The organism is Nonomuraea sp. KM88 (assembly GCF_052245635.1).
Lineage (GTDB): Bacteria > Actinomycetota > Actinomycetes > Streptosporangiales > Streptosporangiaceae > Nonomuraea.
In genome coordinates this window covers 450200-506209 of sequence record NZ_JBQQCC010000005.1, presented here as the reverse complement: position 1 = coordinate 506209, position 56010 = coordinate 450200, and the positions used below count along the sequence as shown (strand labels likewise).

Sequence of the window (56010 nt, the reverse complement as noted above, 5' to 3'; positions counted from 1 at the left end):
CGCCTCGGCCGGTCAGCATGGGCGAACGGTTCGCAAGGGAAGAAGGAGCGTCATCATGACGGTGATCGTGGCGGGAAAGGTGTTCGTCGATCCGGAGGTCAGGGATCGTTGCGTCGAGGCGCATCGCGGGATCGTCGAGGCGGCGCGCGCCTGTCCCGGGTGCATCGATGTGGCCATCTCAGCCGACGTCGCCGACCCCGGCCGGGTGAACATCTTTGAGCATTTCGAGTCCCAGGAGGCGCTGGACGCCTGGCGGGCGATCGCCCCCAGGCCCGCCGCGTCCTTCGAACACAAGGACGTCCAGGTGGTCAAGCACGTGATCGCCGCCTCCGGTCCGCCTTTCGGCTAGCGCCTTCGCGGGTCACGGCTCCGGCGAGGTTCGCCGCCGTCCGGCTGCGCGAGGAGGGCTACCGCGTCGGGAGGCCGACCGCGTTGGCCGCGTCGGCCTCGAAGTAGTCCGTCGTGGCGAAGGCGCCGGTGTGATCCTCGAGGAAGTTCCTGACGCCGTCGATCGAGTCATGCATGATGACGTTCACCGCCTTGGTCCCGTCGGTGCTCGCCACCGCCAGGGTCCACCTGGCGCCCTGGGGAAGCCGGCCGTACGCCTTCTTCACGGAATCCCAGAAACCGTTGCCGTCAGAGACCGTGGAAACAGCCATGACGGGCACCGTACCGCTCCTCTCGGGCACTCTCGGATTCACCCGGCAATTGATGTGCAGATATCGTGCGGCGCCATTCTCGAAGTCGTAGATGGCGACGGTCTGAGGGTCCTCCAACGGATCGTCGGAAGGCATCAAGAAATGGGTCTCGCTGATCGGGAGCAGCTCGTAGTCGAGTTGCTCCGGCCTGTCGAGGACTCGCGCCTCCATGGGGTTCAGGGAGAATCTGAGGTGCAGTCTCCCGTTCTCGGCCGCCACCTCGTAGCGGGTGCCGGGGCGCTCGTAGGAGCCTTCGTACCTCGACAGATCGAGAGCCAGCGTGGGGTCGGGCTCCGGCAGGCCGGGGATCGTGACCGCGCCCAGGCCGGCCAGGATCTCGTTGAACACCTTCCGGTAGAAGCTGTCGCGCGGGCCGGCGTTCGCCAGCATCGAGACGGCGATGCCCGACTCCGGCAGGATCCGCAGCCGTGCGCTCTGGCCGACCGCGCTGCCGTCGTGGGCGTAGACGGTCTGCCCGTGCCAGTCGCACACGATGAGGCCGAGTGCCCATTCCGGCCCGAACGTGTACGGGTCAGGTACGGGGACCCGCGACTGCGTCATCTCGCGGATGATGCCGGGGGAGACGATCGTGGCCCCGTTCGGCGCCTTTCCTTCGTGGAGGAAGACGTACGCCATCATGAGCAGTTCCGAGGCTGTCGTGTTGACGTTGCCTCCGGGGCCGAAGGAGCGCGGCAGGTGACCAAGCGGTGAAAGGACGGCGCCCTCTTCGAGGGATCGGATCAGGTGCCCGGTCGCGGCCCGGTCCTGATCCACGTGCTCGCGGCGGCTGCTCGTCGAGGTCAGTCCCAAGGGGTCGAACAGGCGATCCTTCATGATGTCGTCCCATCGCTCGCCGTCGGTCACCTCCATGATGCGGGCGAGGATCGCGTAGCCCAGGGCCGGGCTGTAGCCGTGCGTGTGGCCCAAGGGGTGGACCTGGCGCGCGCCGGCGATGTTCCGCACCATGCGCTCGTACACGTCGTCGTCCTCGCCCGGATCTCCGTAGTCCTCCTCGATGCCGTGGGTGTGGTTGAGGAGATGGCGGGGTGTGACCTTGACGCTGACGCCGGGGTCGGCCACCCGGAAATCGGGGAGGTAGGTCCGCACCGGCTCGTCCAGAGCGACTTTCCCCTCGTCGACGAGCTGCATGAAGGCGAGGGCGGTCCAGGTCTTGGACACGGAGCCGCACTGGTAGACGGTGCCGGACGTCGCGAGGTCCCGCGTGAGGACGCTCGTGACGCCGACGGCGAAGTCGGTGGTCCGCCCGCCGTGGAGGACGCCGATCGCGGCGCTCGGGATCCGGTATTCGGCCAGCAGCTCGGCGACGCGAGCTCGAATGCGGGTCACGTCCAAAATGTTCGCCATAAGGGATTCCTCGTCACCTCTGAGTCTTCGAAGCAGGCAAAAGCTACGTTGCCTTTCCGGACCCGTCAACGAATTAATGGGCTTTCACGTGAATCGTTGCAACAGAAGTGTCGGTAAATGCAATTCTTGCCGAGCTGTCGTTGCAATGTACTGTGGCGAACGCACGCGCAGACCCGAAGAGAAAGGGAGCCGATGCCCGGAGGCAGGCTGACCCACGAGGATCGCAGGCAGATCGCGATCTGGCTGGCCGAAGGGCTGGGATACGCCGAGATCGCCAGGCGGCTGGGCAGGCCGACGTCCACGATCAGCCGCGAAGTGGCACGCAACAGCGCGCCCGGCGGCTACCTGGCCGACCGCGCCCAGCAGGCCGCCGGGCAGCGCGCCCGCCGCCGCAGAGCGCTTCAGGCCGCGGAGCGGCCGGCCGAGCCCGTGCACGGTTTCGTGGAGCGGTTGGCGATCCTGCTGGCCGGCACCGGCCTTCCCCGGATGCCCGCTCGCGTGTTCGTCTGCCTGCTCGCCTCCGGGTCCGGCAGCCTGACGTCCGCCGAGCTCGTACGCCGGCTGCAGGTCAGCCCGGCGTCGGTGTCGAAGGCCATCGGCTATCTCGAGGCGATGGAGCTGGTCAGGCGCGCGCAGGATTCCGGCCGCCGGGAGCGGTACGTCATCGACGACGACGTCTGGCTCCACGCGTTCAGAGCCGACACCGGGGCGCACGCCGAGGTCGCGGCGGCCGCACGGCACGGGATCGAGATCTTCGGCACCGGCTCGCCCGTCGCCGCCCGGCTGGGCGAGATGGCGCGGTTCTTCACCTGGATCAGCGAGCGGATGAACGACAGCGGTCCCACCGGCGCCGTCGTTCGCGACGCGCTGACGGTGCTGGCCGCACTGGTGCACGCCGCCCGGCCGCTCACCGTGGACGACCTCGCCACGGCGCTGGACTGGCCCGTCCAGCGGGCGGCCGACGCCGTGGACACGATCGGACGCCGTCCTGCCCTCTCCGACCCGCTCGCGGTGGAGCGGTGCGGGCGCGGCGCGTACGCCGTCACCCCGAGGCCCGACCGTCTGAGCTCCGCGCAACGCGACGGCCTCTCTGTAGTCACAGGGAAATTGTGGTCGGAGTAGCCTGACCCGCATCGATGCGGAGCCCTCGAGACCATTCCTCTCATCTCAGCCATGTCAGACACCTGACGCATCAAAGCAGTGAAAGGTGACCGCGAACGCACCCGGTCACCTTTCCTGCGGACCATCCGTCATGCCGGCGACCAACACTCCTGACGAAGGGTTGCCGAACGATGAGCAGGATGGATGTCCACGGAACGGTGGCGGACGGCTTCGAGCAGGTGCGCGAGGAGTTCGCCGCGGTGGTGGCGGAGCAGGACGGTCAGGTGGGCTCGCAGTTGACCGCCTACGCGCACGGCCGGCGGGTGGTGGACCTGTGGGCGGGTTCGGAGGTGAGCGGTGACACGCTGACCGGGGTGTACTCCTCCACCAAGGGTGCCGCGACGCTGGTGGCGGCGCTGCTGGTGCAGGAGGGGGTCCTCGATCTCGACGAGCCGGTGGCCCGGCACTGGCCGGAGTTCGCCGCGGCCGGCAAGGGCGGAATCACGCTGCGGGACGTGCTGACGCACCGCTCGGGCGTCATCGGTGTCGACGGCGGGCTGCCGGCGGCCGAGCTGGCCGACGACGCGGTGATCGCGCGCCGCCTGGCCGGGCAGCGGCCGTACTGGCGGCCGGGTTCGGCCTACGGCTACGGCGGGTTCGTCTCGTTCGCCATGGTGAACGAGGTGATCCGGCGGGTGACCGGGCAGTCGCTGCAGCAGGTCTACGACGAGCGCATCCGGGTGCCGTACGGGCTCGACCTGTACCTGGGGCTGCCCGCGGCCGAAGAGGGCCGGTTCCGGCCGATCCGGTGGTGGACGGCCACGCCGGATCAGGAGGCCGCGTTCTGGTCGAACCTGCCCGGCCCGCACAGCATCCTCGGCATCGGTTACGGGCTCAACAGCACGCCGCCCCTGGACCAGGTGGCGTTCGCCAACGCTCGCGCCGTGCGCGCGGGCGGCCAGGCGTCGGCCGGCGGGGTGGGCAGCGCGCGCGGGCTGGCCGGCCTGTACGCGGCGGCCGTCTGGGGGATCGACGGGCAGCCTCCGCTCCTCAAGGCGGACACCGTCGGCGAGTTCTCCATGCTGCACTCCACCGGCGCCGACCTGGTCCGCGGCGACCAGGGCAACTACGCGGTCGGCTTCCAGGCCAAAGGGCTGCGGTACGGCTTCCTCAGCGCCAACGCGTTCGGCCACGACGGCTCGGCCGGCTCGGAGTCCTTCGCCGACCCGGCCACCGGCATCGCCTTCGGCTACACCCGCCGCCGCTTCGGCTTCGCCTGGTCCTACCCCGAGCACGACCAGCTCGCCGCCGCCGTCCACGGCGCCACCACCGCTCTTGAGGAGCAGGCATGACCTCTCACTCCGAAACCCGCAACACCCGCTTGGCGCTGCTGGTGATCGCGGCCGCGCAACTGCTGGTGGTGATGGACGGCACCATCGTGACCGTGGGCCTGCCCGTTATCGGAACCGGGCTCGGCATCGCCGAGGCCGACCTGGACTGGGTGCTCACCGCCTACGCCCTGGCCTTCGGCGGCCTGTTGCTGGCCGGCGGCCGCGCCGGCGACCTGTTCGGCCGCCGAAGACTGTTCCGCGCCGGACTGGTCGTCTTCCTGGCCGCGTCCCTTCTGGGCGGCCTGGCCGGCAACGGGAGCATGCTGGTCGCCGCCCGGGTCCTGCAGGGCGTCGGCGCCGCGATCGTCGCCCCGGCCGCGCTGTCCCTGCTGGCCGACACCTTTGCCGCCGGGCCGGCGCGCAACAAGGCGCTCGGCGTGTACGGCGCCATGGGCGGCCTCGGTTCGATTGCCGGCCTGCTGCTGGGCGGCGCACTCACCGAGTATGTGGGCTGGCGATGGATCATGTTTGTCAACATCCCCATCGCGCTGCTGGTCCTGGCTGGGACATTCGCTCTGGTGCCCGGCACTCGCAAGAGCGGCGGCCTCGACCTGCCCGGCGCGGCCACGGCGACGCTCGCCCTCGGTGCGCTGGTATACGCGATCAACCGGGCCGGCTCGCATGGTGTCGGCGACGGGCTCACCGTGACCTTCGGCGCGATCGCCGTCGCCCTGCTCGTGGCGTTCACGTTCATCCAACGCAGCGCGCGCAGCCCGATACTGCCGTCAGGCGTGCTGGCCGACCGCGGCAGGCTCGGCGCCAACCTGGTCATGCTGCTCATGGGCGCCGGGCAGTTGGCCACCTTCTACTTCCTCACCCTGTACATGCAGACGATCAAGCAGTACTCGCCCGTGATCACCGGACTGGCCTATCTGCCGTTCGCCATCGGCATCGGCCTCGGCTCCGGCGTCATCGGCCCCAGACTGCAGGCCCGCACCTCCACCCGGATCGTCCTGGCGACCGGGATGACGGTGGCCGCCGCGGCGATGGGCTGGTTCAGTCTGCTGACCCCGGACCAGAACCCCCTGCTCGTGCTGCTACCCGCCCAGCTCGCCGGCGGCATCGGCCTGGGCATCGGCTTCGTCGCGGCCACCATCGGCGGCGTACAGGGCGTCGCCTCGCGCGACTCCGGCATCGCCTCCGGCTTGGTCAACACCAGCCAGCAGATCGGCGGCGCCCTCGGTCTGGCCGTCCTGGCCGGCATCGCCGTCACCGCCACCACGAGCCAACCGGCAGGCACTCCTCTGCCCGACGCGCTCACCAGCGGCTACACCGCCGGCATGCTCGGCGCGGGCGCCTTCTACCTGGCCGCCATCCTCACCGCCGGCCTCCTTCTGCGCCCCCGGCCCACGAACCGGGACACCGAGCCAACGCCGGAAACCCTCGGCGGCACGCCCGGATGAAATCGACCGCCTCACCGGTCACCTTCGCCCCATGTGATCCGTCAGAGCAGTGATCCACCACCTGAGATCCAGAAGGGAACCCCCACCATGACCACCACCGAGTCGCGCCTGCCCAACCCCGCCGTGCTCGTCCCCGAACTCAAGGACATCGGCGGCGCCCTGCACAAGGCGACCGGGAACGGCACGATCCCGCAGACCACCATCAGCCTGGTCCAGCTGCGCGCCGGCCAGATCGTCGGCAGCACGTACCTGACCGCCCTGCACACCGGCAACCTCCGTAAGGCCGGCGCCACCGAGGGGAGCATCACCGCGGTGGCCTCCTGGCGGGACGCGCCGTACTTCACCGACGCCGAACGCATCGCGCTCGAACTGGTCGAATCCGTGCTCACCCCGAACCCGTGGGGCGAGCGCGTCCCCGACGAGCTCTACGCCCAGGCGTCCGAGCAGTACGACGACAAGGCGCTCGCCACGCTGATCATGGCCATCGGCCAGGTCTGCTTCTTCCTCCCGCTCGCCCTCATCGGCAAGCCGCTGCCGGGTGCGTCGCCGGCGGAGCAGTGGAGGCCGTAACGCCCAGAACGCCCAGGGCGAGGACACGGCAACCCCTGCCTCGCCCTGTCCAGGAGTCAGATCGGGGCCGGGCCCAGGTGACGGACCCGCGCGGGACACCTGACGATCAGAACCTCGCGAATCGGGGAAACGAGCACCGGTCCTCCGGGAAGCGATCTTCGAAGCGCCCCGAGGTCACAGAACCCCGCGACGCACTGACCGCCGATCCGCGCTCGACCCGAGGGACTCGAACATGACCAAGCGCCTTCCGTGTCCGCGTCGGGAGGATCGCCCTGTGCGATGACGTCGGTCAGCCGGAGAGGAAGGGCCAACCACCGCTGCGTACGCGTACGTCCGTGGCCACCTCGCCGGCCGGCCGGCCGTCGGTCTCGACGCGCAGCTGACCTGCCCCGGCACGGTCGAGCAGCTCGGCCTCGCGCGCCGCCCGTTCGGCGATGCGGTGCAGGGAGTCGGAGCCCAGCCCTCGCAGCTCGTCACCCGGTATGGCCGGCCCGCCGCCCCGGCCACGCTGCGCGACCCGCCCGGCCAGCGTCGCCGGTCCGGCGTGCAGGCGGCACACGGTCAAGGCCGCTCCGGGCAGCGACTGGCCGTAGCCACGGACGACGTCGTCGGAGTCGGCCTCCCCGGAGACGACCAGGCACCGGGCGCCCATCGCGCGATATCCGCTCCAGACGGCCGCGAGGTTACGCGCCTTGAGGTCATGGCCGTCCATGTGGGGACGCAGCGCACCGATCTGCTGCACATCGGCATAGGCGGCTCGCACACCGGTTTCGTGGATCTGCCGGAAGATCTCGTACCCGACCGTCGACTTTCCCACCGCCGTGGCACCGCAGAGCCACAGCACGGGGAACGGCGCGGCGTCCCCTCGGAGAGCAGGCGGACGGCTCCGCAGGGCGACGGAACTCTCGGGCGTCGCGGCGGGAAGGACACCTGGCCATCCCCCCGACCGCTCACGGACCAGCCGGGCGGCCTCGGACACCGTGACCCCGCCGGTGTCCACGCACACGTCGGCGTAGTCGCTGCGTTCCAGGGCCGCGGCCTCGGCGAGCGCGTCCTCCACCAGGTCCGGGCGCCACCCCCGCCCGAGGAACCGTTCCTTGAGCTCGGCGCTGTCGACGCGCAGCCGGCACAGCGTGAACGCGGCCTCGGGAAGAAGGTCGGTGTACGTGCGAACCTCTTCGGCGGTGTGGACGAAGCCGGCAAGGACGAGACATCGCACGCCTTCCGCCAGGAAGTTCGGCAACATCGCGGCCAGGTTCTTCGCACGAACGTGATGCGTCGTGCCCTCCGGCATGGGATAGCACAGGCTGATCTGGTCGGCGTCGACGAACGCGGTCTTGACGCCGCTCCGGCTCAGCTGCGCGAAGAGCTCCCAGCCGGCCGAGGACTTCCCCACGCCTGTCGGCCCCGAGAGCCAGAGCAAGGGCACGCGTACGTCGCTCATCTGCGTGACACTAACGGGCTTCCGATGGAGCGAGCGAACGGATTTCGGCGGGCGCGTCCCCAGCGGCGGCGCCACGCCGACGCCCGGGGAAATCGAGTGGCTCCGGCCGGGCCGTGTTTCCTACCATGCCCGTCATGCCCTCGTACGCTCATCCGCTGGCCTGGCTGCTGGCGCTCGAAGGCGTGGCGCTGCTGCGCGCCCAGGCCGGGGACCTCGGCGACGAGGAGTTCGTGAAGGCGCGGATCGCCGAGATCCGCAGGCTGGCCGCCGACCGGGACCTGGCGTCGAGCGCGGGCACCGTCGTCGGCCACGCCACCACGGTCGAGGGATACGCCCAGTGGGCCGATCGGTACGACTCCGAGGAGAACCCGCTGATCGCGGTGGAGGAACCGCAGGTCCGGCGCATCTTCACCACGCTGCCGGCGGGCCGGGCCCTCGACGTCGCCTGTGGCACGGGAAGGCACGCCGCGTTCCTGGCCGGGCTCGGGCACGAGGTCGTCGGCACGGACTCGTCGGCGGAGATGCTGGCCCTGGCCCGGGCCAAGGTCCCGGACGGCACGTTCCACCAGGCGGACCTGCACGACCTGCCGGTCGGCTCCGCGAGCTTCGACCTGGTGGTCTGTGCGCTGGCGCTGACCCACCAGCCGGCCCTCGGGCCGGCGCTGGCGGAGTTCGCCCGGGTGGCCAAGCCCGGCGGCCACGTCGTGCTGTCGGACATCCACGTGCTCTCGCTCTACCTGGGCGGCGTGGCCAAGGTGGGCGGGCCGGACGGCGGGCTGCGGGCGATGCCGGCCGGCCGGTTCCTGGCCGGCGACTACATCGCCGCCATCCATGAGGCGGGGCTGGAGATCGTGGCCTGCCACGAACCCCGGTGGGGCGAGCTGCGCGGCGGGCACGGCGGCCCGCTCGCCCAGCAGCGGTGCCCGGAGGCGGCCGCGGCCGCCTACCACGACACCCCCGCCCTGATCATCTGGCAGCTCCGCCGCCCTCGCTGAGGGTTCGCGACCTCCTGGCGCGCGTGACGATCCCGGTCGGCCTATTATGTATACGCATCCGTATGCGTTTACGAAAAGAGGCGGCCCGATGATGAAGATCCTCGGCAAGGTCGGGTTACTCGTCCTTGCCCTCACGGCCGGCGCGGCCTGGCTGGTCATCCTGCGGTTGAAGAACGTGCCGGCGCCGCTGCTGCTGGTCTACGGGCTGCTGCTGGCGGTGTCCGTGATCGGGCTGCTGTGGCCCCGCGTGCTCGGCCGGCGGTCCACGCGGCGCCGGGTGCTGGCGTTCCTCGGGGTTCCGGCCGGTCTGGGCACGCTGGGGCTCTACCTCGCGGTCGTGTACTACGTCACCGATCTGCCGGTGTTGCTGGCCCTCGCCGCCGCGGGCTGCCTGGGATGGGCGGCGGCCGCCCTGCTCCGTGTACGCAGGAGGGCTAGTGGCCCGCACGTCCGGCAGGCCAGACGCGCCTTCCTCCTGGGCGGTGCCGGGCTGGTGCTGGGCGTGCTGAGCGGGCTGTCGGTCAGCCGGGTGGAAGGGCGGCGCCGCGAGATGCTGGCCCAGCGCGAGCAACAGCGGCAGGCGGCCGTACGCGCTCCGGGCGCCCGGCCGCGGGTCCACGACGGTGCCCTGCGGGTGTTCCCGATCCACACCGGCGACACCGTCGTCACCTACGGCCAGTTCTACGGCGGCCTGGACGGCTGGGAGGGTCTGAACGGCTACGTGCGCACCCTGGTGGACAAGGCGCAGATCACGGTGCCGGTCTACGCCTACCTCATCGACCACCCCCGGCACGGGCTCCTGCTGGTCGACACCGGCGTCAACAGGGAGCAGGCCCACGATCACGACGGGTACTACGACATGACCTCGCGCCTGCTGAGCGAGCGCGACGAGTATCAGATGACCCCCGAGCAGGACCTGCGGGTCCACCTGGCCCGGCTCGGCTACGACGCCGACGAGGTCACCACCGTGTTCCTCACCCACGTCCACGACGACCACGCGGGAGGGCTGCGCCACCTGCCCCGGGCGACGGTGGTATTGGACCGCCGCGACTGGGACCACGGCGTGTTCTATCCGCACTCCTTCGACCTGGTCAAGGAGAACCTCTCCTTCCCAGCCTTCGACTCCGGCGCCTTCGGCGCCTTCCCGGCCAGCCAGGACCACTTCGGCGACGGCAGCATCATCCTGCTGCCCACCCCTGGCCACTCGCCCGGCCACATGTGCGTGCTGCTGCGCATGGACGAAGGCGGCCTCCTGTTCATGGGCGACACCCTCTACACGCTGCCCCACCTGGCCGTCGACCAGGTCCGCCAGATGACCATCGGCGGGGCCGACACGGTCCACCAGATCGAGGCGGCCCGGCGCATCCAGAGCCTGCTGGCCTCCGACACCGGCGTCGTGCCGCTGTTCGCCCACGACAACACCCGCTACCAGTCCGATAGGGTCTTGTCCGCGTTCGCCCAGGGAACGCCGGGCAAGGAGGGGCTGCGGGAGTTGCGCGCGCACATGGAGGCCGTCCTCACCCCCGGCTGGCGGCTGCGGCCCGGGCACGCTCCCCGCTTCGTTCCTGCGGCGTCCGGCGCGCGATGGGGGCGGGTGGAGTTCGGATGACCTCCACGCGGCGCACCCGGGGCAGGCCTCGCGACCCCGAGGCGGACGAGGCGATCATGAAGGCGGCGCTGGAGCTGTTCGTGGAGCGCGGCCTGGAAGGCGCGAACTTCGAGCAGATCGCCAAGCGCGCCGGCGTGGCCAAGGTGACCGTCTACCGGCGCTGGTCGTCGAAGGAGGAGCTGCTCACCCAGGCGATCGAGCGGGCCCGCACGCTCGTCCCCGAGGCCGATGTCTGGGCCGACACCGACGCGGCGGCGCAGCCGGCCGGCGAACAGCTCATGGACTCCTGGGTGCGCACCTTCGGCGACGCCCGCTTCCGGGCGATCCTCGCCCAGCTCATCGGTTCCAGCGTCACCCGGCCGTCACTCCTGGCCACCTACCGCGAGCAGTACATCGAGCCCCGCCGCCGGGCGATCCACGCCGCCGTCGAGCGTGCCCGCCGCGACGGGCGGCCGGACGGCGACGCCGACCCGGAGATCGACGCGGAGATCGACACGGTGATCGACATGGTCGTGGGCGCGGCCATGTACCGCATGCTCATCGACCCGGACGCACCGGCCGACCCCGCCGCCGCACGGCGGTACCTGGAAGAGGTGCTCCACCAGGCCGACCGGCTGCTGAGGCGCCCCGACCGGCCTGAGGAGACCGCGTGACCGGCGCGGCGGTCACGCGCCGACGTAGGCCGCGAGGTGTTCGCCCGTGAGGGTGGAACGGGCGGCGACGAGGTCGGCGGGGGTGCCCTCGAAGACGATCCGCCCGCCGTCGTGCCCGGCGCCGGGGCCGAGGTCGACGATCCAGTCGGCGTGCGCCATGACCGCCTGGTGGTGCTCGATGACGATGACCGACCTGCCGGCGTCGACGAGCCGGTCGAGCAGGCCGAGCAACTGCTCGACGTCGGCCAGGTGCAGGCCGGTGGTGGGCTCGTCGAGGACGTACACGCGATTGAGGTGAGAGGAACGCGAGCTTGCTCGCGTTCCCGAGCCGATTGAGCGTGTCGAAGCCGGCGCAGCCGGCGAATAGACGCCGCCCTTGTCGGCCATGTGGGTGGCCAGCTTCAGCCGCTGGCGCTCGCCGCCGGACAGCGTGGTCAGCGGCTGGCCGAGGCTGAGGTAGCCGAGCCCGACGTCGGCGAGCCGGCCGAGGATGGCGTGCGCGGCGGGCGTGCGGGCCTCACCGGCGCCGAAGAACTCCTCGGCCTCGGTCACCGGCATCGCCAGCACCTCGCTGATGTCGCGCCCGCCGAGGCGGTATTCCAGCACCGACGCGTCGAAGCGCCTGCCCTCGCACTCCTCGCACGTGGTGGTGACGCCGGACATCATCCCGAGATCGGTGTAGATGACGCCGGCGCCGTTGCAGGTGGGGCAGGCGCCCTCGGAGTTGGCGCTGAACAACGCCGGCTTGACGCCGTTGGCCTTGGCGAACGCCTTGCGGATCGGGTCGAGCAGCCCGGTGTACGTCGCCGGGTTGCTGCGCCGCGAGCCGCGGATGGGGGACTGGTCGACCGACACGACCCCCGCGGAGGCGGGGATGGAGCCGTGGATCAGCGAGCTCTTGCCGGAGCCGGCGACGCCGGTGACCACGCAGAGGACGCCGAGCGGGATGTCGACGTCGACGTCCTGCAGGTTGTGGCGGTCCGCGCCGCGGATCTCCAGCGTGCCCTTCGGGGTGCGTACCGACGTCTTGAGCTGGGCGCGGTCGTCCAGGTGGCGACCGGTGACGGTGCCACTGGCCCGCAAACCGTCGACGGTGCCCTCGTAGCAGATGGTGCCGCCCGCGGTGCCGGCGCCGGGGCCGAGGTCGACGACGTGCTCGGCGATCGCGATCGTCTCCGGCTTGTGCTCGACGACGAGCACGGTGTTGCCCTTGTCGCGCAGCCGCAGCAGCAGGTTGTTCATCCGCTGGATGTCGTGAGGGTGCAGGCCGATCGTGGGCTCGTCGAAGACGTAGGTGACGTCGGTGAGCGCGGAGCCGAGGTGGCGGATCATCTTGGTGCGCTGCGCCTCGCCGCCCGACAGCGTGCCCGCCGGCCGCTCGAGCGAGAGGTAGCCCAGCCCGATCTCCACGAAGGAGTCGAGGGTGTGCAGCAGCTTGGCGAGCAGCGGCGCGACCGACGGCTGGTCGAGGCCGCGGATCCATTCGGCCAGGTCGCTGATCTGCATCGCGCAGGCTTCCGCGATGTTGACGCCCTTGATCCGCGACGAGCGGGCGGCCTCGCTGAGCCGGGTGCCGTCGCACTCGGGGCAGGTGGTGAAGGTGACCGCACGGTCCACGAACGCCCGGATGTGCGGTTGCATGGCCTCCCTGTCCTTGGACAGGAACGACTTCTGGATCTTCGGGATCAGGCCTTCGTACGTCAGGTTGACGCCGTCGACCTTGACCTTGACCGGCTCCTTGTACAGGAAGTCCTGCAGTTCCTTCTTGGTGTAGTCGCGGATCGGCTTGTCGGGGTCGACGAAGCCGGACTCGGCGTAGACGCGTACCGTCCAGAAGCTGTCGGACTTCCATCCCGGGATGGTGAACGCGCCCTCGGTGAGCGACTTGGAGTCGTCGTAGAGCTGGGTGAGATCGAGATCGGTGACCGTGCCGCGGCCTTCGCAGCGCCCGCACATGCCGCCGATCCGCGTGTACGTCGCCTTCTGGGCCTTGCGGTTGTCGCCGCGTTCGACCGTGATCGCGCCGCTCGCCCTGACCGTGGGGACGTTGAAGGAGAAGGCCTGGGGGGAGCCGATGTGCGGCTCGCCGATCCGGCTGTAGAGGATGCGCAACATCGCGTGGGCGTCGGTGGCGGTGCCGACGGTGGAGCGGGGGTCGGCGCCCATCCGCTGCTGATCGACGATGATCGCGGTGGTCAGTCCGTCGAGGACGTCGACCTCCGGCCTGGCCAGCGACGGCATGAAGCCCTGCACGAAGGTGCTGTACGTCTCGTTGATCAGCCGCTGCGACTCCGCGGCGATCGTGCTGAACACCAGCGAGCTCTTGCCCGAGCCGGAGACGCCGGTGAACACCGTCAGCCGGCGCTTCGGGATCTCGACGCTGACGTCCTTCAGGTTGTTGACGCGTGCGCCGTGCACGCGGATCACGTCGTGGCTGTCGGCGGAGTGCGGCGCAGGCGACTGCGGGTCGTTCCTCGTGGTCATGCTCATCGTGTCTCCGTCTCTCTGGCGGGCCGCCTCTCGCGGCCTTGGGCTTGCGTCGCCTGGCTCGATCAGGCTTGAGCGTACGCGTGGTCGTCCTGCGCTCCTGCCACGACGGTCACGTTAGGCGACGGCCGGAGGCCGGCGCTTCTCCAATCCTGATCGGTCCGCGCTCGGACCTCGCGTCGTCCGACGCGACGTCCGGGAATGCATCCTGCCGGGTGCGGGGCCTGTCCCCTCGACGGCTGCTGGTTCGTCTCCTCACCATGAGCGACAACCTTTCCGCCCTCCCGCGGGAGCGGCGCAGCAGGCACGCACCCACGACACCCGGTGAGACCCGTCGATGAACGTGTTCCTGTGGATCGTTCAGGCCTTCGCGGCCGCCGTCTTCACCCTGTCCGGCGCGGCGAAGCTGATCCAGCCGAAGGACAAGCTGGTCCCCAAGTATGCGTGGATCGAGGATTTCTCCCCCGCGTCGGTGCGGTCGATCGGCGTGCTGGAGTTGCTCGGCGCGATCGGGCTGGTCGTGCCGGCAGCCACCGGAATCGCACCCGTCCTGACGCCGGTCGCCGGGACCGGCCTGGCGATCATGATGGCGGGAGCGCTGGCCCTGCACATCCGCCGCGGGGAGCTGTCCGGGCTGCCGGTGCCCGGGGTCCTGTTCGTGCTCGCCGCGCTCGTCGCCTGGGGACGGTTCGGCCCTTACAGCTGGTGACCTGCGCCACATGGCACATCTCGCTGCGATCGGCGGCGAACACCAGAAATCAACCCAAGGAGGGAACGTATGTCAGCCACCGAAGTGACACGTAACAAGGCAACGCTCCGACGTTTTCATGACGCCGTCAGCACCGACGATGCGGAGATCATCGCCAGGACGATCGACGAGATGGTCGATCCGGACGTGCAGATCCGCACCCCGCTGCCGCTGGAGACGAAGGGGACGCAAGCGATGAAGGAGGTGCTCGCCGTGCTTCATCGGGCCTTCCCCGACCTGCACGTCGAGGTCGAGGACGTGATCGCCGAGGGGGACCGGGTCGTCACCAGGAACACGGTGACCGGGACGCACCGGGGTGAGTACATGGGGGTGGCTCCGACCGGCAAGTCCGTCACGTACAACGAGATCATCATCGCCCGCTTCGCCGACGGCCGGATCGCCGAGACCTGGGCGGTCGTCGACATCCTCTCGGTGATGCGCCAGCTCGGCGCCATCCCGTCCTAGCGACAGCGCACTCCGGCGTCCGGCTCGGTGACCTTGGCGATGGCAAGATCTTGTGGAAGTGAGAGCGTGGCCACATCCACCGCCTCGGCCATGGCGCGGGCGCCGGCATCGTTGAGGTGCATGCCGTCTCCGCTGTCGAACTCTGGCCGGATGAAGTCGGGATTCTCCGGGTCCTGTGCGGCGTGCGCGACGTCGAAGACCGCATCGAACACGCCGCTGGTCCGGATCCACCCGTTCACCCGGCGGCGCGCGTCCAGCCCCGCCGGCGTGGTGATCCCCGGATAGATCGCTCCGGCGAACGGGCCGATGGTGGCGGCCAGGCTCGTCAGACCTCGGTCGCGGATGCGCCGAGCCAGAACGGAGAATCCGGCGATCAGGTCCTCCGCCGTGGCCGGGGGGAGTCCGGCCATGCCTGGCAGGCCCAGGTCGTTGATGCCGAAGTGCACCAGTACATGCGTTGCTCCCGGCACCGACAGGGCATCGCGTTCCAGACGCGACAAGCCGTGCTCGCCCACCTCGTCGGTCAACAGCCGGTTGCCCGCGATGCCCTGGTTGACCACCCAGCCGTGCTCCAGCCGGGCGTTCAACACGTCCACCGAACGCCGGTTGGCGCCCATCGTGGTGCCCACGCCCTCGAACCAGGAGTCACCGAACGCCACCGCGATCACCGCCGTGCGCTCCGGAGCCGGCACGTCCAGGCCGGAGACATAGAAGCGGGCGGGCACCTGCTCGGCGCCGCTCAGGACGTGAGCGCCGGCCTGATCACCCGACGCGACGTAAGCCGTCTCCATGGGCTGGTGCGAGAAGGTGGCGAGCTCTGTCTCGCCCCGCAGGTAGAGGTCCAGCACGAAGGCGACGCCTGCCTCGATGGTCAGGTTCACCGGGTCGCTGACCACCTCGCCGCCCGGCGGGATCGTCACCTCTCCCGCGCCGCCGAACAGCACCTCCTGCTCTGTTCCCGGCACGATCTCGTCACCGGTCACACATCGTGCTCCATGTACCGTGCCGATCGTCAGCGGTGCTCTGCCGTAGCGGTTGGTCAGCCAGATACGTACCCGCTCGCCGCTACCGGCCGGCAGCAACGTCTGCCGTACCGTCTGATCGCGGAAACCGCGTGGCGGTGTCAGCTGGATCTGCTCGTAAGGGCTGATCACTGCGGATCGGAAGGCCGCCACCCATTCCAGAGCCTCATCACGACCGCTGTGAGCCATCATCAGTGCTCTCCTCCATTCTCATGGGACATGTTCGCTCGTTCCTCGCGAAGGCCGAGCGCGATCAGCATGGACGCCGTCATTCCTCGGCCACGCCGGACGGGCGCCCGAACAGGCGTTCTGGCGGGATCGTGGGTGAGGCCATCAACTTCTCCAAGGTTGCGAACGGCCCGTTGCGCCGCCCGCCGACAGCCTGGAGCACCCCACGGCTGCGACCCAGGCCCAGACCTTGTCTACGCAAAGACTGATCAGCCTGGCTCGGTAAAATTCGGCAGGACATGCGCAGAGACAGAGATCTCGCGGCGTTCCTGCAGTCGCGCCGGAGCCAGCTGCGACCGGCGGACGTGGGCCTACCCGATCGCGGCGGGCGGCGACGCGTGCCAGGATTGCGGCGCGAGGAACTGGCCGCGCTCGCCGGGGTGAGCGTCGCCCACTACACCCGGCTGGAGCAGGGCATCACCCAGAACGTTTCGGCCGCTGTGCTCGACGCGATCGCCCGCGCGCTTCGCCTGACCGAGGACGAACGCCTGTACCTGCACCGCCGCGTCCATCCCGGCCCCAGTCCCGAACCCGCCTCGACGCACCAGGCGCCGGCGCTCCGCCAGGGACTGCATCAGCTCCTGGCCTCCCTGGACGGCGTTCCGGCGCTCATCCTTGACAGCTCCACCACCGTCATCGCCTGGAACCGGCTCGGCGCCGCCGTCTTCACCGACTTCGCGGCCATTCCCCGAAACCGGCGCACCATGAGTCACCTGCTCTTCCTTGACCCGGTTTTCCGGCGCCTGCACGGCGACCATCTGGACAAGGTCGCACGGGACGCGGTCGCGCACCTGCGCACGCTCATCGCCCGCAACCCCCACGACGCCGCGTTGGCCGCGCATATCAGGCAGATGCGCGAGGTCAGCACCACGTTCGACACGCTCTGGAACGCCCAGCACGTCGCCGGAGTCACCCACCGCGTCTACCACTTGGAGCATCCGGAGGTGGGAGGCATCGAACTGCACGGCGAATTGCTTCCGCTGCCGGACGAGCGGCCTCTGAGCCTGGACGTCTTCACCGTCGCCATCGGCTCACCGTCCCAAGCCGCCCTGCGCCGCCTGGCCGCCATCACCACCCGCCAGGCATCAGGACTGGACGCCTCCGGCAGCCCGCCGTCGTAGCCGAGGAGCCGCATGTCCGGATCGCCGAGCTGTACGCGTCCGGCGCGGGGCTCGCTCGCCCGTTGACACGCTCCCCATCACCGCGGCCCAGCGTTAATGTCCGAATATGGCCTCAACGTATCGACCATCTGGCGCGTTAGCGTTCGTGGCGGCGGCCGCACTTGTCGGAGCCGCAGCCCCGGCGTCGGCCGCGCAGGCGCACGAAGGGTCCGCGGGCGCGGCCGGCCGGGTCCTTCGGGTCTACACCAACAACATCGAGAACCTGATCAGAAACAACGCCGACGGCTCGTGCACCCGGATCTCGGGCCCCGACCACCTCACATCGATGCTGGTCGACGACAGCGGCAGGACGGGCACCTCCGGCGTGCAGGCGCCGGACCTCCTGATCGTGCAACAGGTACGCGGCACGGGACAGGCCACGGCGTACGCCAACCAGCTCTCCGCCAAGTTCGGCTACCCGGCGGGCACGTACGGAGTGATCGTGGCCTGGGACGACCCGCAGCCGTGGGGCGGCTCGCACCACTGCAGCCAGCAGTCGCTGGGCGACCTGAAGAAGAAGCAGACCAACGCGATCATCTACAACACCAGAACGCTGAGCCTGGCGGCGGGCGACATCTCGAAATACTGGAGCGCGGGCTGGCTGAAGCCCGGCACCCCCTACGCCGGGGGAGCCGGGTGCACGCTGTACAAGCCTCCCAGCAACGACGACAGCGCGGCCAACACCCACAAGTGGAAGCGCACGAGCGCCATCGCGGCGCGTTTCTCGATCAAGGAGACGGGGAGGACGGTCTTCGCCGCGACCATGCACCTTCCTGAGCAGAACGGAGCGAACGCCTGCGCGGGTGCGGGCACCACCGGCATCGCGAGCTCGGGCATCCATGTCGGCGCGTACGCCACGCGCCTGATGAACGCGTCGACGATCCGGGTGATCGGCATCGACGCGAATCGCACGAACATCGCTTCTTCGACGCTGAGCGGCTTCGGCATGACCGGCTACGGAGCGCGGCCGACCATGGGTTCCCGCAAGATCGACTACCTGTTCGTCAAGGGCGCCGTGCAGCCGTCGAGCATCGATCACACGGTGGGCGGCACGAAGTCCAACCACCTGGCGCTGTACGGATTCGTCGCCTACTGAGCCCACGCTGATGACGCGGCCGCTCCGGCAGTCGCGCATGTGGACGCGTCATCGGCGATGAGGGTGAGCCGTCAGATGAGGGGGGAGTACAGTGCGGGCATGGGCAACGGCGGGCTGCGCGAACGCAAGAAGGCCAGGACCAGGGAGACGATCCTGCGAGAAGCGTTCAGGCTCTTCCGCGAGCGCGGCTACAACGCCACCACCATCGATCAGATAGCCGAGGCAGCCGAAGTCTCGCCCGCCACCTTCTTCCGTTATTTCCCGACAAAGGAGGAAGTGGTCACGCTCGATCGCTTCCCGCCGCTCATCGAGGCTCTTCATGAGCAGCCGCCGGGTCCGCCGGTCACCGTGCTGCGCGGGGCGTTCCGTACGGCGTTCGGCTCGATGACGGCTGAGGAGATCGCCGCGGGGCACGCGCGGGAGGTGTTCGCGGCGACGGTGCCCGAGCTGGTGGCCGCCAACCTGCGCAAGAGCCCCGGCCTGCTGCGGGAGACGTCCGAGATCCTGGCGGGCAAGGCGGGATGCGACGCCGGCGACGCCCGGTTGCGCGACGCCATGGGCGCGGTGTTCGGGGTCGTGACCCTGATCTGGCTGCAGTGGGCGCACGATCCCGGCATGGACGGGCCCGCCGAGATCGACCGATCGCTCGCCCACCTGGAGTCGGGCCTGACGCCGTAAGCCGGGTGTCCAGATGGTGGAGCCATCCGGATGTTGTATCTTACGCCGCATGAACCGAGCGGAGGGCTCCCGATGGCCAGGCTGACCCGGGCGCAGCAGCAGGAGCGCACACGGGCCGCCGTACTGGCCGCGGCGAGGGAGGAGTTCGCCGAGCACGGATACTCCGACGCCAAGGTCGACCGGATCGCGGCGCGGGCCGAGCTGACCCGTGGCGCGGTCTACTCGAACTTCCCGAGCAAGCGCGCCCTCTACCTGGCGGTCCTGGTCGACTCGGTCGAACACGTGGGCGAGGCCACGTCGTCCCCCGCACTCGGCGAGGCGGCGGCCGCCTTCGCCCGGGTCTGGCTCGAACGGCTGCCGTGGTCCGGCGAGACGCCCGCCGGGGGGAGCCTGCAGTCGCGCTCGCTGGACGGCGTGTTCGACGACGAACCAGGCCGTACCGCGATGGCTCAGGTCACCAAGCTGGAAGCCCTCCTGCTCGCTCTCTGCCTGGAGTCGCGTGCGCCGCGGCTCACGAGGCGGGTGCGCCTGGCCGAGCTCGTCCTCACCCTGCTGAACGGCGCCGGCCACCTCGCGGGCACGGCTCCCGGGTTCGGCGACCCCTTCGACGTGGCGCGCGCCTGCGGGCACCTGGCCGACCTCGACCTCGCCGACACGTGGGACCCGCCGCACCTGCCCTTCGTCGCCCCCGCCCAGCGCGTCCGGGACCCCTGGAATCCACCTGCGGAGCTGCCCGATCTGCTCACCGGCCGCCCGGCGGGCTTCGGCGGCGACGGCGTGATCGTGTTCCTCGGGACCGGCCGGCTCGACGCCGCCGAGGAGGCCGTGCGCGCCGCCCGTCCCGGCGACCGGATCACCGTGACCGTGACGACGGGCGATCCCGCCGAGCTGGGGCGGCTCGTCCGGCTCAGGATCGGTGACCTGGCCGGGTGCCTGCGCCGCGTATTCGCGCCGGACGACCGGCCCGGCCTTCGCGTCGTCCTCGACGACCGCGCCGCCGTCGCGACGGCCGCCGCGACCCCCGGGGCGGGCGACACCACCGAGTGCGCGGTACGCGTCGAGGCCGGCACGATCGTCGCCCGGGCCTGCGGGCGCGGCGCCGCGTACGCCGTGGCGTCCGTGACATGGTCGGGCCAGGCGGGATGACCGGCTCGGCGACCGGCGTCCCGCCGTGCTGAAATGAGAAAAATGCCGATGGTGTCCCTAGCGCTGATGCTCGTTCGTCGTTCGGGTAAGAGCTTCTCGCCCTGGAGGTTGTGATGCGGTACGCCCTAATGATCTACGGTGAGCCCGGCTCCATCGAGGCGCTGTCGGATGAGGAACGGGAGGCGGCATACGCGGACTATTTCGCGTTCGCCGAAGACGAGCGCTGTGTCAGCGGCGCGCAGTTGCAGCCCGCGGAGACGGCGACCTGCGTCCGCGTGGCCGGTGGCCGGACGCTGATGACCGACGGCCCGTTCGCCGACACCAAGGAGGTGCTCGGCGGCTTCTGCCTGGTCGAGGCCGCCGACCTGGACGAGGCGATCGAGCTGGCGGCGCGCCTCCCGACGGCCAGGTTCGGCGGCACGGTGGAGGTCAGACCGGTGATGCGGTTCTGACCGTGCTGGAGGAGGTGTTCAGGGAGCAGTGGGGCCGGGTGCTGGCCTCGCTGGTCGGGTTCCTGGGTGACTTCGACCGGGCGGAGGAGGCCGCGCAGGAGGCGTTCGCGATCGCGGCGCAACGCTGGCTCGCGTCGGGCGAGCCGGACAATCCGGGTGCGTGGCTGCTGACGACGGCCCGCAACCGGGCGATCGACCGGATCCGCCGCGAGCGCACCCTCGCCGGCAAGCTCCACCTGCTGCCGGCGCCGGAGGCCACCGTGGACGAGATGGACGACACCCTCATCAAGGACGAACGGCTCGAGCTGATCTTCACCTGCTGCCACCCCGCGCTGCCGCTGGAAGGGCAGGTGGCGCTCACGTTGCGGACGCTCGGAGGGCTGCGGACCGCCGAGATCGCCCAGGCCTTCCTGGTCCCGGAGGAGACCATGAAGCGCCGCCTGACCCGCGCCAAGAACAAGATCAGGGCGGCCGGGATCCCCTTCGCGGTGCCCGCCGAACATCTGCTGCCCGAGCGCGTCGACGCGGTGCTCGCCGTCATCTACCTGATCTACAACGAGGGCTACCGCGGCCGGGCCGACCTCGGTGCCGAAGCCATCCGTCTGGGGCACGTGCTCGCCGCGCTCATGCCGCGGGAGCCGGAAGTCCACGGGCTGCTCGCGCTGATGACGATCCACCACGCCCGGCGGCGGGCCCGGTTCTCCGGCGAGGACCTGGTCCTGCTCGACGATCAGGACCGCTCGCTGTGGGACCTGCGCCAGATCGCGGCGGGACGGGCGGTCCTCGACCGGGCGCTCGCACTCGGCGGGCGCGGCGCCTACGTCGTCCAGGCCGTGATCGCCTCGCTGCAGGCGAGCCGGCGCATCGACTGGCCGCAGGTCGCCGCGATGTACCGGCGGCTGGCCGACCTGACCGGCTCGCCGGTGGTCGAGCTCAACCACGCCGTGGCCATCGCCCAGGCCGGCGACCCCGCCGCGGCCCTGAACGCCGTCGACCGCCTTGACCTGGACGGCTACCTCTACTTCCACTCGACCCGCGGCGAGCTCCTGCGGCGGCTCGGCCGCGACACCGAGGCCCGGACCGCCTACCGCCGCGCCCTCGACCTCGCCACCTCCACCCCGGAGCAGCGCTTCCTCACCCGAAGGCTCCAGCAGATCTGACATGAGCGGCGACGATCAGGGGGTCCCCGCCGGCGCTTCAGTGGTTGGGCTGCATACGAACAATGTCGCGTTTGGCGGCCCGCAGGTTCTGGGGACTTCCTCAACCTTCTCGCTGCGCCTGTTCCTCGGTGGGGATGTCCAGGGCTGTGCCGTACAGGCGCGAGACGTGCAGTCTGATCACCACGCGGCGCTCGTCGACCAGCTGCCGGAGGAAGGCGGCCTCGTCCGCCGGGTCCTCGAAGCCTGGCGTGAGCGACAGCAGCTCCTCGCCGACCGCGTCTCCCGGCTCGGTGGTCACCTCGGACACCTCCGCGTCGCCCTCGGCGACGGCGAACGACCAGATGTTCGGCCCGTTCACGTGCAGGGACAGGTTGGGATTGGTGCGGACGTGGCGGGCCTTGAGCCGGCCGTCCGTGGTGGAAACCCGGATGATCCGCTCGGCGGGGTTCCAGTTGTACAGGACGGTGGAAAGGTGGGGGTGGCCGCTGCGCTTGACGGTGGCAAGGACGCCGAACTGCTGGGCGGCGAGCAGGCTGCTGAGTTCCGCGTCGGTGAGGGTGCGGGGCTCGGCGGGGCCGGAGTTCGTATCGTTGTCGCTCATGTGAATCGAATCCTGTCCGTGCTGGTGGGGACGGTTGGTCAGGCTACGGGGGTGGGCTGGGCCGCCTGCTGGGGAGTGGCGGTGTCGTGCTTGGGCTGGCGCAGGACGAGGAGGGCGACGGTGAAGGCGGCCACGAGCAGGGCCGCGGCGATGGCGAAGGCCACGCGGTAGCCGCCGGTCAGCGCGGCCGCCTGGCCCTGGCCGGCGTCCAGCAACTGCTCGGTGCGGGTGGCGGCCAGCGTGGACAGTACGGCGACGCCCAGAGCCATGCCGATCTGCTGGGTGGTGTTGAACAGTCCCGAGGCCAGGCCCGCGTCGTCGGCCTTGGCGCCGGACATGCCGAGCGCGGTGAGCGCGGGCAGCACCAGGCCGCCGCCGGCGATGAGCAGCATCACCGGGAGCAGGTCGGTGACGTAGTCGGCCCGCACGGGGACGCGGGCCAGCCAGCCCATCGCGCCGAGCAGCAACGCCAGTCCGGCCAGCAGGACCGCGCGCTCGCCGAAGCGGGTGTTGAGCCGGGCCGAGACGAACAGGGAGACCCCGCCGATGGCCAGCGCCGCCGGGAGCATCGCCAGCCCGGTCTCGAGCGCGCCGTAGCCGAGGACCTTCTGCATGTAGAGGGCGACGAGGATCTGGAAGGCGAACATGGCCGACAGTGTGAGGATCTGGACCAGGTTGGCGCCGGACACGTTGCGCGAGCGGAAGATCCGCAGCGGCATCAGCGGCGCCTTGGCGCTCGCCTGACGCAGGACGAAGGCGGCCAGCAGGGCAAGCGAGACCGCGCCGAGGGCGAGGGTGTGGGTGGCGAGCCAGCCGTACTCCTCGACCTTGACCACGGTGTAGATGCCCAGCATCAGCCCGCTGGTGACCAGCGCGGCACCGAGGACGTCGGCGCCGCCCGCGAGCCCGGCGCCGCGGTCGCCGGGCAGCGCCCGGATCGCCAGGGCGACCGTGGCCAGCCCGATGGGCACGTTGATGAGGAAGATCCAGTGCCAGCTGAGCAGGTCGGTCAGGACCCCGCCCAGAACCTGGCCGATCGAGGCGCCGGCGGCGCCGGTGAAGCTGAAGACGCCGATCGCCTTGGCGCGCTCCCTGGCCTCGGTGAACAGGGTCACCAGGATGCCCAGCACGACGGCGGAGGCCATCGCGCTGCCGACGCCCTGCAGGAACCGGGCGGCGATGAGCGTGCCAGGTCCGGTGGCCGCCGCGGCCAGGACCGATGCCGCGGTGAAGACCGCGTTGCCGGCGAGGAACATCATCTTCCGGCCGATCAGGTCGCCCAGCCGGCCGGCCAGCAGCAGGAGACCGCCGAAGGCGATCAGGTAGGCGTTGACGGTCCACCTGAGGCCGGCGGGGGTGAAGCCGAGGTCTCGCTGGATGGCGGGCATCGCCACGGTCACGATGCTGCCATCGAGGATCGTCATCAGCATCGCGGCGGACAGCACGCCGAGTGCGAGCCAGGGCGATCGGGGTGTGGTGGGTGACATGACGTTTCTCCTGCTCCTTGAGGACAGGAGAGAACATAGCAGATAGTTTCGTTGCAGACTATCTGCTATGGATCGACTTACGCCTTCTGTCGAGCCCGCCGCACGGCCTGCGGAGCCTCCGCGGGGGTGGCCAGGTGTCCGGTGACCAGGCGGTTCATCGCCCTCAAGAGGACTTCGCGCTCATCGTCCGGCAGTGCGCCCAGGACGGCCTTATGCACGCCGTCGACGATCTCCTGACTTCTCCTGGCCACCTCCTCGCCCTTCTCGGTGACCGCGATGATCCGCGCTCGCCGGTCGGCACTGGACGGGCGGCGCTCGGCCAGGCCCGCCTTCTCCAGGGCATCGACCGTGACCACCATGGTGGTCTTGTCCATGTCGCCGATCTCGGCGAGCTGGATCTGCGTGCGCTCTTCCTCCAGGGCGTGGACGAGCACGCAGTGCATGCGCGCGGTCAGTCCGATCTCGGCCAGGGCGGCGGCCATCTGGGTTCTCAGGACGTGGCCGGCATGGTCCAGCAGGTAGGACAGGTCCGGTTCTGTGCGGGCGGGCGCCATCGCGGTCATTCGTCCAGCCTAGCAACTAGGTCCATTCCGGATTATCCGCTTCCTTTCCACCTGGCGGCTCGGCGAGCGAACCGCGCCGCTCGGCCACGGCGCCCGCGCGGGCCCCATCACCCGGCGGTGTGGGCGAGGATGGCGGCGGCCAGCTCCTCGTGCACCTCGGGCGGCAGGGTGTGCCCCATGCCCGCAACGATCATCAGCCGCGCCCCAGGGATCTGCTCGGCGATGATCGCGCTGTGGCCCGGCTTGGCCGGCTCGTGGCTGCCCTCGATGACCAGCGTGGGGGCCTTCACCCGATGGAGCACGCCCACCGGCTCGAAGTCGGGCTTGGCCATGGCGGCCAGCCGGTGGTTGGCCACCGCCGACAGGTCGCGGGCCCGGTCGTAGATCCGCTCCTGCAGCCGCCGCGCCGCGTCCTCGTCGAACGGCAGCCCGGTGCCGTGCAGCAGGCGCTGCTCGGCGATCATGCCGTCGATCCGCGCGCGCCGGTCCGCCGGCGGCGGGGCGGCCATCGACGTACGGTAGAACGCCACGAACTCCGCCGTCGGCTCCGGCAGGCTGCCCTCGGGCTGCGGCTGTCCCATCAGGGCCCGCATGATCACCTGGCCCTCGCCGCCGCCGAGCGGGGAGGAGCCGATGACGGTCAGCGAGCGCACCCGCTCCGGCCGCTCCACGGCGACGAACTGGCCGAGCAGGCCGCCCGCCGAGTGGCAGACCAGGTGCGCGCTCTCCAGGCCGTGGGCGTCCATCACGCGGTAGACGTCGTTCTTGATGGCGTCCCACGTGTACGGCTCCGCCTCGAAGTCGACCGTGCCCGACATGCCGGTGTCGCGGTGGTCGTACCGGATCACCCGGCGGCCACCCGCGGTCAGCCGGCCGACGAACTCGTCCGGCCACAGGATGCCCTGCGACATCGAACCCATGATCAACAGGATCGGCGCGTCCGTCCCGGCGCCGAACTCTTCACTCCAGATGTTCACGTTCTGCATGCCTCACAGCATGCCGTCGCCGGCTACGGGCGCCTTCTGTAGAACTACTAGCCGCGCCAGATCCGTACGGGAGCCGATGCCCAGCTTCGGATAGATCTTGTACAGGTGATATTCGACCGTGCGCGGGCTGAGGAAGAGCCGGGCGGCGATCTGCTTGCTCGACAAGCCATCGGCGACCAGGCCCGCGATCCGCAGCTCCTGCGGGGTCAGCGCGTCGAGCACGGCCGCGGGCGGGGCCTGCCCGCTCTCGCCCGCCGCCCGCAACTCCTCCTGCGCGCGCCGCGCCCACGGGCGGGCGCCCGCCCCTTCGAACGTCTCCCACGCCGTCCGCAGATGGGCCCGCGCCTCGCCCGGCCGCTGCGTCCGGCGCAGGCGCTCACCCAGCAGCAGGGCCGTCCTGGCCGCCTCGAACGGGTTGGTGTGCAGCCGCAGCGCCTCGCCGAAGGCGTCCTCGGAGGACTCGACCAGGCCCCGGCAGCGGGCCCGCAGGGCGTGCGACTCGGCCGTGGCGGCGTTCGCCGACCACTGCTCGTACGCGGCCATCGCCACCCGCGCGCCCTTCTCGTCGCCCGCGCCCATGGCGGCCTCGACGCGGTCCGGCGCGGTCCGCCCCACCACGATCGGATGTCCGGCGCCCGGTCCCGCCGCGGCGATGGCGGTGAAACGGTCGTGCGCCGCGCCGTAGCGGCCCAGGCACAGGTCGAGCAGCGCCAGCGCGTACGACGCGACGCCGGCGCGCAGCCCCACCCGGTGGGGGATGGCGATGGCCAGCGCCTCGCGGGCCTGCCGCTCACAGAGCTCCTCCTCGCCCCGCAGCGCCGCCAGCACCGCCAGGTTGGCCAGGTGCGCGGCCACCGTGTTCTCGTACCCGGCCTCACGGGCCAGCTCCAGGCCCTCCTCGGAGACGGCCTGGCTGCGCGCCGGCCGCCCCGCGAAGCGTTCGGCCGTCGCCACGAACTCCAGCACGACCGGCAACTGCCCGCGCATCCCCGACACCCTCGCCACCCGCCCGGCCCGCTCGGCCAGCTCGCCGGCCAGGTCCGGCTCGCCCAGAGCGCTGGCCGCGGCCGCCGCCCACAGGTATCCCGCCGCGTCCTCCAGCTCGCCGGTCCGGGCCAGTGCCCACCGCAGCATGACCGGCCCGCCCGGGTCGCCGTCCAGCGTCAGGCCGATCCCGGCCACCGTGTTCCGCAAGAACCCCTCGGGGTGCGCCGCCGCCCGCCGGCCGAGCTCGACCATGGCCGCCGTGTCGCCGACGTACGAGGCCGCCTCCACGGCGTCGGCCAGCATGTCGAGGCTGTCGCCCGCCGCCAGGATCCGTACGGCCTCGGCGGCGTTGCCCGAGTTCAGCTCGAACCGGCCGCGGAGCTGGGCGATCTCCATGGCGAGCGTGCTGTCCCCGCCGGCCCCTTCGCGCGCCTCGGCCAGCAGCGACTCCGCCTGCCCGGGGCGGCCGCCGAGCCAGGCCGCGACGGCGGCGTCCTTCAGGCGGACGGCACGGGCACGCGGCTCGGGGGTCAATTCGGCGGCCCTGGCCAGGGCGGTGGCGGCGGCGCCGTACCCGCCCCGGTCACGCGCCCGCTCAGCGGCGGCCACCAGCGCCGCGGCGACCTGCTCGTCCCGCCCCAGGGCGGCTCCGGCCAGGTGCCAGGCGCGGCGATCATCCGCGGTCAGCTCCGCGAGGACGGCGTGCACGCGGCGGACGTCGTCGGGGGCGGCCGCCTCGTGCACCGCGGACCGGATGAGCGGATGAGCGAACCGCACGCTCGTGCCCGACACCTCGACCAGTCCGGTCCTCTCCAGCTCGGCCAGCGCGACCCGCCCGGCCCCGGCCTGCGTCCCCGGCCCGGAGGGGAACGATCGGGCCACGTGCGCGCCGGGCTCTGCCGGGTGCCCGGCGAACAGCCACTCGCCGGCGCGCAGGACCAGGCCGAGGTCGGCCTCCACGGCGGCGACCAAGGCGACCAGCCGGGCAGCAGCGGACAACCCACTCACCCGATCGCCGAAGAGCCGGCTACCCACGGGCAGGGGGTCGGGCAACGGCTCGCGGCCGGTGAGCTGCGCGGGCGTCAGGCGGGCGGCGATCTCGCCCAGGGCGAGCGGGTTCGCGCCGGTCAGCGCGACGAGCTCCCGTTTCACCCGTTCGGGCAGAACGCCGTGGCGGGACTCCAGCAGTTCGGCCGCGGCGGACTCGGGCAGGCCGCGCACCTCCACCGTCAGCGGCACACCCTTGACCGGAGCCTCCCCGCGTACGGCGAACACCATCGCGATCCGTTCGGTCCCCAGCCGCCTGGCGGCGAACAGCAGCGCGTCGGCCGAGGCCCGGTCGACCCACTGGAAGTCGTCGACCACGCAGATCAGCCCGTCCGGCGCGGCCGCCTCGGCCAGCAGCGAGAGCACGCCGGCTCCCACCAGGAACCGGTCGCCGGCACTGCCCGCGGCGAGTCCCAGGGCCGCGCGCAGGGCGTCGCGCTGCGGCTCGGGCAGCGCGCCGAGCGAACCGGCCGCCGGCCACAACACCTGGTGCAGCGCCGCGAACGCGAGGTCGGACTCGGACTCGACGCCGGTGGCCCGCAACACCCGCATCGCACCACCGCGCGCGGCCGCCGCGTCGAGCAGGGCGGTCTTGCCCGCGCCTGCCTCGCCCCGCACCACCACCGCGCCCCCGGACCCGTCACGAGCCCGCGCGATCACCTCGTCGAGCGCGCTGATTTCCGCGGATCTGCCGTAGAGCACGAACACCCACTGTAGGCGGCCTCCACTCCGCGCCGTCCGCGCGGGGTCAGTCCTCCAGGGCCTGATAGAGCGTCGTCCAGAAGTCGTTCATCAGGTGCGCCGGGTCGGGGACGGTGTATCCGAGCTGGGTGAGCAGGAGACCGGTGACCTGGTTGGCCGGGTCGGCGTAGGCCGAGGTGCCGCTGCCGCCGTCCCAGCCGAACTGGCCGATGGGCGCGTAGTCGCCGCGGTAGGTGCGTACCGCCATGCCGAAGCCCCAGCCGCCCTGCTGTCCCTGGCCGAAGGAGAGATGCACGTTCCTGGTGGCCAGGGCGGTGCGGGCGGCGTTCTGCTCGGCCGTGAGCCGGTTGGTGGTCATCAGCTCCACAGCGGGCCGCGACAGGATCCGCTCGCCGTTGTGCACCCCGCCGTTGAGCAGCATCCGGAAGTAGGCGTGGTAGTCGTCGGCGGTGGAGACCAGCCCACCGCCGCCGCCCTGGAACGCTGGGGGCCGGCTCCAGCGTCCTGCCTTGGCCTCGTCCCACACGAGGAACTCGCCGGTCTGCGGGTCGGGGGCGTACAAGGGCGGCAGCCGGTCGATCTGGTCGGCAGGCACGTGGAAGCCGGTGTCCTTCATGCCCAGCGGCTCGAAAACGCGCTCACGCAGGAAGTCCTCGAACGACTGGCCGGTGACCCGGGCCACCAGCACGCCGACCAGGTCGCTGCTGATCTGGTACTGCCAGTGCTCGCCGGGCTGGTGCATCAGCGGCAGCTCGCCCAGGCGGCGCATCCACTCGTCCGGCTCGGGCGCTTCCACCGGCAGGTTCGGCGTCAGCCCGCGTTCGAAGATCGCGTTCAGGATCGGGGTGCCCAGCGCCGTCATGTCCATGCCGAGCCCGAAGGTGGAGGTCAGCACGTCGCGTACGGTGATCGGCCGCCGCGCCGGCACGGTCTCGTCCAGCGGGCCGTCGATCCGCTTGAGCACCTGCCTGCCGGCGAGCTCCGGCAGCCACGGCTCCACCACGTCGTCCAGCCGCAACCGGCACTCGTCCAGCAGCACCATCGCCGCCGCGATCGACACCGGCTTGGAGGTGGAGGCCATCCGGAAGATCGTGTCCCGGCGCATCGGCGCGCCACCGTCGTGCCGCATGGTCCCCAGCGCCTCGACGTGCGTCTGGCCGCCCCGGCTGACCAGGGCGACCAGCCCGGGGATCCGTCCCGACTCGACATGCCGGGCCAGCACCTCACGCAGCCTGCGCAGTCCCTTCGCGGAGAAGCCGCTGGTTGCCATCGTTGAACTCCTTACGAACAGTGTTCGGGGTCGGGCCCGGTTCCGGGCCTCGCGCTCATGGCATCCACCTTCGCCGACCGTCCTGATACGGGACCGTCACGGTCCTGACACGGCGGCTGACAGGGCATGGCGGGCGGTCTCAGCTCACCAGCCACGCGGGCGAGGGCGCTCAGCAGCTCGCCGGCTGCTCCCTGGCCGAGGGCGGCCAGGGAGGCGGCGGGTGCGAGGGAGCGGTCGATCAGGGGTTCGGCGTTGCGGTGAGGCGCCGCAGTGCGGCGTGGGCGGGCGGGCCCCACGTGGGCTTGCCGCCGGGACGGCCCCGGACGCCGGCTTCTCCGATGAGGATCCCGGCCAGGGCTTTCCCCGCAGCCCATCCGCGGGCGCGGCGCAGGGTGGCGGAGTCCAGGGCCGGCCCGTAGGCGGCATGGAAGCGGTCGGTGGCGCCGTCCGGCAGCAGGGACCACGCGGCGGCGAGGTCGCAGGCCGGGTCGCCGGCGCAGAGGTCGCCGAAGTCGATCACGCCGCAGATGGTGCCGTCCGCGGTGAGGACGTTGGCGGGATGCAGGTCGCTGTGGAGCCACACCGCCGGGCCGGTCCAGCCGGGCGCGGCGACGGCGTCGTCCCAGACCGCGCGGACGGCGTCGGGGTCGGGGACGAGCCCCAGCTCGGTGGCCCCGGCGAGCTGCTTGGCGAAACCCTCCGAGCTGGCGGCCAGCGCCCCCCCACGGTTGAAACGGCTGAGGGGTGCCTGGTCGGGGGCGGATTGGTGCAGGGCAGTCAGGAAGGCGGCCAGGGCGTCGGCCGCCTCCGCGGCTCGCGTGACGGGGGCGCGGTCCGCCGGCTCGCCCGGCACCCAGGTGGTGACCATCCAGGGGTGCGGAAACCGCGCGGAGGGCTCGCCGAAGCGCTGGGGGACGGGAACCGGCAGGGGAAGGCGCGGGGTGAGGGCGGGCAGCCAGGTGTACTCGCCACGCAGCAGCTCGTCCGCGTTCCGCGTCGCCCAGGGCAACCGGACGGCGAGGTCGTCACCGAGCCGCCACATCTGGTAGTCCCAGCCCCGCGCGCCGAATCGCACGGGGCGACCGGCCAGGTCGGGATGCTGGTCGCGCAGTAGATCCTGCACGAACTCCGCGGTGATCTCGATCTCGGTGTGGGTCATGAGGGGCAACACTAACCGGAAGTGCGCGCGCGTCCGCCGGGCTCCCGTGGAAGGCGCCCACGAGAGCCCGGGACGCCAGCCGGCCATGCTCCTTGAGCGGGTCCGGCTGGCGGTGAAGGGCTGCGTCACCGTCAGTACTCGGCCATCACGGTGAAGGTGAACCCGGCGCTCGTCGTCCGGCGTAGCGGAATGTCGCACTTGACCCGGCGCAGCACCTCGTTCCTGCTGAGGCCGAGCCCTTGGGCGATGAGCCGCTCCGGGCGCACCGGCACCGGATCGTCGAAGACGACCTCCACCTGTACGGGCCACCCTTCGTCGAGCCAGGCCGACGAGGTGTCCAGCCGCCAGGCCCCCTTCCAGTCCAGGGTGACGCGGTTGCGCCGGGTGAACGCCGGATCCAGCAGCCTGGCGGCCACCAGCTCCGGATCGTTGGCGTGGTAGCCGTCGAGCTCGGCCGGGTCGAACGACCTGACCGGCGCCCGCTCGTGCACGGTGAGCTTGCTCGTCCGGTCGCAGGACACGCAGCGGACCAGCAGCCACACGTCCAGCAGCTTGGCGTTGGCGTTGACGCGGAACCTGCCCTCGCCGGTGGTGGCCGACTCGGACCGGCAGGCCACGCACCGAAGCGACAGCAGAGGCAGCCTGGTCCGGCGGACGACCCAGGGCAGCACAGTATGAGGTTGTGAAGACATGATCTCTCTAGACCTGACACGAGGCCGATTACGCGCGGCCTCGAACGCTGGAGAACCGGGCGCACATGGGCAGCCCGGCAGAGCCGGCGGCAGGGCCGGCCTGAAGGTGAGCTGAAGAAGGTGTCAGGTCTGGAGAGCAGGCGGGGTCACGCGGTTTTGTCCTCTGTCCTCACTGCGACGGGGTCGCGGGCAACCTATGGGAACGCCGGAGGAACACTCAACCGGTTTTCCCGGCGGTCCCCCCTACCGGTCGGCCGCCGTGTAGGTCGCGATGATCACGCCGCTCTTCATCACCTTGGTGTCGGCCAGGGTCAGCGTGGTCGGGACGTCGCTCAGCGGCCCCGAGATCGACGGGCCTCCCACGAACACCGGGGTGATCCAGAACCGCACCTCGTCGACCAGGCCCGCCTTGACCAGGGCGTGGGTGACCGTGCCGTAGCCGTACATCAGGATGTTCCTGCCCTCCTGGGCCTTGAGCCGGGTGACCTCCTCGATGAGGTCGCCCTGCAGCACCTCGCTGTTCTTCCACTCCGGGTCGGTGAGGGTGGTGGAGGCGACGTACTTCTTGACGTTGTTGAAGTAGGCCGCGCCGGTGCTCGGGTCGCTCTCGTCCTGGTTGGGCCAGGCGGCGGCGAAACCCTCGTACGTTCGGCGGCCCATCAGCAGCGCGTCGGCCGCGTCCGTCTGCTCGCCGGCGAACGCGGAGGCCTCGTCGTCGAAGTACGGCATCGTCCACGCCGGGTCCTCGATGACGCCGTCGAGGCTGATGTAGGTCGAGTTGATGATCTTGCGCATTCCGGGTCCTCCTGATGCCAGTACGCGTTCCGCCGATCGTGACGGGAGCCGCTCATCTGTGACTCCCATCCTGGAGGAAGCACCTTACGATCCGCTTCAGGTCGCCTTCCGGCAGGTCCCGCCGGACACGCGCCGGCCGGCCCGGATCATGGCCTGATGGCCAGGCAGCAGCCTACGAAGTCCTGGATCACGGGATTGGCGTCGTCGGCGGGGGACCAGGCGACGGCGACCCGCGTGGGGCTGACGCCGGTGACGGGACGGTAGGTGACCCCGGGCCGGGCGTAGAAGCGGGCGGAGGACGCGGGGGCCAGGGCGATGCCGTAACCGCTGGCGATCGCGTTGAGCCACTCGTCCGGCTGGTCGGTGACGGCGCCGACGCTGACCGGACGGCCCTCGCGTTCGCCGGCGGCCAGCCAGTAGTCCCGCCACTGTCCGGTCGCCTCCGGAGCCGCGACGAACGGCTCGTCCCACAGGTCGCGGAAGGGGATTTGCTCGCGGGCCGCCAGCCGGTGGCCTGACGGCAGCGCCACCCAGCGCGGCTCGGTGAACAGCACCTCCACGTGCAGGCTGTCCTGGCCGGGGAACGGCAGCCGCAGCAGGGCGGTGTCGACGTCGCCCTGCGCCAGCCCAGCCGTCGGGTTGGACCAGGCCGCCTGCCGCATCTCGACGCGCCATCCCGGCCGGCGGCGGGCGAAGCCGGCGATGATGTCCTGGGTGGCCTCGTTGGCGGCGCTGGCCAGGAAACCGACCCGCAGCACGCGGGCCGCCCGGGCGGACGCGCTCCGGGTGTCCCGCAGCGCCCGGTCCCAGGCGGACACCAACTCCGGCGCCCGTTCCGCCAGGGTCCTGCCCGGGCCTGTGAGGGCCATGCCGGCCTTCGAGCGTGTGAACAACCGCACGCCGAGCTGCGCTTCGAGCTGCTTGATCTGCTTGGTCAGCGCGGGTTGCGACACGAAGAGCCGTTCCGCGGCGCGGGTGAGGGTCCCTTCCTCGGCCACCGCGATGAAGGAGCGCAGGAGCCGCGTGTCCACATCCATGCCATCAGGTTATAGATGCATGTATTGGACGTCCGGCACGGAGCCGGGCAAGGCTGGACACCGACCTGCTGACCATGCCGCCGGAGATACACGTGTTCACCGCCTACGCCATCGTCACCGTCCTCACCATCGCCGCCAACGCGTGGGCGGCGACAGCGGACTTCATGAAGGCCGGATTCGTCCTCGCCAATTCGGCGCGCGTGAACATCTCGCGGTCCTGGCTGCCGCTGCTCGGCGCGCTCAAGGCCGCCGGAGCCGCGGGGCTGCTGCTCGGGCTGCTGGGCGTCCCGTTCGTCGGCGTCGCCGCCGCCGCCGGGCTCGTGCTGTTCTTCGTGGGTGCCGTCATCGTGCACGTACGCGCCCGCGTGTACGCCGCCATGGTGTTCCCCGGCGCCTTCCTGGCGCTGGCCACCGGCTCGCTCAGCCTCGCCCTCGCACGCTGACGGGCGCGCGGCGGGGTGGAGGGGCCGCCGCGGCGGCGATGTTCACTGGGATCCGCCCGAAGATCAGCCCGTGGAACGGCGAGATGCCCCACCAGTAGAGGTGGCCGAGCAGCCCGCGGGGATGGAAGATCGCCCGCTGGGTGTAGTAGGTGCGGCCGCCCTCCTCGCGGACGCCCAGCTCCAGCCAGGCCAGGCCGGGCAGGCGCATCTCGGCGCGCAGGCGCAGCAGCCGGCCGGGCAGCACCTCCTCAACCCGCCAGAAGTCGACCGCGTCGCCCACCCGCAGCCGGGCGGGGTCGCGCCGCCCGCGCCGCAGCCCCACCCCGCCGAAGAGCCGGTCGAGCAGGCCCCGCAGCTGCCATGCGACGGGCAGGGAGTACCAGCCGTTCTCGCCGCCGACGGCCTCGATGACCCGCCACAGCGCCTCGGGACCGGCGTCCACCTGCCTGTCGCGGCGGTCGATGTAGAGGCTCCCGCCGGTCCAGCCGGGGTCTGTGGGCAGGGGGTCGCTCGGCGCGCCGGGCGTGGACGCCGACGACCAGCGGGTGGCCACGTCGGCCTCCTTGATCTTCTGCAGCGCCAGGGAGACGGCCTGCCGGAACCCGGTCAGCCCGCCCTCAGGGTCGGGTACGTGACGGGCGATGTCGTGCTCGTGGCAGACGGCCTCGGTGCGTACGGACTCGACCAGCGGGCGCGCGATGCCCGCGGGCACCGGCGTGACCAGGCCGACCCAGTGGCTGGACAGCTTGGGGGTGAGCACCGGCACCGGCACGATCACCCGGGACGGCAGCCCGGCCACGGAGGCGTACCCGTGCATCATGTCGGCGTAGGTGAGCACGTCGGGGCCGCCGATGTCGAAGCTCCGATTCGCCTCGCCGGGCACGGCGGCCCAGGCCACGAGGTAGTGCAGCACGTCGCGGATGGCGATGGGCTGCGTGGGCGTGCGCACCCAGCGCGGTGTCGTCATGACGGGCAACCGTTCGGTGAGGTGGCGCAGCATCTCGAACGACGCCGAGCCCGAGCCGATGATCACGGCGGCACGCAGCACCACCGCGGGCACGCCCGACCGCAGGAAGATCTCGCCCACCTCCGCGCGGGAGCTCATGTGCGGGGAGAGCCGCCTGTCGGCGGCCAGCCCGCCGAGGTAGACGACGCGCCGCACGCCCGCCCGCTCGGCCGCCGCCGCGAACGTGCGCGCGGCCAGGCGGTCCTGATCGGCGAACCGGCCGGACGTGCCCATCGCGTGGATCAGGTAGTAGGCGACCTCGATGCCGCGCAGGGCCTCGTACGTCTGCTCGGGGTCGGTGGCGTCCGCCTCGGCGACCTCGGTCCGGCCGGCCCACGGCAGGTCGCGCAGCCTGGTCGCCGAGCGCACCATGCACCGGACGTCGTGACCGGCGGCCAGCAGCTCGGGGACCAGCCGTCCCCCGATGTAGCCGGTCGCCCCTGTGACCAGGCAGTTGGCCATCCGGCGCTCCCTCCTCCGGTTGTCCCTCCGTTTCCCCGCCCGCGCCGTCCTCATGCGTCCGGGCAAGGGTCACGCGCGCGAGCCGTGCCGGGCAGCCGCCGCCCAGACCGCGGCGGGTGTCAGCGGCATGTCGATGTGGTCGACGTCGAGCGCGTCGCACACGGCGTTGACCACGGCGGGCGGGATGCCGATGCAGCCGGCCTCGCCCGCGCCCTTGGCGCCCAGCGGCGTGTTGGGATTGGGCGTGACGGTCTCCAGCAGCGTGACCGGCGGCATGTCGGCGGCTGTGGGCAGGAGGTAGTCCAGCAGGGTGCGCGCGTACGGCATGCCGTCGGCGCCGATGACCGCCTGCTCGTAGAGGACCTGCCCGAGGCCCTGGGCGATCGAGCCCAGACCCTGGCCGTCGACGATCATGGGGTTGACGACCACCCCGTAGTCGTCCGCGGCGACCAGCCGCCGCACGTGGACCGTGCCGAGATCCGGGTCGATCTCCACCACGGCCACGTGCGCGCCGTACGGGAAGGCCTGCGGCGGGGCGAAGATCTCGTCGGCGCGCAGCGGGCCGGTGCGGGCGACCAGCTCGCCGAGGCTCAGCCCGGTGATCGGGCCCGTGTCGAGCCCGGCGCCCGGGGCGTCGCCCGCTCCCGGGCATGGCGGCTCCGAGGCGCCGGCCAGCAGCCGGCCCTCCGCGTACGAGACGTCGTCCTCCTGCAGGCCGAGCAGGCCGGCGCAGCGGCGGCGCGCGGCGGCGACCAGCGACTCGGCGGCCCGCCACAGCGCCGCCCCGCCCACCTGCATGGAACGGCTGCCGAAGGTGGCGAACCCGTACGGGATCTCGCCGGTGTCGCCTTCGACGACCCGGACCAGGCCGATGTCCACGTCCAGAACCGAGGCCACGACCTGGGCGAACGCGGTCAGGTGGCCCTGCCCGGTGGACGTGGACCCGACGCGGGCGATGAACGTGCCGTCCGAGCAGGCTTCCACGCTGCCGAACTCGTCGCTGTCCGGAGGCCCTCCCGAGCGCTCGACGTACGTGGCGATGCCCACGCCGACCGGCGGCCCGCCCTCCCAGCGGCGCCTGGCCTGCTCGGCGCGGATGTCGTCGTAGCCGGCGGCGGCCAGCGCCTGGTCCAGCGTGGCGGCGTAGTCGCCCGAGTCGTAGGTGCGCCCCGTCGGCGTCAGATAGGGGAACTGGCCGGGGTGGACGAAGTTGCGGCGGCGCAGCTCGGCGGGGTCCATGCCGAGCCGGCGGGCGAGCCGGTCCACGGTGCGTTCGAGCGCGTACGCGGCCTCAGGGCGGCCGGCGCCCCGGTACGACGCGGTCGGGGCGGAGGTGGTGAGCACGCACCGGATCCGGGTGTGCACGTGCGGCGTGCGGTAGGCGCCGGTGCTCATCGCCCCGGTCATCATGGGGACGAAGGCTCCGGTGTGCGGGTAGCCGCCGACGCCGGCGTCGACCAGCAGCTCGTACGCGAGGAAGGTGCCGTCGTCGTCGGCCGCCAGCCGTACGCGCTGGTTCTGGCCGCGGCCGCGCGGGCCGGCCAGCAGGGCCTCGGCGCGGTCCTCGCACCAGCGCACGGGCCTGCCGAGGTGGATCGCGAGCAGGGCGGCCACCACGTACTCGGGGTAGGTCTGGCTCTTGGCGCCGAACGCGCCGCCGGTGGCCGGGACGATGACCCGGATCCGCTCCCTGTCCAGGCCGAGCGCTTCGGCGAGGGCGTCGCGCAGGCGGTGCTGGGCCTGGTGGGAGGCCCACACGGTCAGGCCGCCGCCGTCGCCGGGGTCGGCCAGGACGGCTCTCGCCTCCAGGGACGTGGGCAGCAGGAGCTGCTCGCGGTAGGCGGCCTCGACGACCACGGGGGCGGTGGCGAACACGTCGCCGGCCGGCTCGCCGAAGGTGCGCTCGGCGACCACGTTGCCGCGAACGCCGGGCGGCGGGGGTGCTTCATCGGCGGCCGTCGCGTCATCCCCGAACAGCGGGGGTGCCTCCTGGGCGGCTGTCGGGTCGCAGACGGCGGGCAGCGGTTCGAGGTCCAGCCGGACGGCCTCCGCGGCGTCCTCGGCGCGGGCGCGGTTGTCCGCGGCGGTCACGGCCAGCGCCTCGCCCGGGTAGCGGACGCGCCCGGTGGCGAGCAGCGGCCACGGCGGCGCGTCCCGCGCGCCGGGCACGGCACGGGCGGCGAGGTAGGGCAGCTCGGCGGCGGACCACGCGCCGGCCACCCCCTGCTCCTTGAGCGCGGCGGCGACGTCGACGCCGCGGATCAGCGCGTGCGGCACCGGGCTGCGGGTGAAGGCGAGCTCCAGGGTGCCGGGCAGATCGAGGTCGGCGACCCTGCGGGCCCGCCCGGAGAGCAGGTCGGGGTCCTCGCGCCGCGCGAGCGGCATCCCGATGTACCGCAATGTTTGGACACCCCCGCATTCGGTACCAACGTGGGATATCGGATGCCCGGGATGAGTGATATGAAACCGCCGCAATTCGACTACGTAGCGCCCGCTTCGGTGCCGGAGGCGGTGGCCGTGCTGGCCGAGCGCGGGCCGGAGAGCCGCGTGCTCGCCGGCGGGCAGAGCCTGCTCATCGAGCTGCGCTACCGGACCGAGCGCCCGGCCCTCCTGGTCGACGTCAACCGCATCCCCGGGCTGTCGGACATCGCGGTCGAGGACAGCTCCGTGCACGTCGGCGCGCTGGTCCGGCACGCCCAGCTGGAGCGCGCCCGGTTCCGCGACCCGCTCGCCGAACTGTTCCGCCAGGTGGCGCCGTACGTCGCCCACCCGCCCATCCGCGCGCGCGGCACCTTCGCCGGCAGCCTGGCCTGGGCACATCCGGCGTCGGAGTGGTGCGCCCTGGCCATGGCGCTCGACGCCGGGATCGAGCTGGACGGCCCGTCCGGCAGGCGCACGGTGCCCGCCGGCTCGTGGTTCCGCGGCCCCTTCACCACCGCCTGCCTGCCCGAGGAACTCGTCACCGGCGTGCGGCTGCCGCGCCCGCCGGAGGGGACCGCCGCGGCGTTCGCGGAGCACCGCCGCACCCACGGCAGCTTCGCGCTCGCCGCCGCCCTGGTGCTGCTGCGCGTGTCCGAGGGCCGCGTGGCCTGGGTCCGCATCGGGCTCGCCAACGCCGCCGACGTCCCCTTGCGCGCCGTCGAGGCCGAGCGCCTCATGGCGGGGGAGCGGCCGGAGCCGGACCTGCTCGCGCAGGCCGCGGCACGAGCCGCCACGGAGGCCGACCCGGCCGACGAGCCGCACGCGCCCGCCACCTACCGCAGGCACGCGCTGGCCACCCTGGTGCGGCGCTGCCTCGCCCGAGCCGTCGAGAACGCGGGAACACCATGAACGTCGAGCTCACCGTCAACGGCAGCGCCCACCGGCTCGACGTCGAGCCGCGCACCAGCCTCGCCGACGCTCTCCGCGACCAGCTCAGGCTGACCGGCACGACGCTGGGATGCGAGCACGGTGTGTGCGGCTCGTGCACCGTGCTGGTGGACGGCACCGCCATCCGCTCCTGCCTCCTCCTGGCCGTGCAGGCGGACGGCGCCGACATCCGTACGGTCGAGGGGCTCGCGGGCGACGGCGGGCCGCATCCGCTGCAGGAGGCGTTCGCCGCCGAGCACGCCCTGCAGTGCGGGTTCTGCACGCCCGGGTTCCTCATGCTGCTCGCCGGCGCGCTCGCCGAGGAGCCCTACCTGGACCGCGACGAGCGGCGGATGGACGAGGTCCTCGCCTCCAACCTCTGCCGCTGCACGGGGTACGCGGGCATCCGCCGCGCCGCTCGGGCCGCCGCGCGGCGGATGCGCGGGGACGTCACCCCGGCAGCCGATGAACCAGGCTCTCACGAGGAAGGACGCGGCTCCTGGCCGTAGGCGGCGACCTGACCATCCGGGGCATCACCAGGCCGATCACCCTGCGGGCCGAACCGGTACGGGTTCACCCGGGGCGGCTTCCAAGTCACCACCGAGATCAACCGTCCCAGATGGTGCTGCAGAAGAACTGAGCCTTGCCGGTCCGGCCGTCATCTCCGTGCCGGCCTGGAGATCAGGGTGGAGACGCCCGCTTGCGGAAAGCGGCGGCTCAGGCCGCCAGGCTCGATTCGCGGACGACCAGCTCGGTGGCGAGCTCGACGTGACGCGACTCGACCTCCTCGCCGGCGGCCAGGCGCAGGGCCGTGCGCAGGGCGACGGCCCCCATCTCGCGCAGCGGCTGGCGCACGGTGGTCAGCCGCGGCGAGGACATGAAGGCGACGTCCGTGTCGTCGAAGCCGACGACGCTGAGATCTTCGGGGACGCGCAGGCCACGGGCCCTGGCGGCGTGGATCGCGCCGAGCGCGGCCTCGTCGGAGGCGACGAAGACGGCCGTCGGCGCGGGGGAGAGGTCGAGCAGTGCGGCGCCTCCCCGCACCCCGTCGGGATAGCAGTAGCCGGGCGTGACCACGTATCCGGGCAGGACGGGCACGTCCGCGGCCTCCATGGCGGCGCGGTAGCCGTACATGCGGGCCTGGTTGGAGGCCGCGGTGGCGGGGCCGCCGAGGTAGGCGATGCGGCGGTGGCCGAGGGCCAGGAGGTGCTGGGTGGCGGACATGCCGCCGGCGAAGTTGGTGGGGCCCACGCTGGTCACCGAGGCGCCGGGGAGGCCGAGCGGGTCGATGACGACGACCGGCAGTCCGGCCCGTGAGAGCGCGGCGAGCTGTCGCGGGGCCGGCTCCTCGAAGAGGGTGATCACTGCCCGGCGTCCGGCGGTCACGTCGCGGGACCCGGTGGCCCTTCTGGTGACGACGACCGACACGCCTGACGCGGTGCCCGCCTCGATCACGCCCTTGATGATCTCGGATGAGCACGCGCAGAGGTCGTCCACCTGCACCTCGACGATGCCGGGCTCGGTCCGGCCACGCCGCGGCGGGACGTAGCCGTGCTCCTGGAGCAGGGACCGCACCAGGGCCCGGGTGGCCGGTGCGACGTCGCTGCGGTCGTTGAGCACCTTGGACACGGTGGCCACCGACACGCCGGCCGCGGCGGCGACGGTGGCCAGCGTGGCACGTCTGCGACTTGCCTGCATCGACCCTCCCGATATCCGGCATTCACCTTATCTGGCCCAGAGCTGGACATGTGCGCATTAATTCCTGCAGCAGTCGGCTACGCTATAAATGTAGCGATACATTTGTAGCGAAAGGGCAAATCATGGACGACGTCGTCATCGTGGGCTCGGGCCCGACCGGGCTGATGGCCGCCTGCGAGCTGGCTCTGGCCGGCGTACGATGCACCATCGTCGAGAAGCGGAACGGCGGGACCGGCGTCACGCGGGCGTTCGGCCTGCACGCCCGCGCGCTGGAACTGCTCGACGCCCGGGGCCTGGGAGACGAGCTGGTCGCGCGGGGAAACCCGCTCGGCACGGTGCACCCCGCCTACGCCTCCCGGGTCGAGTTCGAGCGGCTCGACACGCGCTACCCGATGTTGCTGATCGTGCCGCAGAGCGGCACCGAGCAGGTGCTGCTCGATCGCGCCGCCGAGCTCGGCGTGGACATCGTCAGGAACGCCGGCGTCGTCGGCCTCTCCCAGGACGCCGGGTCCGTACGGCTCGCGCTGGAGGACGGCACCGAGCTGCCGGCCCGTTACGTCATCGGCGCCGACGGCGCCCACAGCACCGTCCGCGAGCTGCTGGACGTGGGCTTCGCGGGCGAGACCTACAGCCTGCCCATGCTGCTGGCCGACGTCCGCATCCCCGGGCCGGGCCTGCCGCCCATCACCCAGGTCGGCGCGGCGGGCGCGGTCGTGGCCATCCCGTTCGGCGACGGCTGGTTCCGGGTCGGCGCGTGGCTGCTGGACGGGGACGCCCCGGGCCGGCAGCCGGCCTTCGGGCAGATCCGGCGCGCGTTCGAGGACATCGCCGGCACCGACTACCGGATGGGCGAGCCGCGCTGGTTCTCCCGCTTCGCCGCCGAGCGCCGCCAGGCCCGCGCCTACCGGTCGGGACGGGTGTTCCTGGCCGGCGACGCCGCGCACGTGAACTCTCCCATCGGCGGCCAGGGCATGAACACCGGCATCCAGGACGCCGTCAACCTCGGCTGGAAGCTCGCCGCCGACCTGCGCGGATGGGCTCCGCCCTGGCTGCTCGACACCTACCACGCCGAGCGGCATCCGGTGGGCGCCTCCGTGCTGGCGCTGACCGACCACCTCACCCGGCTGGTCCTGACCGGCTCGCGGCTCCGCTTGCGGATGAACCGGCACGTCATGGCCGCCCTGCTGCACACCGGCCCCGGCCGCCGCCGCATCCTGGGGCTGATGTCCGGGCTGGAGATCGCCTACCCTCCCGGCGACACCGACGCCCACCCGCTGGCCGGCCGCCGCGCGCCCGACGGGCCGACCACCGGCGGGCGCCTCTATGAGGTCCTCCGGGAGGGCCGGTTCGTCCTTCTGGCCTCCGGTGACACCAGCGCCGCACGGCCGTGGGCCGACCGCGTCCGGCGGGTGCGCCCGCTCGGCGGCCTGCGGCCGGAGGCGGCGCTGATCCGCCCCGACGGCTACGTGGCCTGGGCCGGAGAGCGCGACGGCATCCGGCGGGCTCTGGTGAAATGGTGCGGCCCGGCAGGGCACACAGCGGACCACACGACAGACCTCACCGACCGGGGAGACCGACCCGACCGTGCCACGCCCTAACCCTCAGCGCCGCGACCACCTCGCCGCCGCCGCCATCGCGGTGCTCGCGGAGAAAGGCTCCCGCGGGCTGACCCACCGAGCCGTCGACGCCGCGGCCGGCGAACCTGACGGCACCGCCTCGCGCTACTTCCGCACCCGCGACGCCCTGATGGACGCCATCATCCAGCGGATCGGCCGGCGCCTGTCCGAACGGGTCGACGCCCACGTGGTGCGCCCGCTCGACCCCGCCCACCTGGAAGAGGCACTGGTGAAGGTGCTCACCCTGATGGTGGCCGACGAGCGCGGCGAGCCGCTGGCGCTGTTCGAGCTGCACCTGGAGAGCACCCGCAACCCCGCCCTGCGGAGCATGCTGGCCGATGCCCTGCGCGAGCGGCGCGACCTCATCGTGCGCCAGTGCCGCGCCGCCGGCATCGCCATCACGGAACAGGACGCGATGCTGCTGGAGACGAGCGTCCTCGGCATCCTGTTCACGGCGCTGACCACCGGCGTGCCCGACGATCCCGGCCCGTCGATCCGCGCCGCCGCGCGCACCGTCCTCGACCGCTACACCCGCGGGTGAGCTGTCAGGGCCGGACCGCGCCGGCCAGCCGGCCCCGCCAGTAGCCGTCGAGGTCGACCACCTTGATCACGTCTCCGGTCTGCGGCGCGTGCACCATCCTCCCATCGCCCGCGTACATCCCCATGTGCCCCAGCCCTTTGCTGAAGAGCAGGTCGCCGGGCTCCACCTCGTCCAGGGGGACGCGGCGGGCGGCGCCCCAGCTCCACTGGCTCCAGGTGGTGCGCGGCAGCTTGACCTCCGCGGCGCGCCAGGCGGCCTGGACGAGACCGGAGCAGTCGAAGGAGCCCGGGCCCGTGCCACCGTACTGGTATGGCTTGCCGACCTGGGCGAAGGCGAACTCGAGCGCCGCGCGGGCGTTGCCCGAGGCCGCCCCCGTGTACGGGATGCCGGGGCTGCTCGGGTTGCCCTGGTTGTAGGCGCCCAGCCGGCGCAGGAGCCTGGTCTGCTGGTCGACCAGCTTGTCGACCTTCGCCTTCTCTCCGCGTACCTTGTCGCGTGCGGCGTCGGCGTTGCGCAGGACGCCTCTGGCCTGGTCGCGCCGGTCGCGCAGGTCCTTGGCGGAGGCCTCGAAGGCGCGCGCCTTCGCCGCCTCGGCCTGCGCGATCTGGTCGAGGGAGGCCATGGAGCCGAGGACCGCCTCGGGGTCGCTCCGGCCGGTCAGGGCGCTCCAGGCGGGGAAGGACCCGAGCCGGTAGTCGCGGGCGGCCAGCGCGGCGAGGTCCCGGCGCAGGGCGTCGGCCCGGGTTGCCGCGCGCCCGAGCTCGGCGTTGAGAGCGTCGTAGGCCTTCTTCGCCTTCTTGTGGGCCTCCGTGGCCTGGTTGTACCGCTCGACCATCTGGTCGGCCCGCTCGTTGAGCTTCACCAGCCTGGCCCTGGCCTCGGCGGGAGACGGGTCGGCGGCGGCCGTGCCGGGAGCGCCGAGCATCGTGGCCGCCGCCAGCGCGACGGCCGTCGCGGTCCGCCCGGTCCCTGCGGGAACGGCCACTGTGGGCGCCTCCTCACGATCGGCGGGTCATGAGGAGATACGCGGGCGGCCCCGGAGGCGTTCAGCGATGCCGCTCGCGCGCGGTGATCGTGCCGGGCAGCGGGGGTCACAGGTCGCCGCGGCGCCAGGCCTCGATCTCGGCTCGCAGCGCGTGCTCGTCCAGCGCTGAGGGACGGGCACCGTCCATCCACCGGCGCAGGAGCGGCGCGAGGCCGGCCAGCTGGGCGGGCTCGACCTCCTCGTGCACGATGAGGTACGCGACCAGCGGCCCCGCGACGGGATGGCCGGCGTCGCAGCGGGCGCACAGCACCACCTCGCGGACGCCCCTGACCGGCCGCCCCGAGGCGTTCGTCCAGCCGTGGGGGACGCGCAGCACCGCCAGGACCTCGCCGGCGCGGCAGCGCGGGCAGGCTGCGCTCGGCGTCACCGGGCTCATGCCGCGCCGATCGAGCCGGCCCCCAGCAGCGCCTTGACGTCGCCGTAGAACGCCGGCTCCGCGGCGACGCTGAAGGGTTCGAGGTTGAGCAGCAGGTCCTTGCGGCCCTGGCGGTGCAGGCGCACGTGTACGGGCGCCCGTCCGGGATGGGCGGCCAGGATGTGCTTGAACTCCCGCACCAGCCGCTGGTTCAGGCGCGTCTCCTGGATCGAGATGACGACGGGGGAGGCGGTGTTCGCGGTGGAGACGTCAAGGAGGGTGATCTCCTCGCCGTAGATGCTCATCGTCTCGTCGCGGACGTTGATGCGGCCCCTGACGGAGATCACGCGGTCGTCGGCCAGCAGCTCGCCGTACAGCGTGTACGTCTTGGGGAAGATCAGGCACTCGACGGCGGCGTCGTGGTCCTCCAGGGTGACGATCGCCCACGGGTTGCCCTGCTTGGTGACCTTGCGCTGCAGGCCCGAGATGATGCCGCTGACGCGGGTCACGCCCTCCTGCCGTTCGGAGGCGAGCAGGCCGGCGATCGTGACGTCGCGGTGGGCGTCGAGGACGCGCTCCGCGCCGTCGAGGGGATGGCTCGACACGTACAGCCCGAGCATCTCGCGCTCGTACGCGAGCAGGGTGGCCTTGTCCCACTCGCCGTCGGGGATCGCGACCGAGAACGCGCCGGCCTGGCCCGGCTCGCCGAACAGCGAGTCCTGGCCCTGCGCCTCGTTGCGCTTGAGGTCGATGACCGCGTCGATGGCCTGCTCGTGCACCGCGACCAGGGCCGCGCGGTCGTGCCCCAGGCTGTCGAACGCGCCGCTCTTGGCCAGCGACTCGATGACGCGCTTGTTGCAGACGACGGTCGGCACCTTGGACAGGAAGTCGTTGAAGCCGGTGTAGCGCCCCTTGGCGGCGCGGGCGGTGACGATCGCGTCCACCACGTTCGCCCCGACGTTGCGGACCGCGCCGAGGCCGAAGCGGATGTCGGAGCCGACCGCGGCGAAGTCGAGGCGGCTCTCGTTGACGTCGGGCGGCAGCACCTTGATGCCGAGCCGCCGGCAGTCCGACAGGTAGACGGCCATCTTGTCCTTGTCGTCGCCGACGGAGGTGAGCAGCGCGGCCAGGTATTCGGAGGGGTGGTTGGCCTTGAGGTAGGCGGTCCAGTAGGAGACGAGGCCGTAGCCGGCGGTGTGCGACTTGTTGAACCCGTAGCCGCTGAAGGGCACCAGGACGTCCCAGACCGCCTTGATCGCCTCGTCGGAGAACCCCCGGCCGCGCATGCCGGCCGAGAACGTGTCCCACTCGGCGTCCAGGACCTCCTTCTTCTTCTTGCCCATGGCCCTGCGCAGCATGTCGGCGCCGCCGAGCGAGTATCCGGCGAGCTGCTGGGCGATCGCCATGACCTGTTCCTGGAAGACCACCAGGTGGTAGGTGTCGCCGAGGATGGGTTCGAGTGCCTCCTCCAGCTCCGGGTGGATGGGCTCGACCCGCTGCTTGCCGGTCTTGCGCAGCGCGTAGTTGGTGTGCGCGTTCATCTCCATCGGGCCGGGCCGGTAGAGCGCGTTCACGGCCGCGATGTCGGTGAACGTCGTGGGCTGCATCAGCCGCAGCAGGACCCGCATGCCGCCGCTGTCCAGCTGGAACACCCCGAGCGTGTCGCCCCGGGCCAGCAGCTCGTACGTCGTGGGGTCGTCGAGCGGCACGTCGTGGATGTCGATGTCGATGCCCTTGTTGGCGCGCACGTTCGCGACGGCGTCGCCGATGACGGTGAGGTTGCGCAGGCCGAGGAAGTCCATCTTCAGCAGGCCCATGTCCTCGGCCTGCGTGAACGGGAACCCGGTGATGACAGGACCGTCGGCCTTCGGCTTGACCAGCGGCACCACGTCCATCAGGGGTTCGGACGACAGGATCACGCCGGCGGCGTGGACGCCGGTGCCCCGGGTGAGGTTCTCCACGCCGGTCGCGGTGTCGATGACCCGCTTGACGTCGGGGTCCTGCTCGTACATCTGGCGCAGCTCGGCGGCCTCGCCGTGGCGGGGGTGGCGGTCGTCGTGGATGGCGGCGAGCGGGATCTCCTTGCCGCCGTTCGCCGCGGGGAACGCCTTGGTGATGCGGTCGCCGAGCGCGTACGGCAGGCCCAGCACGCGGCAGGAGTCCTTGATGGCGGCCTTGGCCTTGATGGTGCCGAACGTGACGATCTGGCAGACGTGCTCCTCGCCGTACTTGCGGGTGACGTAGTCGATCATCTCGTCCCGCCGCCGGTCGTCGAAGTCGAGGTCGACGTCGGGCATGGTGACGCGCTCGGGGTTGAGGAAGCGCTCGAAGATCAGCTTGTGCTCGATGGGGTCGAGCTCGGTGATGCCCGTGCAGTACGCGACCATCGACCCGGTGGCCGAGCCGCGGCCGGGACCGAGGCCGATGCCGTTCTCGCGGGCGAAGCGGCAGATGTCGGCGACCACCAGGAAGTAGCCGGGGAAGCCCATGGTGTCGATGACGGACAGCTCGTAGTCGATGCGCTCCAGCACGTTCTGGGACGGCTCGCCGTGGTAGCGGCGGCGCGCGCCCTCCAGGGCCTCCTTGCGCAGCCAGCTCGACTCGCTCTCGCCTTCGGGGACGGGGAAGCGCGGAGTCAGGTCGCGGTGGGCGAACACCTCGCCGTAGTCGCCGATCCGCTCGGCGATCAGCAGCGTGTTGTCGCACGCGCCGGGGACCTCGGCGTCCCAGAGCGCACGCATCTCCCCGGCGCTCTTGACGTAGTAGCCGCTGCCGCCGAAGCGGAACCGGTCGGCGTCGGCGAGCCGTTTGCCGGTGCCGATGCACAGCAGCGCGTCGTGCGCCTGGGCCTGGCTCTCCGTCACGTAGTGGGAGTCGTTGGTGGCCAGCGGCGGCAGGCCGAGCGTCCGGCCGAGCCTGAGGAGGTCGTCGCGGACCCGGCGCTCGATGGCCAGGCCGTGATCCATGAGCTCCAGGAAGTAGTTGTCCTTGCCGAAGACGTCCCGGTAGCGGGCGGCGGCCTCGACGGCCTGGTCGTACTGGCCGAGACGGAGCCGGGTCTGCACCTCTCCGGACGGGCAGCCGGTGGTGGCGATGATGCCCTGGCCGTGCTCGGCGAACAGTTCATCATCCATACGCGGATATTTCTGGACGTGTCCTTCGAGCCAGGCCCGCGACTGCAGCCGGAACAGGTTCCGCAGCCCCCGCGCGTCCGCCGCCCACATGGTCATGTGCGTGTACAGGCCGCGCCCCGAGACGTCACCGCCCTCGCCGGTGTCGTCGTTCGACCTGCGCAGGGCGAGGTTGTCGCTGTAGAACACCGGCTGCCGGCGGCGCCGCGAAGCCGGGGCGACGTAGGCCTCGATGCCGATGATCGGCTTGACGCCCGCCCTGCGCGCCGCGTGGTAGAACTCGTACGCGCCGTGCACGTTGCCGTGGTCGCTCATGGCCACGGCGGGCATGCCCTGCCGTGCCACCTCGTCCATGAGCAGGCCGACCTTGGCGGCTCCGTCGAGCATGCTGTACTCGGTGTGCACGTGCAGATGGACGAAAGATCCCACAGGCCGGGACTCCTCGTGGTTGTAGGCTCGTACGCGACCCGAGCATTCGACCCGAGGGCAGGAAGGGTTGTCCAACAATCAACACGCCGATTCGCCACAACCAGAGGTTGTGGCAGAGCTGGATCTCGGCGCCGTGCGCGCCTTCGTCGCCGTCGTCGAGGACCGCTCCTTCAGCGAGGCCGCCGTCCAGCTGGGCATCAGCCAGCAGGCCATCTCCAAACGGATCGCGCGGCTGGAGTCAGGCCTCGGCCTGACCCTGCTCTTCCGCTCGCGCAACGGGGCCGCGCTCACCGAGGACGGCAGGGCGTTCCTCCCGCACGCGCGGGCCCTCGTCGGGCTGGCCGACCAGGCGGTGGAGGCGCTGCGCGGCCGGCGCCGCGCGCTGCGGATCGACGTGCTCGACACGCGGCTCTCGGCCTCCGTCGACCTGGTCAGGGCGTTCCACCAGGCCACCGAGAAGGCCGACGTCGAGATCATCACCTCCAACGGGTTCAGGTCCGCACGCGGCGCGCTCGCCCGCGGGTCCGTCGACGCCGCCTTCGCCCGCGCCAACGGACCTCTGGATGAGCACCTGCGGCACGTGCCGGCCTACCTGGAGCCCGTGCACCTGCTGGCCGGCCGTGACCACCCGCTGGCCGGCCTCCGGGAGGTGGAGGTCGAACGGCTCGCCGGCTCGACCATGTGGATGCCCGGCAACGTCCCCGGCAGCGAGTGGGCCGACTATTACCGCCTGCTGGGCGAGGCCTTCGACATCCCGATCGACGACAGCGGGCCGGATTTCGGCTGGGAGTATTTCGTGGAGGAGATCGCCTCCGGCGGACGTATCAGCCTCGTGGGGCTGGCGTGCCGGCTGCCCTGGAACCCGCGTGTCGTCCAGATCCCGGTCGTCCGGCCCGCCCCCGTCTATCCGTGCTCGCTGCTCTTCCACCGGCAGAACCAGCATCCGATGCTGGCCCGGCTCGTCGACTCCGTGCGCACCGGCTTCCGCCCCTACGACCCCGGCCGCCAGTGGCTGCCCGAACCCGACCGTGCCGCGTTCTCCCAGCGTTGATCGCAGGTGGTGGCGGACGCCCGCACGCCCCCGGTGGCCCCGCCGCCGGACCCGCGTCAGATCCAGCCGGCCTCGGTCGCGATGCGAATGGCGTCGACGCGGTTCCTGGCGTTGAGCTTGGTGACGATCTTGGTGAGGTAGTTGCGCACGGTCCCCACCGACACGTGCATGGCGGCCGCGATCTCCGGCGGCTCCGCGCCGTCCGCGGCCAGCCGCAGCACCTGGACCTCCCGCCCCGACAGCGGCATCTCGCCGACGTCCCACGCGGTCAGCGCGAGCTGCGGGTCCACGATGCGCCGCCCGGCCGCCACCTCGCGTACGGCCTGGGCCAGCCTGTCGGAGGGCTGGTCCTTTAGCAGGAAGCCGGAGACCGACACCGAGAGCGCTCGGCGCAGCGTGCCGGGGCGGCCGAGGCCGGTGAGGATCAGCGTGCGGCAGGTCGGCAGCTTCGCGTGGAGTTCCTCGGCCGCGGACAGGCCGTCGAGCACCGGCAGGTCGACGTCGATGATCGCCACGTCGGGACGGGTCTCCAGCGCCATGGGCACGATCTTGTCACCGGTGTCGACCTGGGCCACCACGGTCAGGTCGTGCTCCAGGTCGAGCAGTGCGGCCAGCGCGCCGCGCACCATGTGCACGTCCTCGGCGAGGAGGATCTTCAGCGACAACAATGCCCATTCCCCTTGTTCACGCCCCAGCGGTAACGAGGGTCCCCGCCATCGTGCGACCGGGTGCGGCGCCACACGCCGAAATGCCGCTATCCGCCATCGGATCAGGCCACAGGTCCAACCGTCTGCCCCCGAATCGTACTCATCCTCGGGGAAGAGGCAATGCCGCCGACTCCTTACCCTTAGTCAGCCCTGCTGTCAACCCGCGAGCTGAGAGCCCCGGCGGGCGCGGTGGCGACCAGGCGGAACGTCCCGTCGTGCGCCTCGACCGAGAGCCGCCCGCCGATCGCGCGCAACCGCCCGGCCAGATCGCCCAGGCCGGTGCCGCCCTCCAGCAGGGGGACCGGGCTCTGCCTGGCGCCGTCGTTGGCGACGCTCAGGCGCACCTCACGCCCGTCCCCGTCAGCCGTGATCCGGCACCCGGCGCCGTCGCTGTGGCGCAGCACGTTGGTGACGGCCTCGCGCAGCACCATCGCGAGCACCGCGTCGAGCTCGTCGGGGATCGTGTCCGCGGCGATGTCCACGCGGGCGTCGATCCCGGCCGCGGTCAGCGTGGACAGGGCCGAGTCGACCTCCGCGGCCAGCGACATGTGCCGGTAGCCGCTGGCCACCGAGCGCACGCCCGCGACCGCCCTGCGAGCGATGTCGAGCACGTCCGCGATCTCCGACTTGGCCCGCCCGGCGAGCCGGGGCAGCAGGCGGAAGGCCAGCTCCGACTTCACGGTCATCGCCGACAGGTCGTGTCCGAGCAGGTCGTGCAGGTCGCGGGCGACCCGCAGGCGCTCGCGCGTCACCGCCATCCTGGCCAGCTCGCCGCGGGCCTGGTCGACCTGCTTCACCAGGCCGGACAGGGAGCTGACGCCGAACACCACCAGCCCGGTCAGCAGCGTGGAGATCGTCAGATAGGCGCTCCAGTCCAGCGGCTCGCCGTAGGCCAGCGACAGCAGGAGCACGCCGGCGCCGGCCGCCGCGTACAGCGCCCACCGCGGCCATCCGGCCAGCGTGAGCAGCAACGACCCGGCCAGGAAACCGCCCATCGACCCCCATGGCATGGCGATCCACACCAGCGGCAGCACCGTGACCACCGCCTGCAGCGCCAGCATCCCCGCCCGGGCCCGTACCGGCCACGAGCGCGAGTCACGCAGCGACATCACGATCTGCGCGCCGACCAGGACGGCGACGCACCCCACGGCGCCGGCCAGATCCACCGGCGGCTGCTCCAGCGCGAGCACGTTGATCACGAGCAGCACGCCGTATCCGGCCAGCACCACGACGGTGACCAGCCGGGCCATGCGCAGGTGCCACGGCTGCGAGGCCACCTCGCCTGACGGGGCGGCCTCGCCCGGCGGACGTTCGGCCGTCCCCGACCGCAACGGCGCCTCCGCCGTCAACGCGAACCACCCGTGCTCGACCCGGACCGCCTCCAGCGTGCCGCCGATGGCCGTCAACCGGGCCTCGAGGTTGCCCAGCCCGGAGCCGTTCGCATACGGAGCCGCACCGGGTGACGGCTCGGCCCCGTCGTTGGCCACGCGCAGCCGCACCCGGCCGTCGTCCACCGCCACCTCGATCACGCAGCGCTGCGCCTTGCTGTGCCGCAACACGTTGGTGACGGCCTCGCGCAGCACGACCGCCAGCACGGTCTCCAGCCGTTCCGACAGGCTCTCGACGGAGCTGCGGACCTGCACCCGCATCTCGGCGGCCGCCAGCATGGACTCGGCCGAGGCCAGCTCGGCGGCCAGCGACATGGGCCGGTAGTCGCCCACCACCGCCCGGACGTCCGCCAGCGAGCGGCGGGCCACCTTCAGGACGTCCTGGAGCTCCTCGCGGGCCCGCTCGGCGGCGGCGGGCAGCAGCCGGTAGGCCAGCTCGCTCTTCACCGTCACCGCCGACAGGTCGTGTCCGAGCAGGTCATGCAGGTCGCGGGCGACCCGCAGGCGCTCCTTGACCACGGCCATCCTGGCCAGCTCGCCGCGCGCCGCGTGCAGCATGTCCACCAGCGACGCCAGGGAGCTGACGGCGTACACCATGAGCCCGGTCAGCAGCGTGAAGTACGCACCGTAGAACAGGCCCACCGCATCGACCTGTCCCGGCGACAGGGCGAGCAGCACCCCGCCGCCGACCAGCGCGTAGAGCGCCCAACGGAACGGACCCGTCACGGTCAGCAGCATGGATCCGGCAAGGAAGCCGGCGATGGTCCCGGCCTGCGGGCCGACCCAGAGAAAAGGGGCGAACGTCACCACCGCCTGGGCCGACAGGGTCGCAACCCGCGTCCGGGCCGGCCACGCCAGGCTGTCGCCCGTCGAATGCGCGAGCTGCAGCAGGAACAACACGGCCAGGCACAGGCCGAAAACCGCCAGGCCCGCCCCGCGCAGACCGTCGACCCAGACGAAGAACGAGACGTTGGCGACGTAGCCGAGCAGGACCGCGATCGTCACCGCCCGCGCCATGCGCAGCGCGCCGAGCCCGCCCGTCCTGAGCTCCACCTGTGACCTGGGAACCAGCCGTGCCAGCCAGCGCTGCGCGAAACCGGACTGTCCAGCCATCGACTTCTCCTCCGAAGCCCGACGGGGCCCCCTCGTCGGCAGCCGGGGTCCGCACGCAATGTACAACAGATCCACGATCAGGTCAGCATGGCCCGCGCCCTGGCGGCCCAGTCGTCGTCGTTGACCGCGTACCGCTCCGCCGGTCCCTCGACGTCGGGCCCCGCGTGGTGGCCGATGACGAACCCGCCGACGCTCGACTCCACGCGCCAGTCGAGGCCGAACACGCGGGGCGCGGTGTCGGTGTCGCCGATGTCCATCCGGCAGACGGACAGCCTCATGGCGGTGCTGACCAGGGAGAGCGTCTGGCTCAGCGCGCCGACGTTCTTGAGCACCAGGGCGTAGCTCATCCCGTCGTACTTCCACGACACCCTGCGGAAACGCGCGGTGATGAAGAGGAGCGCGGACGGCGTGCCCGCCAGGTTGGCCGCCACCCTGCCGGTCTGCAGCAGCTCGTCCGCGCCTGCCGGGTCGGCGGGGATCGGTTCGAGCCGGTGACCGAAGGGGTCGTAGTGGAAGACGCCGCGCGGGATGCCGGCGCATCTGTCGATGATCGCGTACAGCTCCAGCTCGTAGCGGCCTCCGCTGCTGGCGTAGGGGCGGTCGCTGGTCGCGGTGGCCGAGCTCTCCAGCGACGAGCCGATCAGCGCCCGCACCCTGGCCGCGCGGTACAGCAGCTCGCCGAGCTTCTCCGCCGTCAGCGGGCGCCCGGCGTGGCGGTGGCCGGGCTCTGCGGCCTCGACCGCGGTGGTCAGCTGCGGGTCCGCCGCGACCAGCCGGTCCCAGGCGGGACGTGGCAGCGAGATGGCGGCCTCGGCGGAGCCCGGCTTCACCACGGGCTCGACGGCCCGCTGCTCGCCCAGGGGATAGGTCGCCCCGAAGTCGTGATCGTGCCGGCCGAGCGTGGAGCGGGTGTGGAACATGAGGTCGAACGGCGACCAGGCGACCAGGGCGGGGTCGCAGTCCTCCGCGAAGCGCACCGGCTGGAACGGATCCCCTTCCTCGGCCTGCACCGCCATGCCCGCGGCCATCAGGTAGGTGATCACCGAGTCGGTCGCCTGCTCGGCCGGTACGGCCGGCCGCATCAGCTCGCCGAGCTGGGCCATGGCGTCGGGCCGGTGCAGGATGACCCGGTGCAGCGACAGCGGGGACTCGATGGAGCAGTGGTTGCCGTCGGTCCGGATCAGCGCGAACCTGGACAGCCGGACCGGGTGCGCCAGCGGCGTCTCCGGGAGCCGGAAGCGCGCCTGCTGGGTGAGCGGGATCACGGAGATCAGCGGCTGCTCCTGGTCCAGGCCGAACGAGCGCACCACGAGATGATGCAGCCGGTCGAGCAGCGCGGCCAGTTCCCGCCTGTCGTGGTCCTCGAGGACCACGTTACCCAGGGAGATCGGCCCCAGGCTCATCCGCCGCATGGCCTCCAGCACGGCGGGCCTGGGGCTCGGCAGTGTCGTGTCCTCCCAGCGGCTGTGCACCACCACGACACTGCGTTGAGGCACGGGCTCGATGTACACGTCCTCGCGGAAGGACCACAGGGGGAAGGGCCCTCTGGACATATCGCTACTCCATACTCGGGTGGCTCACAGGAACAAGGGGATGGGATTGAGGTCCTCGTACGCGGTGGGCGCGGCAAGCCGGCCGAGGCGGACCGGCACGTCGTAGAGCCGGCCAGGGGCGAACCGCGCCCAGAAGTGGCGCAGGCCGGGGACGATGACCTTGACCACCGGCATGCCGATGTCGGGGCGTGTCTGGTCGAGGACGAGAACCTCCAGGCCCTGCCTGCGGGCCAACCCGAGCAGGTGCTCGATGTCGTCGCGCAGATCCTCGCGCGGGGTGTACGCATAGTCCGTCAGGTCCTTACGGGGCCCGCGCCCGCCGGGGCGCAGGTAGGGCTGGTTCGTCGTCGTCGCCGTCCGCCACCAGTGCTGGATGTGGTGGTCGGCCGGCCCGTACCCGCTGCCGTCGGCGCGGGCGCCCACCACGGACGGCAGCAGCTGCCCCAGCTCCGTCAGCGCGCGGCGCGCCGCCACACGCGGGTCGAAGTGGGCGCCGAAGCCCAGCATGACGTCCTCGGCGGGCTTGTCGACGCGCCGGGAGACCGCCGCCATGACCGGCACGCCCAGGTCTGAGGTGATGTCGAGGACCCAGAGCTCGCGGGCGAGACCGCGGTAGCGCCGCTGGAGGCCGGCGATCCACGGGTCGTCGAACGAGTCGAGGTCCACGGCGGGGTGGCTGGTGCGGTTGTACCACCACAGTGCTACCCCGTCGCGCTCGACCAACTCGAGGAAACCCTGGACGATCGCGTCCTCGACGCTGGCGCCCGCGGCGTTGCCGTTGGAGTCGGCGCGCAGCGACGCGTGGCCGTTCCTGGTGAAGTAGAGCAGGTCGGTGGGGAGCAGGCGGTGGCGGTTCGTGGTGAGCGACCAGACCGGGGTCCAGTCGATGACCTCCGCGGCGTCGAAGGGTTCGGGGACGCGCTGGAAGGCCATGTTCGCCGCGTTCCAGGCGTCGCGGCCGAGGAACTGCCGGTGGTGGAAGAGCTGGCACGCGTCGGGGTGGACGGCCCGCTCCGCGCCCAGGTCGCGGTAGCTGCCCCGCACCGTGGGCTCGTCGCCGAGCCGCGCGCCGCAGTAGCGCTCCACCGCCTCGCACAACGCGCCGACCCTGGCTTCGAGGTCGGTGCTTCCCTTGCCGCCGCTCTGCTGGCGCAGGCCCATCCTGATCGCCGAGAGGCTGTCGTCGGCGAGGGCGAGGTTGGGTCCTGACAGGTAGCAGTGCACGAAGGAGGGGCTGCGGGGGTCGCGCTGGATCTCCTCGGTGATGCCGGTGACGGGGTCGGCCAGGTGCCGGTAGCGCTCCCACACCTGCTCGGGGGCCAGCGCACGGTGCCCGTTGCCGCCGGCGGCCGTCTTGTCCCTGGAGACGACGGCCACGGGTCCGGCCACGCGGGCCGCGACGAGGCCGGCGTCGCCGCAGGCCGGGCACTGCGGGCGCCGGTCCACGCGGTGGCGCCCGCTCTCCAGCGACATGGTGTCGAGCGTCCACACGGCGTTCTGCCGCTCGCCGCGCGAACCGGCCAGCCACTTGACCGTCTCCAGCGCCGCGAGGTGCAGGCCCAGCGCGCGGGTGAGCGGCAGCGAGGCCTCCGGCGGGGCCACGAGGTCGCTCAGCGTGTCGCGCAGCCACCGCTCACCGCGCCGGTGCCCGCGCAGCCTGGTCGCCAGGCACGACCAGCAGGCGCCCGTCCCCGGCTGGAAGACCGGGCCGATCCACAGGTCGGCGCCCGTCGGCTTGGCCAGCAGCCAGGGCCGGCCGTCCGCCAGCATGCTCGCGTTGACCCGCTCGAGTTCGGGGTCGAGGTAGTCGTCGCAGAGCACCAGGGAGAAGGCCGCGGGTGCCTCGCCGACGGTGACGTCCATGGACCGCAGGGTCTCGGCCGCCTGCCCGGCGTCGGCTCCGCCCAGCGCGAGCAGCCGGACGGTCGCCCGCGCCAGGTTCGAGACGGCCTGGTCGGCGTCCATGTGGGCCAGGTCCCAGTACGCCTCGGCCGCGGCGTCGCCCGGGACGGCGGCGGGCCGGCGCGGCCCGACCAGGTTGGCCCGCGCCAGCTTGCCGAGGAGCTGTTCCAGCTCGACCGGCGAAAGTCCTCCGTGCTCCTGCACCTCGGCCAGGCTGCGGCTGCCGTCCAGCAGCGGGGCGAGCGCCTGGATCCGCGGCCCGGAGAGCGCGATCGTCTTCCGCGCCGAGGTGAGGTAGACGGCCTCCCCGGGAACGGTGGTCGCTCGCAGGTGGCGTTTGAAGCCGATCAGCGGAGGATTCGCCCGGTTCATGATGGTCACCCGGTGTAGGAGGGAAGCGCGTAGAAGCCGGGGGCGGGGTGGTCGAGGTCCTCGATGCGGACGAGGTCCTCGGCGTCCGTCCAGGTGGCCATGGCGTAGCCGGTGACGTGCCGGTCGGTGCGGTCGAGTGTGGTGGTCATCGCAGCCCTCTCGGGGTCAGGTGTGGTGTTCCGACGCACCAAAGTCTGGAGCGGCGGCCCCGGCGGGCATAGTTTCCGCGTCACTTCCGGAGCGTGAAAGATTCACACTCCGCCCGTGGCCATATGTGTAGGCTTCTCGGATTTTCTCGACCTAGGCTCGCCGCATCCGTATCGAAAGATTGGGGGAGACGTCATGCGACAGCTCCGGATCAGCAGGTCGCGGAGAAAGCGCACGATCCGCCGGTCGAAGGGCAGCATCTCTCTCGACCTCGACACGCGCACCCCGGGCGGCGTTCGGCTGCCGTACTGACCTGCGGAGATGCCGCCGCCAGCGGCGGCCCGTCGAGCGGGGTCCGCCAGGGGAGGTGATGTGGACGGATGAACCGGGAATCTCCGGGAGCCGGCCACACCGCTCCCGGCGGTTTCCACTTTCAGGCTTGAGAAAACGGTAATTCGCTGGAACGGAAGGGAAAATGTATCACGATCTGCAGATAAACCGCCTGA

At 71.8% G+C, this 56010-nt stretch carries 48 protein-coding genes (1 of these 48 running past the window's edge); 23 read left to right on the top strand and 25 right to left on the bottom strand.

The features are described from left to right. The first annotated feature begins 55 nt into the window (after positions 1-55). A complete protein-coding gene (locus ACTWPV_RS19020) occupies positions 56-349 on the top strand; it encodes a putative quinol monooxygenase (RefSeq protein ID WP_443152786.1) in 294 nt (97 codons plus the stop codon). A gap of 58 nt (positions 350-407) precedes the next feature. Here the strand turns inward: ACTWPV_RS19020 and ACTWPV_RS19015 are convergent, their stop codons facing one another. After that, the gene (locus ACTWPV_RS19015; protein WP_443152785.1) at positions 408-2045 is read right to left on the bottom strand and encodes a serine hydrolase; all 1638 of its coding nucleotides are present in this window, start codon (positions 2043-2045) and stop codon (positions 408-410) included. A 210-nt stretch (positions 2046-2255) separates the two neighbouring features. Between ACTWPV_RS19015 and ACTWPV_RS19010 the strand changes: the two genes are divergently transcribed. The 4 genes from ACTWPV_RS19010 to ACTWPV_RS18995 all read left to right on the top strand — a co-directional run bounded on the left by ACTWPV_RS19010 (position 2256) and on the right by ACTWPV_RS18995 (position 6528). Further along, the gene (locus ACTWPV_RS19010; RefSeq protein ID WP_443152784.1) at positions 2256-3185 is read left to right on the top strand and encodes a helix-turn-helix domain-containing protein; all 930 of its coding nucleotides are present in this window, start codon (positions 2256-2258) and stop codon (positions 3183-3185) included. A 170-nt stretch (positions 3186-3355) separates the two neighbouring features. Then, a complete protein-coding gene (locus ACTWPV_RS19005; RefSeq protein WP_443152783.1) occupies positions 3356-4516 on the top strand; it encodes a serine hydrolase domain-containing protein in 1161 nt (386 codons plus the stop codon). After that, complete coding sequence (locus ACTWPV_RS19000) at positions 4513-5958, top strand: MFS transporter (RefSeq protein WP_443152782.1); 1446 nt, start codon at positions 4513-4515, stop codon at positions 5956-5958. The genes ACTWPV_RS19005 and ACTWPV_RS19000 overlap by 4 nt, the downstream gene beginning before the upstream one ends. 87 nt (positions 5959-6045) lie before the next feature. Next, on the top strand, positions 6046-6528 hold the full coding sequence (locus ACTWPV_RS18995) for a carboxymuconolactone decarboxylase family protein (RefSeq protein WP_443152781.1): 483 nt from the start codon (positions 6046-6048) through the stop codon (positions 6526-6528). A 289-nt stretch (positions 6529-6817) separates the two neighbouring features. Here the strand turns inward: ACTWPV_RS18995 and ACTWPV_RS18990 are convergent, their stop codons facing one another. After that, positions 6818-7972 (bottom strand): hypothetical protein, encoded by a 1155-nt coding sequence (locus ACTWPV_RS18990; RefSeq protein ID WP_443152780.1) that lies wholly within the window; start codon positions 7970-7972, stop codon positions 6818-6820. 134 nt (positions 7973-8106) lie between these two features. Here ACTWPV_RS18990 and ACTWPV_RS18985 point away from each other — a divergent pair, with 134 nt between their 5' ends. From ACTWPV_RS18985 to ACTWPV_RS18975, 3 genes are all read left to right on the top strand, one after another. Next, complete coding sequence (locus ACTWPV_RS18985; RefSeq protein WP_443152779.1) at positions 8107-8967, top strand: class I SAM-dependent methyltransferase; 861 nt, start codon at positions 8107-8109, stop codon at positions 8965-8967. Between the two features lie 88 nt (positions 8968-9055). Then, positions 9056-10576 carry an N-acyl homoserine lactonase family protein gene (locus ACTWPV_RS18980; RefSeq protein WP_443152778.1) on the top strand — a complete coding sequence of 507 codons (1521 nt, stop codon included), beginning with the start codon at positions 9056-9058 and terminating at the stop codon, positions 10574-10576. Further along, the gene (locus tag ACTWPV_RS18975) at positions 10573-11229 is read left to right on the top strand and encodes a TetR/AcrR family transcriptional regulator (RefSeq protein ID WP_443152777.1); all 657 of its coding nucleotides are present in this window, start codon (positions 10573-10575) and stop codon (positions 11227-11229) included. Before ACTWPV_RS18980 ends, ACTWPV_RS18975 begins: the two co-directional genes overlap by 4 nt. Before the next feature lie 12 nt (positions 11230-11241). Here the strand turns inward: ACTWPV_RS18975 and ACTWPV_RS18970 are convergent, their stop codons facing one another. After that, positions 11242-13719, bottom strand: a complete 2478-nt coding sequence (locus tag ACTWPV_RS18970) for an excinuclease ABC subunit UvrA (protein WP_443152776.1) — start codon at positions 13717-13719, stop codon at positions 11242-11244. A gap of 334 nt (positions 13720-14053) precedes the next feature. On the opposite strand from ACTWPV_RS18970, the gene ACTWPV_RS18965 reads away from it, so the two are divergent. Together ACTWPV_RS18965 and ACTWPV_RS18960 are read left to right on the top strand one after the other, a co-directional pair. Beyond that, positions 14054-14425, top strand: a complete 372-nt coding sequence (locus ACTWPV_RS18965; RefSeq protein ID WP_347648210.1) for a DoxX family protein — start codon at positions 14054-14056, stop codon at positions 14423-14425. Positions 14426-14494: 69 nt separating this feature from the next. Next, a complete protein-coding gene (locus ACTWPV_RS18960) occupies positions 14495-14929 on the top strand; it encodes an ester cyclase (RefSeq protein ID WP_443152775.1) in 435 nt (144 codons plus the stop codon). Here the strand turns inward: ACTWPV_RS18960 and ACTWPV_RS18955 are convergent. Further along, the gene (locus ACTWPV_RS18955; RefSeq protein ID WP_443152774.1) at positions 14926-16143 is read right to left on the bottom strand and encodes a GDSL-type esterase/lipase family protein; all 1218 of its coding nucleotides are present in this window, start codon (positions 16141-16143) and stop codon (positions 14926-14928) included. The genes ACTWPV_RS18960 and ACTWPV_RS18955 overlap by 4 nt on opposite strands. A 275-nt stretch (positions 16144-16418) precedes the next feature. On the opposite strand from ACTWPV_RS18955, the gene ACTWPV_RS18950 reads away from it, so the two are divergent. The 6 genes from ACTWPV_RS18950 to ACTWPV_RS18925 all read left to right on the top strand — a co-directional run bounded on the left by ACTWPV_RS18950 (position 16419) and on the right by ACTWPV_RS18925 (position 21871). Continuing rightward, the gene (locus tag ACTWPV_RS18950; protein WP_443152773.1) at positions 16419-17300 is read left to right on the top strand and encodes a helix-turn-helix domain-containing protein; all 882 of its coding nucleotides are present in this window, start codon (positions 16419-16421) and stop codon (positions 17298-17300) included. Positions 17301-17406: 106 nt separating this feature from the next. After that, positions 17407-18435 carry a hypothetical protein gene (locus tag ACTWPV_RS18945; protein ID WP_443152772.1) on the top strand — a complete coding sequence of 343 codons (1029 nt, stop codon included), beginning with the start codon at positions 17407-17409 and terminating at the stop codon, positions 18433-18435. Positions 18436-18510: 75 nt separating this feature from the next. Next, complete coding sequence (locus ACTWPV_RS18940) at positions 18511-19113, top strand: TetR family transcriptional regulator (protein WP_443152771.1); 603 nt, start codon at positions 18511-18513, stop codon at positions 19111-19113. Between the two features lie 72 nt (positions 19114-19185). Next, complete coding sequence (locus tag ACTWPV_RS18935; protein WP_443152770.1) at positions 19186-20259, top strand: TetR/AcrR family transcriptional regulator; 1074 nt, start codon at positions 19186-19188, stop codon at positions 20257-20259. A 113-nt stretch (positions 20260-20372) separates the two neighbouring features. Then, positions 20373-20711, top strand: a complete 339-nt coding sequence (locus ACTWPV_RS18930) for a YciI family protein (RefSeq protein ID WP_347648203.1) — start codon at positions 20373-20375, stop codon at positions 20709-20711. A gap of 2 nt (positions 20712-20713) precedes the next feature. After that, entirely contained in the window at positions 20714-21871 is a 1158-nt protein-coding gene (locus ACTWPV_RS18925; protein ID WP_443152769.1) for an RNA polymerase sigma factor, read from the top strand. A gap of 100 nt (positions 21872-21971) precedes the next feature. Here the strand turns inward: ACTWPV_RS18925 and ACTWPV_RS18920 are convergent, their stop codons facing one another. The 10 genes from ACTWPV_RS18920 to ACTWPV_RS18875 all read right to left on the bottom strand — a co-directional run bounded on the left by ACTWPV_RS18920 (position 21972) and on the right by ACTWPV_RS18875 (position 33197). Then, a complete protein-coding gene (locus ACTWPV_RS18920; RefSeq protein WP_347648201.1) occupies positions 21972-22472 on the bottom strand; it encodes a TIGR03618 family F420-dependent PPOX class oxidoreductase in 501 nt (166 codons plus the stop codon). A 38-nt stretch (positions 22473-22510) separates the two neighbouring features. After that, complete coding sequence (locus tag ACTWPV_RS18915; protein ID WP_443152768.1) at positions 22511-23959, bottom strand: MFS transporter; 1449 nt, start codon at positions 23957-23959, stop codon at positions 22511-22513. A gap of 77 nt (positions 23960-24036) precedes the next feature. Further along, positions 24037-24522: a MarR family winged helix-turn-helix transcriptional regulator gene (locus ACTWPV_RS18910; protein WP_347648199.1), complete on the bottom strand. Its 486-nt coding sequence runs from the start codon at positions 24520-24522 to the stop codon at positions 24037-24039. A gap of 107 nt (positions 24523-24629) precedes the next feature. Next, on the bottom strand, positions 24630-25508 hold the full coding sequence (locus tag ACTWPV_RS18905; protein WP_347648198.1) for an alpha/beta fold hydrolase: 879 nt from the start codon (positions 25506-25508) through the stop codon (positions 24630-24632). A 3-nt stretch (positions 25509-25511) separates the two neighbouring features. Beyond that, a complete protein-coding gene (locus tag ACTWPV_RS18900; RefSeq protein WP_443152767.1) occupies positions 25512-28244 on the bottom strand; it encodes an AAA family ATPase in 2733 nt (910 codons plus the stop codon). 46 nt (positions 28245-28290) lie between these two features. Continuing rightward, complete coding sequence (locus tag ACTWPV_RS18895; RefSeq protein ID WP_443152766.1) at positions 28291-29514, bottom strand: serine hydrolase domain-containing protein; 1224 nt, start codon at positions 29512-29514, stop codon at positions 28291-28293. A 238-nt stretch (positions 29515-29752) separates the two neighbouring features. After that, on the bottom strand, positions 29753-30673 hold the full coding sequence (locus ACTWPV_RS18890) for an aminoglycoside phosphotransferase family protein (protein ID WP_443152765.1): 921 nt from the start codon (positions 30671-30673) through the stop codon (positions 29753-29755). Between the two features lie 131 nt (positions 30674-30804). After that, entirely contained in the window at positions 30805-31344 is a 540-nt protein-coding gene (locus ACTWPV_RS18885) for a DUF1062 domain-containing protein (RefSeq protein ID WP_443152764.1), read from the bottom strand. Positions 31345-31608: 264 nt separating this feature from the next. Further along, positions 31609-32160, bottom strand: coding sequence for a dihydrofolate reductase family protein (locus tag ACTWPV_RS18880; RefSeq protein ID WP_443152763.1), 552 nt, complete (start codon positions 32158-32160; stop codon positions 31609-31611). Between the two features lie 146 nt (positions 32161-32306). Further along, positions 32307-33197 carry a LysR family transcriptional regulator gene (locus ACTWPV_RS18875; protein ID WP_443152762.1) on the bottom strand — a complete coding sequence of 297 codons (891 nt, stop codon included), beginning with the start codon at positions 33195-33197 and terminating at the stop codon, positions 32307-32309. 74 nt (positions 33198-33271) lie between these two features. On the opposite strand from ACTWPV_RS18875, the gene ACTWPV_RS18870 reads away from it, so the two are divergent. After that, complete coding sequence (locus ACTWPV_RS18870) at positions 33272-33640, top strand: DoxX family protein (RefSeq protein WP_443152761.1); 369 nt, start codon at positions 33272-33274, stop codon at positions 33638-33640. Here ACTWPV_RS18870 and ACTWPV_RS18865 read toward each other — a convergent pair. Both ACTWPV_RS18865 and ACTWPV_RS18860 read right to left on the bottom strand, forming a co-directional pair. Continuing rightward, a complete protein-coding gene (locus ACTWPV_RS18865) occupies positions 33618-35108 on the bottom strand; it encodes an SDR family oxidoreductase (RefSeq protein WP_443152760.1) in 1491 nt (496 codons plus the stop codon). The genes ACTWPV_RS18870 and ACTWPV_RS18865 overlap by 23 nt on opposite strands. A 69-nt stretch (positions 35109-35177) precedes the next feature. Next, complete coding sequence (locus ACTWPV_RS18860; RefSeq protein ID WP_443152759.1) at positions 35178-37508, bottom strand: xanthine dehydrogenase family protein molybdopterin-binding subunit; 2331 nt, start codon at positions 37506-37508, stop codon at positions 35178-35180. A gap of 60 nt (positions 37509-37568) precedes the next feature. Here ACTWPV_RS18860 and ACTWPV_RS18855 point away from each other — a divergent pair, with 60 nt between their 5' ends. Next, entirely contained in the window at positions 37569-38438 is an 870-nt protein-coding gene (locus tag ACTWPV_RS18855; RefSeq protein WP_443152758.1) for an FAD binding domain-containing protein, read from the top strand. Then, positions 38435-38965 carry a (2Fe-2S)-binding protein gene (locus ACTWPV_RS18850; RefSeq protein ID WP_443152757.1) on the top strand — a complete coding sequence of 177 codons (531 nt, stop codon included), beginning with the start codon at positions 38435-38437 and terminating at the stop codon, positions 38963-38965. Before ACTWPV_RS18855 ends, ACTWPV_RS18850 begins: the two co-directional genes overlap by 4 nt. Positions 38966-39173: 208 nt before the next feature. Here ACTWPV_RS18850 and ACTWPV_RS18845 read toward each other — a convergent pair whose 3' ends face one another. After that, positions 39174-40154 carry a LacI family DNA-binding transcriptional regulator gene (locus tag ACTWPV_RS18845; RefSeq protein ID WP_443152756.1) on the bottom strand — a complete coding sequence of 327 codons (981 nt, stop codon included), beginning with the start codon at positions 40152-40154 and terminating at the stop codon, positions 39174-39176. A gap of 122 nt (positions 40155-40276) precedes the next feature. On the opposite strand from ACTWPV_RS18845, the gene ACTWPV_RS18840 reads away from it, so the two are divergent. Next, the gene (locus tag ACTWPV_RS18840) at positions 40277-41752 is read left to right on the top strand and encodes an FAD-dependent monooxygenase (protein WP_443152755.1); all 1476 of its coding nucleotides are present in this window, start codon (positions 40277-40279) and stop codon (positions 41750-41752) included. Then, on the top strand, positions 41739-42311 hold the full coding sequence (locus ACTWPV_RS18835) for a TetR/AcrR family transcriptional regulator (RefSeq protein ID WP_443152754.1): 573 nt from the start codon (positions 41739-41741) through the stop codon (positions 42309-42311). The genes ACTWPV_RS18840 and ACTWPV_RS18835 overlap by 14 nt, the downstream gene beginning before the upstream one ends. A gap of 4 nt (positions 42312-42315) precedes the next feature. On the opposite strand, the gene ACTWPV_RS18830 is transcribed toward ACTWPV_RS18835, so the two are convergent. The 3 genes from ACTWPV_RS18830 to dnaE all read right to left on the bottom strand — a co-directional run bounded on the left by ACTWPV_RS18830 (position 42316) and on the right by dnaE (position 47271). Beyond that, on the bottom strand, positions 42316-43296 hold the full coding sequence (locus ACTWPV_RS18830; RefSeq protein WP_443152753.1) for an NlpC/P60 family protein: 981 nt from the start codon (positions 43294-43296) through the stop codon (positions 42316-42318). Between the two features lie 106 nt (positions 43297-43402). Further along, complete coding sequence (locus ACTWPV_RS18825) at positions 43403-43723, bottom strand: DUF6300 family protein (protein ID WP_443152752.1); 321 nt, start codon at positions 43721-43723, stop codon at positions 43403-43405. 5 nt (positions 43724-43728) lie between these two features. Then, positions 43729-47271 carry a DNA polymerase III subunit alpha gene (gene dnaE / locus ACTWPV_RS18820; protein ID WP_443152751.1) on the bottom strand — a complete coding sequence of 1181 codons (3543 nt, stop codon included), beginning with the start codon at positions 47269-47271 and terminating at the stop codon, positions 43729-43731. Positions 47272-47380: 109 nt separating this feature from the next. Between dnaE and ACTWPV_RS18815 the strand changes: the two genes are divergently transcribed. Beyond that, positions 47381-48322, top strand: coding sequence for a LysR family transcriptional regulator (locus ACTWPV_RS18815; RefSeq protein ID WP_443152750.1), 942 nt, complete (start codon positions 47381-47383; stop codon positions 48320-48322). 56 nt (positions 48323-48378) lie between these two features. Here ACTWPV_RS18815 and ACTWPV_RS18810 read toward each other — a convergent pair whose 3' ends face one another. The 5 genes from ACTWPV_RS18810 to ACTWPV_RS18790 form a co-directional block, all read right to left on the bottom strand. Further along, positions 48379-48987 (bottom strand): response regulator transcription factor, encoded by a 609-nt coding sequence (locus tag ACTWPV_RS18810; RefSeq protein WP_443152749.1) that lies wholly within the window; start codon positions 48985-48987, stop codon positions 48379-48381. A 182-nt stretch (positions 48988-49169) separates the two neighbouring features. Further along, complete coding sequence (locus ACTWPV_RS18805; protein ID WP_443152748.1) at positions 49170-51530, bottom strand: sensor histidine kinase; 2361 nt, start codon at positions 51528-51530, stop codon at positions 49170-49172. A gap of 77 nt (positions 51531-51607) precedes the next feature. Then, positions 51608-53083, bottom strand: coding sequence for a SagB family peptide dehydrogenase (locus tag ACTWPV_RS18800; RefSeq protein WP_443152747.1), 1476 nt, complete (start codon positions 53081-53083; stop codon positions 51608-51610). 24 nt (positions 53084-53107) lie between these two features. After that, complete coding sequence (locus ACTWPV_RS18795; RefSeq protein WP_443152746.1) at positions 53108-55357, bottom strand: TOMM precursor leader peptide-binding protein; 2250 nt, start codon at positions 55355-55357, stop codon at positions 53108-53110. Between the two features lie 5 nt (positions 55358-55362). Continuing rightward, the gene (locus ACTWPV_RS18790) at positions 55363-55506 is read right to left on the bottom strand and encodes a hypothetical protein (RefSeq protein ID WP_347648175.1); all 144 of its coding nucleotides are present in this window, start codon (positions 55504-55506) and stop codon (positions 55363-55365) included. Positions 55507-55979: 473 nt separating this feature from the next. Between ACTWPV_RS18790 and ACTWPV_RS18785 the strand changes: the two genes are divergently transcribed. Next, positions 55980-56010 carry the 5' end (the start) of a LysR substrate-binding domain-containing protein gene (locus ACTWPV_RS18785; protein WP_443152745.1) on the top strand. 845 nt of this gene lie beyond the right edge of the window, so 31 of the gene's 876 nt are visible here — the first part of the coding sequence; it begins with the start codon at positions 55980-55982; its stop codon lies off the right edge, out of view.

What these genes read in the sequence shown, in the direction of transcription:
- ACTWPV_RS19020 (WP_443152786.1), top strand. Translation starts at nt 56, where the DNA reads ATGACGGTGATCGTGGCGGGAAAGGTGTTCGTCGATCCGGAGGTCAGG.
- ACTWPV_RS19010 (WP_443152784.1), top strand. Translation starts at nt 2,256, where the DNA reads ATGCCCGGAGGCAGGCTGACCCACGAGGATCGCAGGCAGATCGCGATC.
- ACTWPV_RS19005 (WP_443152783.1), top strand. Translation starts at nt 3,356, where the DNA reads ATGAGCAGGATGGATGTCCACGGAACGGTGGCGGACGGCTTCGAGCAG.
- ACTWPV_RS19000 (WP_443152782.1), top strand. Translation starts at nt 4,513, where the DNA reads ATGACCTCTCACTCCGAAACCCGCAACACCCGCTTGGCGCTGCTGGTG.
- ACTWPV_RS18995 (WP_443152781.1), top strand. Translation starts at nt 6,046, where the DNA reads ATGACCACCACCGAGTCGCGCCTGCCCAACCCCGCCGTGCTCGTCCCC.
- ACTWPV_RS18990 (WP_443152780.1), bottom strand. Translation starts at nt 7,972, where the DNA reads ATGAGCGACGTACGCGTGCCCTTGCTCTGGCTCTCGGGGCCGACAGGC.
- ACTWPV_RS18985 (WP_443152779.1), top strand. Translation starts at nt 8,107, where the DNA reads ATGCCCTCGTACGCTCATCCGCTGGCCTGGCTGCTGGCGCTCGAAGGC.
- ACTWPV_RS18980 (WP_443152778.1), top strand. Translation starts at nt 9,056, where the DNA reads ATGATGAAGATCCTCGGCAAGGTCGGGTTACTCGTCCTTGCCCTCACG.
- ACTWPV_RS18975 (WP_443152777.1), top strand. Translation starts at nt 10,573, where the DNA reads ATGACCTCCACGCGGCGCACCCGGGGCAGGCCTCGCGACCCCGAGGCG.
- ACTWPV_RS18970 (WP_443152776.1), bottom strand. Translation starts at nt 13,719, where the DNA reads ATGAGCATGACCACGAGGAACGACCCGCAGTCGCCTGCGCCGCACTCC.
- ACTWPV_RS18965 (WP_347648210.1), top strand. Translation starts at nt 14,054, where the DNA reads ATGAACGTGTTCCTGTGGATCGTTCAGGCCTTCGCGGCCGCCGTCTTC.
- ACTWPV_RS18960 (WP_443152775.1), top strand. Translation starts at nt 14,495, where the DNA reads ATGTCAGCCACCGAAGTGACACGTAACAAGGCAACGCTCCGACGTTTT.
- ACTWPV_RS18955 (WP_443152774.1), bottom strand. Translation starts at nt 16,143, where the DNA reads ATGATGGCTCACAGCGGTCGTGATGAGGCTCTGGAATGGGTGGCGGCC.
- ACTWPV_RS18950 (WP_443152773.1), top strand. Translation starts at nt 16,419, where the DNA reads ATGCGCAGAGACAGAGATCTCGCGGCGTTCCTGCAGTCGCGCCGGAGC.
- ACTWPV_RS18945 (WP_443152772.1), top strand. Translation starts at nt 17,407, where the DNA reads ATGGCCTCAACGTATCGACCATCTGGCGCGTTAGCGTTCGTGGCGGCG.
- ACTWPV_RS18940 (WP_443152771.1), top strand. Translation starts at nt 18,511, where the DNA reads ATGAGGGGGGAGTACAGTGCGGGCATGGGCAACGGCGGGCTGCGCGAA.
- ACTWPV_RS18935 (WP_443152770.1), top strand. Translation starts at nt 19,186, where the DNA reads ATGGCCAGGCTGACCCGGGCGCAGCAGCAGGAGCGCACACGGGCCGCC.
- ACTWPV_RS18930 (WP_347648203.1), top strand. Translation starts at nt 20,373, where the DNA reads ATGCGGTACGCCCTAATGATCTACGGTGAGCCCGGCTCCATCGAGGCG.
- ACTWPV_RS18920 (WP_347648201.1), bottom strand. Translation starts at nt 22,472, where the DNA reads ATGAGCGACAACGATACGAACTCCGGCCCCGCCGAGCCCCGCACCCTC.
- ACTWPV_RS18915 (WP_443152768.1), bottom strand. Translation starts at nt 23,959, where the DNA reads ATGTCACCCACCACACCCCGATCGCCCTGGCTCGCACTCGGCGTGCTG.
- ACTWPV_RS18910 (WP_347648199.1), bottom strand. Translation starts at nt 24,522, where the DNA reads ATGACCGCGATGGCGCCCGCCCGCACAGAACCGGACCTGTCCTACCTG.
- ACTWPV_RS18905 (WP_347648198.1), bottom strand. Translation starts at nt 25,508, where the DNA reads ATGCAGAACGTGAACATCTGGAGTGAAGAGTTCGGCGCCGGGACGGAC.
- ACTWPV_RS18895 (WP_443152766.1), bottom strand. Translation starts at nt 29,514, where the DNA reads ATGGCAACCAGCGGCTTCTCCGCGAAGGGACTGCGCAGGCTGCGTGAG.
- ACTWPV_RS18890 (WP_443152765.1), bottom strand. Translation starts at nt 30,673, where the DNA reads ATGACCCACACCGAGATCGAGATCACCGCGGAGTTCGTGCAGGATCTA.
- ACTWPV_RS18880 (WP_443152763.1), bottom strand. Translation starts at nt 32,160, where the DNA reads ATGCGCAAGATCATCAACTCGACCTACATCAGCCTCGACGGCGTCATC.
- ACTWPV_RS18875 (WP_443152762.1), bottom strand. Translation starts at nt 33,197, where the DNA reads ATGGATGTGGACACGCGGCTCCTGCGCTCCTTCATCGCGGTGGCCGAG.
- ACTWPV_RS18870 (WP_443152761.1), top strand. Translation starts at nt 33,272, where the DNA reads ATGCCGCCGGAGATACACGTGTTCACCGCCTACGCCATCGTCACCGTC.
- ACTWPV_RS18865 (WP_443152760.1), bottom strand. Translation starts at nt 35,108, where the DNA reads ATGGCCAACTGCCTGGTCACAGGGGCGACCGGCTACATCGGGGGACGG.
- ACTWPV_RS18855 (WP_443152758.1), top strand. Translation starts at nt 37,569, where the DNA reads ATGAAACCGCCGCAATTCGACTACGTAGCGCCCGCTTCGGTGCCGGAG.
- ACTWPV_RS18850 (WP_443152757.1), top strand. Translation starts at nt 38,435, where the DNA reads ATGAACGTCGAGCTCACCGTCAACGGCAGCGCCCACCGGCTCGACGTC.
- ACTWPV_RS18845 (WP_443152756.1), bottom strand. Translation starts at nt 40,154, where the DNA reads ATGCAGGCAAGTCGCAGACGTGCCACGCTGGCCACCGTCGCCGCCGCG.
- ACTWPV_RS18840 (WP_443152755.1), top strand. Translation starts at nt 40,277, where the DNA reads ATGGACGACGTCGTCATCGTGGGCTCGGGCCCGACCGGGCTGATGGCC.
- ACTWPV_RS18805 (WP_443152748.1), bottom strand. Translation starts at nt 51,530, where the DNA reads ATGGCTGGACAGTCCGGTTTCGCGCAGCGCTGGCTGGCACGGCTGGTT.
- ACTWPV_RS18800 (WP_443152747.1), bottom strand. Translation starts at nt 53,083, where the DNA reads ATGTCCAGAGGGCCCTTCCCCCTGTGGTCCTTCCGCGAGGACGTGTAC.
- ACTWPV_RS18795 (WP_443152746.1), bottom strand. Translation starts at nt 55,357, where the DNA reads ATGAACCGGGCGAATCCTCCGCTGATCGGCTTCAAACGCCACCTGCGA.
- ACTWPV_RS18790 (WP_347648175.1), bottom strand. Translation starts at nt 55,506, where the DNA reads ATGACCACCACACTCGACCGCACCGACCGGCACGTCACCGGCTACGCC.